This is a genomic window from Mesorhizobium sp. M0830, from assembly GCF_040319965.1.
In the GTDB taxonomy this organism is placed as follows: Bacteria; Pseudomonadota; Alphaproteobacteria; order Rhizobiales; family Rhizobiaceae; genus Mesorhizobium.
This window is the reverse complement of the sequence record NZ_JAMYOR010000056.1, coordinates 1-46,385: the sequence shown is the minus strand read 5'-3', so window position 1 is coordinate 46,385 and position 46,385 is coordinate 1. Positions and strand designations below refer to the sequence as shown.

Genomic DNA, 46,385 nt, shown 5'->3' with positions numbered 1-46,385 from the left:
TTCCACCCCCAAGTCGCCTGAACCACCACCACAGCGGTCCAGGCAGCGCCAGTCACGGCGCTACGCGCCATGCCTGGCGCACCAAACAAAGAAGCGGGGTCATGCCCCGCTTCTTTTATGACCGTCGCTTAATGCCTGGACTGCCGTTTCGGCTGGTAGCCCCCATCCGGCTTCTTGTCGAACATCTCCTTGATCTGTGGATGCCGGACGGGTTCCCCCGACTGATCCTCGAGCAGATTCTGCTCGGAGACATAGGCGACGTACTCGGTCTCCGAATTCTCGGCGAGCAGATGGTAGAAAGGCTGATCCTTGCGCGGCCGCACGTCGGCGGGGATGGCTTCGTACCATTCGTCGGTGTTGGCGAATTGCGGATCGACGTCGAAAATGATGCCTCTGAACGGAAACAGCCGGTGGCGAACCACCTGTCCGATTGCGAATTTGGCTGTTTTCATCGTACTCACCACTGAATTCCTTGGCTTTATTTGGCGCAGACTGGGCCTCAATTCAATCCCGAAGCGCTTCAGCGCGCTCCGAAGCTACGCAAGACGAGGCGCAAAGGTTTTACCGCATGCGGCCGATGTCGATGATCGTCGATGACGCAGCTTGTCGGAAACGGGAAGATCGCTGTCAGCGTGTCGGCCTTCGCCGACCGCCGGCCAGCGCCGCGAAGCCGCTGCCGGGACGAAGGCCCTCGCGCATGAAAAAAGCGCGGAGCGGCGCGAAGCCGCCAAGCGCGCCGAGCCCGGCAACGCGGGCCATCTGTGCCGGCAGCATGCCGGAAAGCAGCGACATGTTGAGCAGATTGACCGCGCTGCTGCGCGCCAGAATATCGGGCCGACGCTTGAAATCATATGCCGCCAGGGCCTTGGCAGCTCCCGGGTCACTACGATTTTCACACGCGATTCCAATTAGATCTTCGACATCCCTGATACCGAGATTGAGGCCCTGCGCGCCGATCGGGGGAAACACGTGGGCGGCTTCGCCGATCAACGCCATCCGGTTTCGCGCAAAACGCAGCGGCGTCACAGCCGAAAGCGGGTAGATCTGCCGGCCCGGCTCGACCGTCACCCGACCCAGCATCGACTGCATCTGCTGTTCGATCCGCATCGAAAGCGTTGCATCGTCCAACGCCGCGAGTTCGGCCGCGGTCTCGGGTTTCACCACCCAGACCAGACTCGAGCGATTGCCGGGCAGGGGGACCTGTGTGAACGGACCGGTCTCGGTGTGGAATTCCGTCGATGTGAAGGCATGGTCGCCACTGTGACCGAAATTGAGGACAAGGGCTGCCTGCGGATAGGAGCGAGCCGAGGTCGAGATGCCGGCAGCCTGGCGGGCCGGCGACAAGCGGCCGTCGGCTGCCACCCCCAGCGATGCGTCCACCGTGCTGCCATCGGCCAGGACGGCACGGGCGTGTGCGGCGTCGAGCTGCCAGTTCGCCACCATAACCCTGTGCCATTCGATGCCGGCATGCGTGGCGACGGCACTGGCGAGCGCCGGATTGAGGACGCTGTTGGGCAGGTTTAGCCCGAACTGGTCCTCGTCTACCTCGCTGGCGCGGAAGGTGACGACCGGACTGCGGATCAACCGACTGGTCGCGTCGACGATGCGCATCACCTTCAAGGGCGCCGCCTTGGACTTGATCCCTTCGAGCACGCCCAGCCGCTCAAGCATTTTCACGGCAGGGTTCATCAGCGCCGTCGTGCGACCATCGGGGGCAGAGGCCTCGGGGCCGACCAGCGTCACCGGGAAACCGGCAGCGGCAAAACCGAGCGCCGCGATCAGTCCGGCCGGCCCCGTGCCAGCAACCAGTATCCGCGCAGTTCGCTCATGCTCCAAGATCGGCTTCCGGCTTGCAATGCGAGGCGGCCACCCGGCCTGCCCGTCGATGAGCATATAGGGCAGATCATGCCGCTTGATCAACGCGGCGATTCGGCCCATTCGGATGACATGACCGGCCAGCAGGACGACTTCAGCCACCTCGATCGCGCCGGCCGCGCAATGGCCACCATTGCGCGCAATCCTCGCGTCACGGTAAACGTCACTGTCGGCGCTTGTATCCTGCTCGCCTGGCTATTGCTTGCCGCGATGGCAATCCGTGGGGCTGAAGGGCGGATTGCGGGCGTCAGTGCTCCCGGCGACACAATCCTGCGCAAGCTGCCGCAACCGCCGCTGCCCTATTTCCTTGAACGGTTCTTCGTGCTCTGCCTGTCGCCGGCGCCGCTGGATGCAAGCCTCGGCCTGCAGGCCGGTGGGCTCGTTTCGATGTGGTTCCTGATGGCGATCGCGACGATGCTGCCTTCAGCCGCGCCGATGATCCGCACTTACTGCGAAATCGCCGATACGGCACGCATCAAGGGCGAGCCGGCCGTCCATCCGCTGGTGCTGGTCGCCGGCTACCTCAGTGTCTGGCTCGGCGCCTCTGTGACGTTTGCCGCACTGACCTTGGCCGCCCACGCATTCGGCTCGCCAGACGGGATGCTCGACCCGGTCGTCGGCATTGCCGGTGCGTTGGCGCTTCTGACTGCCGGCCTCTATCAGTTCAGCGGCTTGAAAGAAGCCTGCCTGACAAAGTGCAAGAACGCGTTCTCGATCCTTTTCGCGAACTGGAGCGCAAGGCCGGTCGGCATCTTCCGGCTTGGGGTCAAGCAAGGCCTGTGGTGCCTCGGCTGCTGCTGGGCGCTGATGATGGTGATGTTCGCTGTCGGCGTCATGAACGTCTTCTGGATGGCCTTGATCGGGCTGTTCACCCTGATCGAAAAACAAACAGCGAGCAGGGTTCCAACCCGGCTGGCCGGTGCGATACTGCTTGTCTGGGCAGCCGCGCTGCTAGTAGTCTCACTCTGAGTGGGGGAAAATCAATGGCAGATCAGGACTGGGCGATGAAAGGAGAGCTAGTACTCTCCTGTAATTGCACGGTTTTTTGCCCTTGCGTGTTGTCGCTCGGCAATCATTCGCCGACCGAAGGCTATTGTCAGACCTGGGCGGGGTTTCGCATCGATGCCGGCCATTTCGGGGACGTCGACCTATCCGGCCTCAATCTTGGGCTGGTCATGGAAATCCCAGGTTACATGAGCCGCGGCAACTGGACCGCCGGCCTGTTCATCGACAAGCGTGCCTCAGTCTATGCGGTCAAGGCGCTGACGAAGATCTTCACCGGCAAGGCAGGCGGAACCACATCGCTGCTCTCCATCCTCGTCGGCAAATTCCTCGGCGTCGAGCAAGTGCCTATCACCTATGAGACGCGTGACAAGACGCGTATCTTCCAGATACCGAAGATCATCGACGGTTCGGTGACACCCGTCCCCGGCAAGAATCGTGACAAGGATACGGTGATCAGCAATTCGGAATACTGGATCGCGCCCGAGATCATCGTCGCCAGGTCAGACAAGAGCAAGATGCGGGCCTTCGGGCGCAACTGGAATTTTGCCGGCCGTTCGGCCGAAATCTGCAAGCTGGATTGGCGGGGCCCGTGAGCAAGAACACAACGGCCCGGAAAGCCGCCAAAAAGATCGCGGACCGGATTCCGCGGCCGAAGAAGAAGGTCACCTGGCCGCAGGCGAGGGCGTTCTCCGTCCATCTGCTGACCGCGTCGGGCTCGTTCCTGGCTTTCCTATCGCTGGTGGCGGCAAGCGAAGAGCGCTGGACCGCGATGTTCTGGTGGCTCGGGCTGGCGCTGTTCGTCGACGGCATCGATGGGCCGATCGCGCGCAAGCTCGAGGTCAAGGAAATCCTGCCGACATGGTCGGGCGAACTGCTCGACAACATCATCGACTACGTGACCTACGTCCTGATCCCGGCCTTCGCGCTATATCAGCGCGGCTTCATGGGCGAGGGCCTGTCGTTCCTGTCGGCGGCGATCATCGTCGTCTCCAGCGCCATCTATTATGCCGACACCGGCATGAAGACGAAGGAGAATTTCTTCAAGGGATTCCCCGTGGTCTGGAACATGGTGGTGTTCACGCTGTTCGTCATCGAGCCCGGACAATGGGTTTCGTTCGCGGTGGTGGTGGTGGCCGGCATTCTGACTTTCGTCCCGATCAACTTCATCCATCCGGTGCGGGTGGTGCGGCTGCGCCGTATCAACCTTGCGATGACCCTCTTATGGTGTGCTTTCGGCGCGCTTGCCCTTGCACAGGCGGCACTCGCCGCCTTCTACGATCAGATCGGCGTGCTGGGAGAACAAGTCGGCACCTTCACCAAGATCGGCATCACCATCACGGGGCTTTACCTCGCCAGCATTGGTGGCATCATGCAGTTCTTTCCCAATCTCGGTGCCAAGAAGGCCTGATCAGCCAGAGGAAGCCCAGCCTATGTCCAAAGCGATCCGCATTCACGCCCATGGTGGCCCGGAAGTCCTGACCTATGAGGACGCCGATCCAGGCCAGCCCGGAGCAGGGCAGATCCTGATCCGGCACACGGCGATCGGCCTCAATTTCATCGATGTCTATCATCGCTCCGGCCTTTACCCGCCGCCCGGCGGGTTCCCGCTTGTTCCCGGCGGCGAAGCTGCCGGCGTCGTGCTGGGGGTCGGCAAAGGCGTCGAGTGGCTGAAGCCCGGCGACCGGATCGCCTACGCCGTGACGACGGGAGCCTACACGCAAGAGCGCGTCATCGACGCCAGCCGCGTCGTCAAGGTGCCGGATGGCATCAGCGACGAACAGGCCGCCGCGATGATGCTGAAAGGCATGACCGCTGAGTATCTGCTGCGCCGGACGTTCAAGGTGAAGGCGGGCGACACGATCCTGTTCCATGCCGCTGCAGGCGGCGTCGGGCTGATCCTCGGCCAATGGGCAAGATATCTCGGCGCGACGGTCATCGGCACCGCCAGTTCGTCCGATAAGATCGAGCTCGCCAAGGAACACGGCTTCGACCATGTCATCAACTACAAGGAGCAGGATTTCGTCGCCGGGGTCGCCGCCATCACCGACGGCAGGAAGTGTGACGTCGTCTACGATTCGGTCGGCAACGATACGTTTCCGGCTTCGCTCGAGTGCCTGAGGCCGCTTGGCATGTTCGTCAGCTTCGGCCAGTCCTCGGGGCCGATCCCGCCATTCAGCATGTCGTTGCTGGCGCAGAAGGGCTCGTTGTTCGCAACCCGGCCGACGCTGTTCGTCTACAATGCAAAGCGCGAGGACCTCGAAGCCTCCGCCGCAGCCTTGTTCGAGGTCGTGCTCAGTGGCGCCGTCAAGATCAAGATCAACCAGCGCTACGCGCTCAAGGACGTGGGCAGGGCGCATTCCGACCTCGAGGGCCGCAGGACAACGGGAACGACCATTCTCATTCCCTAGAGACCGATTACAAACTCTACTCTGTCGGCCAAAACAGTCCCTTAGTCCGTTCTTCCTTGCTATTGCTTGAATTTCCGCTGAAATTCTTGAAGCTCTTTCAAGACGCGTGCCGCTTTCCGATGGGAGCCGGCCGCGCCTACCATGCTTTCGGGAACACAGAACATGTCTGGCTAACCAGATGGGAGGCACTGTGAGTGCAAATCAGGACGGCACAAACCTGCTCGAGGTCCGTGGCCTCACCAAGATATTCGGCACGCTGACGGCGTGCGATCATATCGATCTCGACATCGCCAGGGGTGAAATCCACGCTTTGCTCGGCGAAAACGGCGCCGGCAAATCGACGCTGGTCAAGATGCTGTTCGGTTCGCTGGAGCCCAATTCCGGCGAGGTCTTCTGGAACGGCCAGGCGGTCAGGATTTCCAGCCCCGGCGTGGCCAAAAAACTCGGCATCGGCATGGTGTTCCAGCATTTTTCGCTGTTCGAGGCGCTGACTGCGGCCGAGAACATTGCGCTATCGCTGGACGACGGTTCGCCGATCAGCAGCATTGCGGCGAAGGCGAGGGCGCTTTCCTTCAGCTATGGCCTGCCGCTCGATCCCGAATCGCTGGTCGGCGACCTGTCGGTGGGCGAGCGCCAGCGTATCGAGATCATCCGCTGTCTGCTGCAAACGCCGCAGCTCATCATCCTTGACGAGCCGACTTCGGTGCTGACGCCGCAGGAAGCCGACAAACTGTTCGAGACGCTGGATCGTCTGCGTTCGGAAGGCAAATCCATCCTCTACATTTCGCACCGGCTCGAAGAGGTCAAACGCATCTGCGACCGGGCCACCGTGCTGCGGCATGGCAAAGTCGTCGGCCACTGCAACCCACGTGCGGAAACCGCCTCGTCCCTGGCGCGCATGATGGTCGGCAACGAGGTACAGGCGGTGGTACGCGCACCCGTCGAGGGCATCGCCACGGCACAGCCACTTCTCGAAATCCGCAACCTCAGCCGCAAGCCGGCGACGCCGTTCTCGATCCCGCTCAAGAGCATCGACCTGAATGTCCGGGCCGGCGAGGTGATCGGCATCGCGGGCGTCGCCGGCAACGGCCAGGGCGAGTTCTTTGAATCCGTCTCCGGCGAGGTGTTGCAGCAGGATGCCGGCTCGGTGCGGATCCGCGGCAAGAATGCAGGCAATCTCTCCATCACCGGACGGCGCCTGCTGGGCGCCGCTTTCGTCCCGGAAGAACGACTCGGCCACGGCGCCGCGCCGCGCATGAAGCTTTCGGAAAATCTGCTGCTGTCGCGCCACGCCACCGACGGCAAGGCCTTCGTCGGCGGCGGCGGAATGGTCGACAGCGCGGCCATCTACGCCGCCGCTCAACGCATCATCGAGGCGATGGACGTGCGCAAGAGCGCGCCGGATCCGGAGGCGGCGGCACTTTCGGGCGGCAATCTGCAGAAGTTCATCGTCGGCCGCGAACTCGACCGCCGGCCAAGCGTCATGGTCGTGAATCAGCCGACCTGGGGCGTCGACGCAGGTGCCGCCGCCCACATCCGCCAAGCCTTGATCGAGTTGTCGCGCAGCGGATCGGCGGTGCTGGTGATCAGCCAGGATCTCGACGAGCTGTTCGAGATATCGGATGCGATCGCGGTCATGCACAATGGCGCGCTGTCCAAGCCGATGCCGATCGCCGAAGCGACCTTCGAAAAAGTCGGCTTGCTGATGGGCGGCGCCGAACCCGGTCACGCCGAACACACGATGGAGACGGCATGATGCGCCTCGAACTCGTCAAACGCCCGCAGCGCTCGGCGCTGTTTTCAGCCCTATCGCCGTTCATCGCCTTCGCGCTGACGATCATCGCCGGCGCCATCATGTTCGCACTGCTCGGCGTCAACCCGCTGACCGCGTTCAATATCTATTTCATCGAGCCGATCAGCCAGGTCTGGCAATTGCACGAGCTGGCGATCAAGGCAGCTCCGCTCATCCTGATCGCTGTCGGCCTGTCGGTCTGCTACAAGGCCAATGTCTGGAACATTGGTGCCGAAGGACAGTTCATCTTCGGCGCCATCTTCGGCTCAATCATTCCGGTGCTGTTTCCGCAATTCGAAGGGCCGCTGGTGCTGCCGTTGATGCTTTTGCTCGGCATGGTCGGCGGTGCGGTCTATGCGGCGATCCCCGCCTTCCTGAAGACCCGGTTCAATACCAACGAGATCCTGACCAGTCTGATGCTGGTCTATGTCGCCCAGCTTTTCCTTGACTGGCTGGTGCGCGGTCCTTGGCGCGATCCGCAAGGCCACGGTTTCCCGCAGACGATCCAGTTCGGCGACTCGGCCGTATTGCCGGAACTGCTGCCGGACGCCGGTCGGGCGAATTGGGGATTTGTCTTCGCGTTGGTCGCCGCGGTGCTGATCTGGATCCTGATGAGCCGCATGCTGAAGGGCTTCGAGGTGCGCGTGCTGGGCTCAAGCCCGCGGGCAGGGCGTTTCGCCGGCTTCGGCCTCAAACGCATGGTGTTCTTCGCCTTCCTGCTGTCGGGCGCGTTGGCAGGGCTTGCCGGCATCTCGGAAGTCTCGGGCGCTATCGGCCAGCTGCAGCCTGTCATTTCGCCCGGCTACGGCTTCACCGCCATCATCGTGGCGTTCCTCGGCCGCCTCAACCCGCTCGGCATCGTCGCCGCCGGCCTGGTGCTGGCGCTGACCTATCTCGGCGGTGAAGCGGTGCAGAGCGCACTCGGCATCTCCGACAAGGTGGCGCGGGTGTTCCAGGGCATGCTTTTGTTCTTCGTGCTCGGCTGCGACACGCTCATCCACTACCGCATCCGGCTGGTCGGCCTGGCGCTGACAAAACCGGAGGGTGCCGCGAAACTCGATCCGGAGCCCAAGCTGAAGGAAGCCCGTTGATGGACATCACCGTAAACATCCTTCTGACCATCGCCACGGCGGCAACGCCGCTGCTGATCGCAGCGATCGGTGAACTGGTGGTCGAGCGCTCCGGCGTGCTCAATCTGGGCGTCGAAGGCATGATGATCATGGGCGCCGTTGGCGGCTTTGGCGTCAGTTATCACACGGGATCACCCTGGATCGGGCTGCTGGCGGCAATCGCCATGGGCGCCGTGTTCTCGCTGCTGTTTGCCGTCATGACGCTGTCCCTGGCCACCAACCAGGTGGCGACCGGCCTGTCGCTGACGCTGCTCGGGCTCGGCCTCTCCGGCATGATGGGGACGAGCTTCGTCGGTCAGCCCGGTCAACGGCTGCCCAACCTCGACATTCCGGGCCTGACCTCGATCCCGGTGATCGGCCGATTGCTGTTTGGCCAGGACCCGATCTTTTACATCTCGATTGCGCTCACCGCCGCCGTCATGTGGTTCTTGTTCAAGACCCGGACCGGGCTGACACTGCGCTCCATTGGCGACAGCCATACGTCGGCGCATGCGCTTGGCATCAAGGTCATCCGCTACCGCTATCTCTCCGTCATCTTCGGTGGCGCCTGCGCCGGTCTCGCCGGCGGCCATCTGTCGCTGGTCTACACGCCGCAATGGGTTGAGAACATGACTGCCGGCCGCGGCTGGATCGCGCTGGCACTGGTCGTGTTTGCCTCGTGGCGGCCGTGGCGGGTGCTGGCTGGCGCCTACATCTTCGGCGCCATTTGGGTTGGCCAGCTTCACGTGCAGGCAATCAACCTCCAAGACTTCGTTGATGCTCCCTGGGTGATCTACAAGGTCATCGCTTTCCTAAAATCATTTCCGTCTCAACTGCTTTCTTCTCTGCCCTATCTGGCAACCGTCGTGGTTCTCGTTCTAATCTCGCGCAACAAGCGTCTGACGATGATGAACACGCCGGCTTCCTTGGGGCAGCCATTCGTTCCGGATCGTTGACAACAAAAACAAACGGGAAGCTCCAAGGCTTAACTCAGAGAGGTAACACAATGAAAAAACTGCTTATTGCCCTGATGACAACGACCGCCGCCCTATCGCTGGCGGCAACCGCCGAGGCTGCGGACAAGCTGAAGGCGTGCTGGGTCTATACCGGTCCTATCGGCGACTTCGGCTATTCCTACCAGCATGATCAGGGCCGTCTCGAGGTGGAGAAGGCGCTGGGCGACAAGGTCGAGACCGCTTACCTTGAAAACGTCTCCGAAGGCCCCGATGCCGACCGTGCTTTCGAGCGTCTGGCGCGCGAAGGCTGCAAGCTGATCTTCGGCACATCGTTCGGCTTCATGGACGCCGAAGTGAAGGTTGCCAAGAAATTCCCCAAGGTGATGTTCGAGCACGCAACCGGCTACAAGACCGGCGACAATCTCGGTATTTACAATGCGCGGTTCTACGAAGGCCGCTATGTGCTTGGCCAGATTGCCGCCAAGGAATCCAAGTCCGGCGTCGCCGGTTACATCGTTTCGTTCCCGATCCCCGAAGTGGTGATGGGCATCAACTCCTTCATGCTCGGCGCACAGTCGATCAACCCGAACTTCAAGGCCAAGATCGTCTGGGTGAACTCGTGGTTCGATCCGGGCAAGGAAGCCGATGCCGCCAAGGCGCTGTTCGACCAAGGCGCCGACATCATCGTCCAACACACCGATTCGACCGCTGCCCTGCAGGTGGCCGAGGAGCGCAAGCTGCACGGGTTCGGCCAATCCTCCGACATGATCAAGTTCGCGCCGAACGCGCAGCTGACCGCGCTGACCGACGAATGGGGTCCGTACTATATCAGCCGGGTCCAGGCAGCCCTCGACGGCACCTGGAAGCCGGACAATGTCTGGCTCGGCATCAAGGATGGCGCGGTCAAGCTCGCGCCTTTCACCAACATGCCCGACGACGTGAAGGCGATGGCGGAAGCCACCGAAAAGAAGATCGCCGGCGGCTGGAACCCCTTCACCGGACCGATCGCCAAGCAGGACGGCTCGCCGTGGCTGAAGGATGGCGAAGTCGCCGACGACGGCACGCTGCTCGGCATGAACTTCTACGTGAAGGGTGTCGACGACAAGCTGCCGCAGTAAGCAGCGCGCGATATCAAAGGAAAGGGCGCCGCGAGGCGCCCTTTTCCATTCGGCAGGCTGTGCCTCGGCTTGTGTGTGACGAAATCTCGCGAGACATAGAAGGGGTCGGTTCCGGTAGGGGGCGAAATGGGGTTCACTTCGACACGAGCGGTTTGCTCATGTTGATTCCGGTTACCCGAAAGCCCGTGGCTTCATAAACATGCCTGGCGCGTTTGTTATCATCAGCCACTCGGAGCTTTATTTGTTGAAAACCTTTGCGTTTTAGGTCGTTTTCAAGAACTTCTAAGGCCTGCTTACCGAGGCCTTGACCCTGATAGGCAGGAAAGATGTGAAAATCGCTGATGAATGCCGCGCGCATCGTCGGATCCTGTTTGTACCATAGGTACCCAATAACCTTTTCAGGGGTTCCGGTCGGATCGACCAGGCACAGCAAGACGTGGCCGATCGTATCGACGCCGTCAGGTAAGTCAGATGCGATTTCCTGTTTCGCTTGTGCAAGAGACTCATTATCGGAAAGCCGGTAGTTCGAGGCGATCTCGGATGCGTAGTCAGGAATAAAATAGTCGAGATAAGCTACAAACTCGCTGTCTCGCATTGGCCTTAACGAAATCATTGAGTAACTCCTTTATCGAATTTGCCGACTGTCTGGCTCGTGCAAGCGCCATGACTTTTTTGCGCTCAACACGATCTAGCTTCGTCCCGGAGCCCGTCTCTTTGAATATCGCGGCCACGTCGTAACCGATCGACCGCGAGGCCGAGCCAGATCCTGAGCAGCCGCTGAGCCGGTCGTTCGCACGTGCGCCAGATCAGCCAAGAAACAACCAGCATGAGCGCGATGCAGCCGAGGGCGGCAAACCATTTGCCGATCAGGGGTGCGGCGGCATTGATCGCGAGATAACCGATCTTCTGATGCAGCAGATAGAGTGGGTAGGTCAGGCCGCCCAGCGCCAGGGTGAGCGCCGACGGCCTGACACGGTTGCGCAACAGCACCGCGCCGATCAAGGCCGCGTGCATGACGACATTGGCGAGGACGAGATTGGCCGATGTAACTGCGATGCCGTAGTGGCCCTGCATCCAGCGCTGCGTCACCGACAGTGTGCCGCAGGACATCAGGAATGATGCGACAAGCAGCAGCAAAGCCGGTAGTGAACGGCCGTGTGCGTGGATGTGATGAAACACCACGCCAGCGGCGAAGAACGGTCCGAACTCGGTGATGAACAGCAGCCTTGCCGCGCCGCTGCCTACGAAAAACTCGTTCAACGCCGACACCGCCAGCCAGACGAAAATCAGCTCTAGCTTGCGTTTCTGGAAGAGCCCGGTGAAAAGCGCCAGCGTCACCCAGCCGTAGAAAACCAACTCTAGCACGATCGACCAATAGACGCCGTCCATGAAGGGTTGGCCGAAGGCCGGTGCGAACATCGACAGATTGGCGGCATACTGACTGAAAGAGGCTGGAATCAGTGGTGTGCCGGCAAGGATAACCATCGTGAAGGTGAGCGTCATGCAGAGCACGAAGCCAGGATAAAGGCGAACGAAACGTGCGACCGCAAACTCGCCCCATCTGCGGTTTTCCGCCGACCAGGCAATGACGAAACCGCTGATCAGAAAGAACAGATTGACGCCGAGATAGCCGTAGAGGGCGAACGGCGCTGCAAGCGGATAACTCTCGGCGAGAAAGCCTTCGGCGGCCGCGCCGCGAAAGAAATAGTGAAAGAGCACGACAGCAAGTGCTGCCGCCAGCCTGAGCAGGTCCAGCGTCGCGATATAATCTTGCCCCGCAGGTTTGGCGTCCATCCGAGTTTCCGTATTTATAGTACGGAAACTCTACTGCGGATCGCGGTTGAACGGGTTAAGGACCCTAACTATCGCCGGATGTAGTAAATAGCGCCCGTCAAACCGCCGAGCCATAGAGGTCATAAGCATCGGCGCGGTCGATCTTGACGGTGACGATGTCGCCTTGACGCAGTGGACGGCGCGACTGGATGTGCACGGAGCCGTCGATCTCGGGCGCGTCGTATTTGGTGCGGCCCTTTGCCGATGTGCCTTGCGCCTCGTCGATCAGCACCGGCAAGCGCTTGCCGATCTTTTTGGCAAGCTGCGTCGCTGAAATCTTCTGCTGGCGCTGCATGAAGCGGTGCCAGCGCGCCTCCTTGATTTCCTGCGGGACCTGTTCGAGGCCGAGCTCGTTGGAGCGGGCGCCCCGGACCGGCTCGTATTTGAAGCAGCCGGCGCGATCGATCTTGGCTTCGTCGAGCCAGTCGAGCAGCATCTCGAAATCGTCGTCCGTCTCGCCGGGGAAGCCGACGATGAAGGTCGAGCGGATGGCGAGATCCGGACAGACCTCGCGCCAGCCGCGAATGCGCTCGAGTGTCTTTTCGCCATGTGCTGGGCGGCGCATGTTCTTCAACACCTGCGGCGAGGCATGCTGGAAGGGAATGTCGAGATAGGGAAGGATCTTGCCTTCCGCCATCAGCGGGATGACGTCGGCGACATGCGGGTAGGGGTAGACATAGTGCATGCGCACCCAGATGCCGAGCTTGCCCAGTTCCTCGGACAGATCGAGGAATTTCGCGCGCACTTCGCGGTCGCCGAACATGCTGGTCTGATACTTGATGTCGATGCCGTAGGCGCTGGTGTCCTGCGAGATGACGAGGAGTTCCTTGACGCCTGCCTTGGCCAGTTTCTCGGCCTCGCGCAGCACATCGGCCGCCGGCCGCGAGACGAGGTCGCCACGCAGTGCGGGAATGATGCAGAAGGTGCAGCGGTTGTTGCAGCCTTCGGAAATCTTGAGATAGGCGTAGTGGCGCGGCGTCAGCTTGACGCCTTGCGGCGGCAGCAGGTCGATATAGGGATCGTGTGAAGGCGGTGCGGCCTCATGCACGGCCGCCATCACACTCTCATAGGCCTGCGGTCCGGTGATCGCCAGCACATTGGGATGTCTCTCGCGAATGACATCCGGCTCGGCGCCGAGGCAGCCGGTAACAATGACCCGGCCATTCTCCGAAAGCGCGGAGCCGATGGCATTGAGCGACTCGTCGCGGGCGGAATCGAGAAAGCCGCAAGTGTTGACGACGACAAGGTCGGCACCGTCATGCTTGCGTGCGATCTCGTAGCCTTCGGCGCGCAAGCGCGTGATGATACGCTCCGAATCCACCAGCGCCTTCGGGCATCCAAGACTGACAAAACTCACGCGGGGAGCGGACATATAGGTTTTCCGGGCTTTCAGGATTGCCGGCGCAGTACCACACTTATTACGGCAATGGTATGGGCACGCCTGCGATGCGGCAAAACGCACGGCGTTTGCACTGCGGAGCTTTCGGTCGAAGACGCGGCGGGCAGCCGCCTCAGCTGACCGCGCCGTTTATATGCGGCCAGACTTCCACCGCCCCGCGATAGACCATGTCCACCGCCACATAGAGGATGATCAACAGGCCGACATAGGCGATCCAGCGGTGGCGATGCAGCAGCTTGGCAATGAAAGTCGCGGCGAGGCCCATCAGCGCGATCGACAGCACGAGACCTATGACCAGCACAGGGAAATGGTCGCGCGCAGCACCCGCGACCGCCAGCACATTGTCGAGCGACATCGACACGTCGGCGACGACAATCTGCAAGGCTGCCTGGCCGAGCGTCTTGCGCTTCGCCTTTCCGGCCACCGCCTTGTCGCTGTTGAGATCGAGGTTCGACAGCGCCTCGGTCGCTTCCAGCTCATCGGCTTGGGATGTGCGCAGCTCGCGGTACATCTTCCAGCAGACCCACAGCAGCAGGATACCGCCGGCCAGCAGCAGGCCTACGATCGCCAGCAGTTTGACGGTAACCGCGGCAAAACCGATGCGCAGCACGGTTGCCGCCAGCACACCGATGAGGATCGCATTCTTGCGTTGTTCGGCCGGCAGGCCGGCTGCGGCGAGGCCGATGACGATCGCATTGTCGCCGGCAAGCACGAGGTCGATGGCTATGACCTGGAGCAGGGCCGTCAGGCTGGCAGCGCTGAAAATATCCATCGACCGGAAGCCCTTGCTGATTTGCCGAGTGGTCCTCGATTATCCAGAGGGCCTAACTTGGTGGTCCCTTGGCGTCAAGGGATCGCCCGTGGCGACATCACCGAAGCATCGTTACGTCAAATCTGATCAGAGGATCCGCGGCACTCGTCGATAGCTGGGCAAAACCATGGCCGATCACAGATCAATCGTAGAGATTATATTTGGCCCAATCGGCTTCCGGGATCTCGTCGCCGATCCGGTAGCGCAGCTGCAAAACTTCCATATGATCGGGCGCCGTCTCGCACTTGAATTTCAGCCGGTACCATTGCCCGTTGCTGCGAAACGCTGCGCCCGGGCTTTTGATGGCATCCACGTCCATCTCGGGCGTCGCGAAGGCGTAGGCGACGACGCGATCGGCTTTGAACTTGCGGTCATCGTGGGTGATCCGGTCGAGCACTTCGGCGTCACAACGCTGTTCAAGACGGGTTTGGGGATCGAGTTTCATCAGGCCTGCGCGCAATGCACTGTCCATTGCGCTGGCCGGAAAACTCAATGCCACAGACGCCAAGGCGGTCATGCAGAGCTTCTTCATGGGCGGGACAAGCACCACATTTTGTCGGAGGAATCAACCAAGGGGACCGCCTCGGACCCCGCAGGCATGATCAATCAAATGGTCGATGCGTTCAAAATTGCGTGTCGGGATTCATCGTGCGACGCCTGTGGCCAGCGGACCAGCGAAGCACGGCCGGCATCCGTGAGATCGTAGAGGCCGCGGTCGACGCGCGCGAACCAGCCGTAGACATTGTCCTGCAGGATTTTCGGCGCGATCGGCGTCAGCACCTTCAGTTCGCGCGGCCGCTTGGGTCCGTCCACCATCGCGGCAGCGCAGGCGAGGGCGCTTTGCCGGTAGGCCGTCATGATCGGATTGCGCGATCCCCCTCCCGCAACGGGATCGCCGCGACGGCGCTGGTGCTCGTCGACCAGGCGGGAGCGCCGGCGCGCATTCTTGCGCGGCGCCTGCGCGATCGGACTGAGAAGCACTTCAACGCGGTCGGTCGCGGTCACGCCAAGCAAACCGAAGCCAAGGCGGCGGCAGAGATTGCGAAACCGTGCATCGCTTTCGCGGCCCTTGCCCCGGGCCGACATGCGCGCGGCCAGCCAGACCTCGTCGCAGGCCGCAGCACGATCGACACCTTGCAGCACCAGCTCGAGATTGAACTGCAGTTTCAGTTCGCAGATGACGACGACGGGCGGCTCACCCTCGCGCAGTGCGACGATGTCGCAGCCGCCGATCTCGCCTTTGACGACAAAGTCGAGGCTTTCGAGGAACCGCTTCACCGGCGCATAGAGTGACATCTCGTCCATGCCGCGAAGGTTTAGCCGATTCGACGCGAAAAGCCTCCCGCGAGCGCGACCGTCGAACGCCACGTCGGCAGCGCCCGGGTTGGAAATGCAGCTTCCTGCGTCCTCAAGAATGAACTTTTTCGAGGAAAGCCAGCAGAACGCTGTTGAATTGCTCAGGCCGCTGCAACGGGGCAAAATGGCTTACGCCGGACAGAATGATCAGCTCGGACGCCGGGATGCACCGGGCGAGATAATCGGCGTGCTCGTGTTTGATGAACTCGTCATGCTCGCTTTGAACGATCGCCACAGGCACGCGTATTTGTGCCAGGTCGGCCGCGGAATAGTTGGGTTCGGTCTTCATCATCAGGCCAACGGCATCAACAAATGCAGCGAACCGGTCCGGCGTAGTCGACAATGCGGCATAGTCCTTGACGTGCCGGCCGAAACACCGGTCGAGAACCGGGCTTGGCTCGATTTCCTTCGTGCCGCTGGGATCCATGTTGCAGCCGAAGAAGAATACACTCGCGATGCGATCCGCGGCCGTCATGCCAAGGATCAAAGCGACGCATGCGCCGTCGCTCCAGCCCACCACAGCCGCCTTCTTCAGCTCCAGACGGTCCATCACGGCCAGAACGTCGGAGGCCATCAGTTCGTATTTGTACGGCCGCTCATCGCGCGTGCTGCGCCCGTGGCCCCGGCTGTCGATCACCACGACGCGGTGGCCAGCCCCGACCAATGCCGGAACCTGGAATCCCCAATTGCCGCTGTGGCCGAGGCCGCCATGCAACAAAATCACGGGAGAGCCAGTCCCATAAGTCGCGTACCAGATTTCCGCACCTTCGTGCTCCACCTGGCCTTCGTTACTTGCGGCCGGAAGAGGGGCAGCGCCACACGCTTCGAATTTCTGAAGGTCGCCGTCGTGGTATTCCATGCTGAAAGGTCTCAAGGCAAACGGGAAAAACCCGCAATAGCCGCTGGCGCGGCATTGCGCTCTCCCGAGTTTTACCTGTGCTTCCCGAGTTGACAAGCGCCCTGACGTGACAACCCGTCGATGTCAGGCCTCGGTGCGCGGCGCTGGTCGGTTCGACAGCTTCCTGCGGGGAAGGAATGGATAGCCGGTCTGACCGATATAGGTGGAGGGGATTGGATCATCGACGCCGTACTTCTCCGGCACCTTGTCTCCGGTGGCATTATAGGTGCCGAACATGACGTCGAGGAGAGGCAGCTGCCCGGCGAAGTTCTTATCATAGGCTTCGCGCTGGTTGGCATGGTGCCAGCGATGGAATTGCGGGCTGGCGATCAGCCACTTCAAGGGGCCGAAAGGAATCCGCACGTTTGAATGAACAAGCATTGTGTGGCCGAAGTAGATCATCGAAAAGACGGCGATCGAGGCATCGGAGAACCCAAGGAAATAGACCGGCGTCAGCGATATCGCCTTGGTGACAATGATGTCGACCGGGTGATTGTGGAAAGCCCCAAGCCAGTCCAGTTCCTCTATGCCGTGGTGAATTGCATGGAATTTCCAAAGCGCGGGGATTTTATGGAAAGCCCTATGTGCCCAATAGACGCCGATATCGGTGATCAGGATGATTTCCGCAACCTGCAGCCAGACGGGCTGGCCACTGACGGCCTGGGTTATCGATTGCGGGACAAGGATCGCAGCGAAGCCGAGGACACCGGCCGCCATCATGGCCATGGCCATCTTTATGAAGAAGCCGTTGAACAGCATGTAGATCAGATCGACGATCAGGCCCTTGCGGAAAACCTTCTGCGGCCGCTCGGCAAACAGATTCTCGAACGGAATGAAGATCAGCCCGCAGATCAACAGTGCCTTGATGCCAAAGATATCCATGCATTCGCCCCGGCGCGCCGCCTGCGCCTCTGACAAGAACCACATCTCCCCTTTCCAAAGGTTAAAGGTTCTGTGTTCGCGCAGAGGCGCCGCCAGCGCGAATCGTGAGCGAGGCGCTGAAGCAGGAATTATCAAACTATTGATGTTATTACGATTTCTTCGATTTGTGGCGGAGGAAGTGGGATTCGAACCCACGGTGAGCTTGCACCCACGCCGGTTTTCAAGACCGGTGCCTTAAACCGCTCGGCCATTCCTCCATCGTGACTTTTCATCACTTAGGCTTGCTCGTCCGGCCGGTTTTGACCTGTTTGGCACCGGATTGGCACCGAAGGCGTTTGCCGACTGGTTCGTACTTCATTCCTGTAGTGCGGCATTGAGGGCTGCGTCAACCACCGCTGCGGTGCCTTCCAACTGCCCGGGCATCATGGGCGCATAAATCATAAATATTGAGCGGGACCGACGGATTGCGTGACCGCCACGGGGACGTCCCGGCGCTGATCGATCGGCTTGGCCTGGATCACGGTTCCATGCATTGGGATCTGGTCGGGCTCTTCGGCTGCTCGGCGTGTAAGGCCGCGGGCCGGCCGGTGTTCTTCACATGCATTCCTGAAGGCCAACAGAGGGTGGGCAATCAGGACTGGAAGCCGACATTCGACCAACCAAAACGGCTTAACGGAACATTAGCGATCTCTAACGGTTGTGCTTGCGGCAGGCGATGCTCGGCCCATCACTGCTGAAGATCGGGATGCGCAACGTCCGATCGGCTCCCAAGTGGTGCGGGTTCCGGGGAGGGCATAAGATGAAAGACACGCCGGTAACAACCTACGTTGTCAGCGTGTTCGAGAAGCCGCATTGGCGGACCGTGCTGACCACCAAGGACAAGGCCAAAGCCCTGGCGATGGCCAAGGAGATCGGCGACAAGGTGCGAGTTCAAGAAATTACGCCAAAGCCGAAGAAGCGCTAAGGGGGGCCGCCCCAATAGGCGATCCAATGGGAAGCCCGCAATCCGGCCCGAAACCCTAATCGATGAAAAGCCCGCCACGGGAGCGACCTGCGGCGGGCTTTTGGAGTGGCTACATCCCTAAGGAATCGACCGCTTGTAGTCGTATTGTGAACTGCGAGATCACGTTAGCCTATGGTGTGATCGCGGAAGGGAGGCGAGCACAGGTGCGGTTAGTGACCCATAATGGGTCAATCAATTTGGCACCGCAATTGCGTGGAGGCGATTGTGGGTGGGGAAGGGCCCGTCGCTTCGCAAATGAGGCGGCGGGCCTTCGCTTAAGCGGTCTCGTCGATGCGGCCTGGACTTGTTACGGCCGCGAGGGTCGCGCGCCGCAGATAGCCACAAGCCACTTTCCGGAAAGCGAGCGGCTTGCAACTTCAGCAAGACGATAATGGCCGGCAACCTACTCAGGTTGGAGATAGCGCCGGCCAAACAAATCGAGCCGAGTCGTGGTCGCGGAAGGCTAGCGCGTCGATTGTTTCTTGGCTTGTGCGGCGACTGCACAGAGGAAAGCCAATGCTGCCGCATCGCAGGCCGTTCGTGATGGGCCCTTGGCGAAAAGAACGGCGTCCGCAGCGCGTAACGTCAAGCCATGTTTTTTGGCGAAAGAGGTAACTTCGTAAGGCTGATCCTCTTCAGATCGATGGATGCCGAAATCGTAATTCATGCGCTATATCCTCCCGGTTCGCTACCTTTCCCTCCTCGCCCTGAGGCTAAATTAACAGCCGGTGTGTCCCGCGAGCTAGCAATTAGGGGTTGTGTAAAACGATATAACTCCGCCCCGGCTACATCTTGTTGTTGTCGATGACGCCGGCCTCGCCGTCGAGCAAGGAGGTGGTCACTTTGAGCGACTTCCGAACCATGAGGCCGGCGCCTTCGCCATTCATTGCGTCGACAATGTGGGCTGCGTAGGCAGCGACGCAAAGCCGTTACTTTTCGGGGTGCTCGGCATGGCGGCGGCGCCACATTCTTGCCCGGTTCTGGCCACAATCGGTTAATATCGTGATAAACAATTCCTGCGCACAAGGGATCGGGGTTCAAGGCGTCTTTTATATTCGTCGAGTACGTGTTTTGGCATCCTCTGATGCTTGAACGCGGCGTCCTAGGTCGAGACTGAAGGGGACATCAGGAAATGCAGGCTGTGACGCACACGCGCCTTCGTCGCGCTGCCACAGTTGCGTTGTTTACCGTTTCGGCCGCCTTGCTGGCGGCGTGCGCGTCGCAGCCTGAGCCGAAAGCGATGGTCTACAAGAAGACCCGCTCCAAGGAATATTTTTCCGAATCCGAATATGGCGTGAAGGCAAGCCCGCGCGTGTTCTCCAAGAACGGTCGCATGCAACGCGGCGGCGGCCGTGACCAGCTTGGCAAACCCTATCAGGTTCGCGGCAAGTGGTATTATCCCCGGGAAGACAAGCGCTACGCCAAGGTCGGCCTGGCCTCCTGGTATGGCGACGCCTTCCACGGCCGGCTTACCGCCAACGGCGAAGTCTACGACATGACCCACCTGACGGCGGCGCATCCGACCATGCCGCTGCCAAGCTATGCGCGCGTCACCAATCTCGCGACCGGCAGTTCGGTCATCGTTCGCGTCAACGATCGCGGCCCGTATCACGAAGGCCGCATCATCGATGTGTCGGAGCGCGCAGCCCAGATGCTTGACTATGCCAACATCGGCACCGCTCAAGTGAAGGTCGAATATGTCGGCCGTGCACCGCTCGACGGCGATGACGACCAGTATCTGATGGCCTCCTACCACCCGGGCAACAGGGCGCCGGATCCGTCGGATGGATTGCCGGGCGGCGTCATGGTGGCCATGAACGGACCGTCGCCAAGTCTGCCTGCCGGCGCTGCTGCGGTGCCGTTTCCGGGTCAGTTGACCGATTCCGGTGTCGCCCAGCCGGACATGTCGGCGCAGGCGCCGGATTACGTCGATCTGACGCTGCCCGAATTCGGCCCGATCGTGCCGGAGCGCCCGGAAATCAATTTGCCGCGGCAATCTCCGTTTGCCGTGGCCTCGCTGTCCTATGCGGACGAGAGGGTCGAACGCGCCTCCAATGCGTTCGCCGCACTGGGTGGCGATGGTATGTCGCCGGCCGATGTCCTTCAGTCATGGAAGCGACAGCCGCAGGGTTCGGCTACCGACTACGTCGCTGCCGGTTCGTTCGAGGATGTAGCGGAGGCCAAGCGCATTGCCGCTCAGCTTGCCGCATTCGGCAAGATCGAGATCCAGCGCTCGGAACTCGATGGCGAGGATTGGTATTCGGTCAATCTCTATCCAGACGGCCACAGCAATCTGGATGATTTGTTGCAGGCAGCATGGTCGCATGGCGCGCCGGATGCGCTGGCTGTGCGCAACTGAGCTGAAGCCAGCCGGATTTCCGCTGTGCGGTTGATCCGCCCCGCAAAAAGCCTGATAGTTTTTGCGGGCTTGCCGGCCGGGCCGGCCAATGGGTCGAACATCATGCAATTGCGCTTGCTCCAGCCTCTCGCCGGGCTTCTGGTTTTTGGCCTGCTGCTGTTTTCGCAGGCTCCAGTGCGTGCGCAGCTGTTCGAGACCAAGGCCACGCAGGTCTTCATGATCGATGCCGAGACCGGGACGGTGCTGTTTTCGAAGGATGCCGACAAGCTGATACCACCGGCCTCGATGGCCAAGCTGATGACCATGGAAGTGGTGTTCAACGCCATCAAGTCGGGCCGCCTGAAGCTCGACGATACGTTCGTGGTCAGCGAGAACGCCTGGCGCAAGGGTGGCGCGCCTTCGGGAACATCGACGATGTTCGCCAAGCTCAAGTCGGCGGTCCGGCTCGAGGACCTGATTCAGGGCGTGGTCGTGCAGGCGGCTAATGATGGCTGCATCGTCATCGCCGAAGGCATGTCCGGGTCCGAGGACAGTTTTGCCGCGCAGATGACCGAGCGCGCCCGCCAGATCGGCCTCAAGACATCGACTTTCGTCAACTCGACCGGCCTGCCGGCGGATGGTCAGCAGACGACTGTGCGTGAACTGGCGCAGCTGGCCGTGCACCTGTGGCGCGATTATCCGAATTTCTATCGCTACTATGGCCAGAAGGATTTCACCTGGAACAAGATCTCACAGAGGAACCGCAATCCACTGCTGGCGATGGATATCGGCGCCGACGGCCTGGCGGTCGGCGCCAGCGAGACGTCAGGCTTCGGCATCGTCGGTTCAGTCAGCCATAACGGCACTCGGGTGTTCGCTGCTATGAGCGGGCTGGCCAGCGACAAGGAGCGGGCCGAGGAGGCGCGAAAGTTGCTCGACTGGGGCGTTCGCTCCTTCGAGAAGACCGAAATCTTCGCAAAGGATGAGATCGTTGGAGAAGCCCAGGTTTTCGGCGGCGCCAAATCGGGGGTGACGCTGAAGGCCAAGGGTCCGATCGACATCTTCCTGCCGATCACCAACCGCGACAAGCTGACGGCCAGGATCGTCTACAACGGCCCGGTCGCAGCACCCGTTGAAGAGGGGCAGCCGGTGGGCGCGTTGCGGGTCTGGATCGGCGATACGCTCAGTCAGGAGACACCGCTTTTCGCCGCCGAATCGATCGGCGTCGGTACGCTGCCGCAGCGCGCGCTCGATGCCGTCAAGGAGCTGGCGGTCGGCTGGCTGCGCTAAATGCATGTCGCTCAAAAGTGGCCCCGGTTTTGGGGGCAACGATATGCACAAAAGCAGAAAATCGACGGCATGGACGTTTCGCCGAACGCGGACTATCTAGAGCGCTACAAGCCCATTCAAGCATGGACAAGAAGGCCTCTCGGTTGGCACGCGGATTTTTCATCACCTTCGAAGGCGGCGAAGGGGCAGGCAAGTCGACGCAAATCGAGCGGCTGGCCAGGAAGATGCGCGCCAAGAAATACGATGTCCTCCTTACCCGTGAGCCGGGCGGCTCGCCGGGTGCCGAAGCGGTCAGGCACGTGCTGCTTTCGGGGGCCGCCGAACCGTTTGGGCCGAAGATGGAAGCGTTGCTTTTTGCGGCGGCGCGGTCCGACCATGTCGAACAGGTCATCCGACCGGCGGTCGAGCGTGGCTCCATCGTGCTTTGCGACCGCTTCCTGGATTCCTCCCGCGTCTACCAGGGCGTCACCGGTGGCATCGATCCAGCGTTCATGAATGCGCTGGAGCAGGTCGCCATCAATGGCATGATGCCCGACCTGACGCTGATCTTCGACATCGATCCGGCCGAGGGCCTGAGACGCGCAACACTGCGGCGCGGCGCCGACGCAGACGCCGACCGCTTCGAAAAAGAGACGCTGGCGATCCATCAGGCCCGCCGCGAAGCGTTCCTGGCGATCGCCGCGGCCGAGCCGGAGCGCTGTATCGTGATCGACGCGGCCGCCGAGCCGGATGCGGTTGAGAATGTCGTCACCGCTGCTGTGTTCGCGGCGCTGGCGTCAAGAACGCCGGCGCGCAACATGCGGGCGACGCCAGCATGATCTTCGAACGTATTGCGCCGGAGCAGCACGACACACTGGACGGCGTGCCCGAACCATCCGAAACGCCACGCCTGGTCGGACACCGGCAGGCCGCCGATATGCTCACCGCCGCCTATCGCGCGGGAAAGCTGCCGCATGCGCTGATCTTCTCCGGACCGATCGGCATCGGCAAGGCGACGCTTGCCTTCCATCTCGCACATCATCTCCTGAAGCACCCTGATTTCGCGCTGGCGCCGGAAAGCCTTGCCACGCCCGATCCGGCGTCGTCGCTGTTTCGCCAGATCGCCACCGGGGCGCATCCTTCCGTCCTGCATCTGACCCGGCCGCTTAACGACAAGACCAAGAGTTTCAAGACAGTCGTCACCGTCGATGAAATCCGCAAGGTCAGCCGCTTCCTGTCGCTGACCTCGCATGACGGCAGCTACAGGGTCGTCATCGTCGACCCGGCCGATGACATGAACACCAATGCCGCCAATGCCTTGCTGAAAAACCTTGAAGAGCCGCCGGCACGAACGCTGTTCATCCTGATCGTCCATGCTCCGGGCAGCCTGCTGCCGACGATCCGGTCGCGCTGTCAGGTGGTGCGATTGACGCCACTCGACGCCGACGACCTGATGGCGGTGCTGGAAACGACTGAGCCATTGCCGCCTGACGATCCGGCGGCGCGGGCGGCTTTGGTGGGCCGGGCAGGGGGTAGCGCGCGCAATGCCATCCTGTTGACGCAGTATGGCGGGCTGGAGATCGCTTCCACGCTCGACGCTCTGGTCACCGGAAGAAAGAGCGATGTCGGCGGCGCGTTCCGCCTTGCCGAAGCCGTCGCCGGCCGCGACCAGACGATCCAGTTCGATATCTTCAACCGCCGGGCGCTGGATCTGTTGTCGGACGCGGCAAGCCAGGCGGCGCTGGCGGGCGACCTGGCACGGGCCAAAACCCTGTCGGACACTTGGCATGAGGCGCTGGACGCTATATCTGAGACCGACACCTACAATCTCGACAAGAAGCAGCACGCCTTGACCATGATCGACCGCCTGAATTCTGCAATGCGAATGTGACGGCCTTTTGATGCATGCCGTTGCCCCTAGAACCGGGGCCACTTTTGGACGGCATGCGTTGGCAGCGGGATGGCAATCGCCCTCCCGATGCGATATCCACCGCCACGCCTTTCCTTTCAGACATTCATGACGGTTCATTCATGTCACGCGACAAATTCTATATCACAACCCCGATCTTTTACCCGAACGGCAAGCCTCATATCGGTCATGCCTATACGGTCATTGCAACCGACGCACTGGCTCGCTTCCAGCGCCTGGACGGCAAGGATGTCTTTTTCCTGACCGGCACAGACGAACATGGCCTCAAGATGCAGCAAACCGCCGAGAAGGAAGGCATCACCCCTCTGGCGCTTGCCGACCGCAATTCGGCTATTTTCCGCGAGATGACCGAGGCTATGGGCGGCTCGAATGACGAGTACATTCGCACGACAGAGCCGCGACACTATGAATCGTGCCAGGCAATCTGGAAAGCGATGGCCGCCAATGGCGACATCTATCTGGACCGCTATAGCGGCTGGTATTCGGTTCGCCAGGAAGCCTATTTCGACGAAGGTGAGACGACGCTCGGCGAGGATGGCGTGCGGCGCGAACCGCTTGGCTCGCCCGTCGAATGGAATGAAGAAGAGAGCTACTTCTTCCGGCTTTCTGCCTACCAGGACAGATTGCTGGCCCTTTTTGACAGCCAGCCTGATTTCGTCGGGCCGACCGAACGCCGCAATGAGGTGCTGAGCTTCGTCAAGTCCGGGCTGAAGGATCTGTCGATCTCCCGTACGACCTTCAAATGGGGCGTGCCAGTGCCAGGCGACGACAAGCATGTGATGTATGTCTGGGTGGACGCCTTGACCAATTACATCACCGCCGCCGGCTATCCCGACACAAAGGCCGGGAAATGGCAGTATTGGCCGGCCACGCATATCATCGGCAAGGACATTGTCCGCTTTCATGCGGTCTACTGGCCGGCGTTTCTGATGTCGGCCGGCATCGAGTTGCCAAGCCGCGTTTTCGCGCATGGCTTCCTGTTCAATCGCGGCGAGAAAATGTCGAAATCGGTTGGCAATGTCGTCGATCCATTCGCGATGGTCGAGCACTATGGTCTCGACCAGGTGCGCTACTTCTTCCTGCGCGAGGTGCCGTTCGGCCAGGATGGCAGCTACAGCCATGACGCGATCGTCAACCGCACGAACGCCGACCTAGCCAACGGACTCGGTAATCTGGCGCAGCGCTCGCTGTCGATGATCGCCAAGAACTGCGACGGCGTGGTGCCGCAGCGCGGCGACCTTACGGATGCCGATGGCGCGATGCTGGATCGGACCGTCGCCGCCCTGGATAGCGCGCGCAAGGCGATGGCCGAGCAGGCTATCCATCTGGCGCTGGCGTCAATCTTCGGGGTGGTGGCGGAGGCCGACCGATACTTCGCCGGCGAGGCACCGTGGGCGTTGAAGAAAACCAATCCGGCGCGCATGGAAACCGTGCTGTGGACGACCGCAGAGGTCGTGCGTCGCGTGGCGCTGCTGTGTCAGCCCTTCGTCCCGGGATCGGCCAACAAGCTGCTCGACCTGCTGGCGGTGCCGGCGCAGAGCCGCGATTTCGCACATGTCCACGCAGACTATGCGCTGGTGCCTGGCACCGCATTGCCACCGCCGGAAGGCGTGTTTCCGCGTTATGTCGAACAGCCGGACGCGAACATCTGATGCTCGTCGACAGCCATTGCCATCTGGATTTTCCGGATTTTGCCGAGGAGCGGGAGGCCATTGTCGCCCGCGCCAAGGCGGCCGGAATCGGCCGTATGGTGACGATCTCGACCCGTGTGAAGCGATTCCAGCAAATCATTGAAATCGCCGAAACTTTCGATGACGTCTACTGTTCGGTCGGCACTCATCCGCACAATGCCGCGGAAGAATTGGACGTGACGTCGGTCGAACTCGTACGGCTGGCCGCTCATCCAAAAGTGGTGGCGATCGGCGAGGCCGGGCTCGACTATTTCTACGACAAGGCGCCGCGCGATGTGCAGGCACGGGGCTTTCGCAATCACATCGCCGCGGCGCGTGAGACAGGATTGCCGCTGGTCATCCATTCGCGCGATGCCGATGAAGACATGGCAGCCATCCTCGAAGACGAAACAGGGAAGGGCGCCTTCCCGTTCATCCTGCATTGCTTTTCCTCAGGGCGCCGGCTTGCTGAAATCGGTGTTGCGCTCGGTGGTTACGTGTCGTTCTCAGGCATCCTGACCTTCAAGAATTCGGCTGAGTTGCGCGCCATTGCCGCCGATGTGCCGCATGACCGACTGCTGGTCGAAACCGACGCGCCCTATCTGGCGCCCGTGCCGTTTCGCGGCAAGCGCAACGAGCCGGCCTATGTCGCCCATACCGCCAAGGTGCTGGCCGAAACGATCGGCGTCAGCGAGGCTGAAATCGCCGCGCTGACAACGAACAATTTCTTCCGCCTGTTCGGCAAGATGCCGCGACCTCCCGCTTGGCCGAGCAAAGCACCTGAACGATGACCGACCGGCTGCGCCTCACCATTCTCGGCTGCGGCTCGTCGCCAGGCACGCCGCGCATCACCGGCGACTGGGGCAATTGCGATCCGGACAATCCGAAGAACCGCCGCATGCGCACCGCCGCACTGGTCGAGCGGATCGCGGCCAATGGCAGCCGCACAACCGTCGTTATCGACACCGGGCCGGATTTCCGCCAGCAGATGCTGCTGGCCGGCGTCAGGCGCATCGATGCGGTCGTCTATACGCACCCACATGCCGACCATATTCACGGTATCGACGACCTGCGTGGTTTCGTGCTCGATCAGCGCCAGTTGATCGATATCCACGCCGACAGCGCAACAATGCTTCGGCTGCGGGAGGCGTTTAGCTACTGTTTCGAGACGCCGCAGGGCAGTTCCTATCCGCCGATCGTCAAGCCGCATCTCATCGATCACGCCAGGGCATTGGTCATCGAAGGAGAGGGGGGTGCCCTCACCCTCGAGCCGTTGCCGCAGATCCATGGCGACATCATATCGCTCGGCTTTCGCGTCGGCGCGCTCGCTTATTGCCCTGATATCAGCGGCTTTCCGGAGGCCACAGCCGAACGGCTGCGCGACCTCGACGTGCTGATCATCGACGCGCTGCAGTACCGGACGCACCCAAGCCATTTCTCACTTGGCGAGGCGCTTGAATGGATCGAGCGGCTGGCACCAAGACACGCCGTGCTGACGCATATGCATGTGCCGCTCGACTACGCCGCGGTCATGGCTGAGACCCCAGCCAATGTCGAGCCGGCCTATGATGGAATGGTGATCGAAATCCCTTACGACTCAGCGCGATAGGAACAGCTCTTCACACCGATGCCGTGCAGACAGCAATGTATGCGGCGAAGGCTGCGGCGGTAGATCATCTTGTCGGCTTGGATCGGCTTCGACGGCGAAAAGCGGCTGTCCGTCAGCGTATGAAAAACATCGGGCTATTTCCAGCCTTACCTCAACGCGAAAGTTCCATAATCTATCTTATGCGACTTTCTGTTGTGGCTGGCGCCTTCGCAGCAAAGTGTGGCGTGACTGGGAGCATTGTGAATGCCGTCATGCCTCTCGTCACCTTGTCGCAAGTCACCTTTGTCGCAAGATGAGCCGCAGCGCGTCTGACGCAGTCCAGGAGATCGCTACTGCCGGCTGAGTGCCCGTTCTGGGGGCGAAGTCATCTCAGGTTCATCACCTGCGTCACACCCGCAGTTCAAAGGTGGGCGTTGAACGGGGCCAAATCAGACGGTGCAGGATCGGCTTGTGAAGGAGTTGCGCTTTGCGCCGAGTTCGTTGCGGATTTCATTCCTGTTCGGCAAAGGCGCCCCGCAATCCTAGAGACATGCCTTCGCCGATCGTGAGAATCTGAACGGCGCGATCTGCCGGAAGGAGTTCCGCGTCCGCGATGATCTGATGGCCCGCTTGAGTTCCATGCAGGGCAGCACGTCCCTGCCCTGTGGATCGTTTGACAAGCTGCGCTCGGTTCACGGATCGGAGATCGTCTATGGCAACCACACGCAAGGCTGTCGGCCCTTGATGCCGGCGATAGCTGGCATGTCGGCGGACATCATGAAACCTTTTAATTTTTGGCCCGTTATCGCGGTTATGTCCGGGGCCAAATTCAAGCGGAAATCGGTCGAGGGTGCCAAACCGCGCGGTGCTGAAAAGTCGCGCCCGGAAAGGGCCTCGGCGGTCGAAGCCGTGCCCGAGCCCGACGGCCAGGCCGCGCCCGAGGTCAACGGCCAGTCCGCACCGCCGCCAGAGGCTGTCGAACCCAGTCCAGAACTGACGCCCGAAGAGGCGGAGCAGGCGCGCAAGCGATATTTGCTGCGGCGCTTCTGGATCAGCGCGCGCGGCTACTGGGGCCGCAGCGGCGATCGGCTCGCCTTGCCGTTCACGATCGGACTGTTGATATTGATATGCGTCAACGTCGGCTTCCAGTATGGGATCAATCGCTGGAACCGCGCGATTTTCGACGCCCTCGAGCAGCGTGATGCCCACACCGTTTATGTTCTAAGCGCTGTTTTCGTGCCGCTCGTGCTCGGAAGCGGGAGCCTTGTCGTCGCGCAGGTCTACCTGCGCATGACGATCCAGCGCCGTTGGCGTTCCTGGCTAACCACCGCGGTCATCGCGCGCTGGCTGGCCAACGGCCGGTACTACCAGTTGAACCTCGTCAGCGGCGACCACCAGAACCCAGAGGCCCGCATGACCGAGGATCTGCGCATCGCCACCGAATCCCCGGTCGATTTCACCGCCGGCGTCCTCAACGCGTTCCTGTCGGCCTCGACCTTTATCGTCGTGCTGTGGACCATCGGCGGCGCGCTCACCCTGCCGATCGGCGGCGAGAGCATCACCATCCCCGGCTTCCTGGTGATCACCGCAATGATCTATGCCGCCATCACCTCCACCTCGATGGTGGTGATCGGCCGCAACTTCGTCCAGCTGTCCGAGCGGAAGAACCAGGCGGAGGCCGAACTGCGCTACACGCTGACTCGCGTGCGCGAAAACGGCGAGAGCATCGCCTTGCTCGGCGGCGAGGAGGAGGAGCGTAGCGGCATCGACAGGAATTTCGGCCATGTGCTGAGGCAATGGGCGCTGCTGACCGGCCAGCACATGCGCACGGCGGCGGTGTCGCAGGGATCGAGCCTGTTCGCGCCGGTCGTGCCGATTTTGCTTTGCGCACCGAAGTTTCTCGAAGGCTCGATGACACTTGGACAAGTCATGCAGGCTGCCTCTGCCTTTGCCATCGTGCAGGGCGCATTCGGGTGGCTGGTCGACAACTATCCCCGTCTCGCCGACTGGAACGCCTGTGCTCGGCGCATCGCCTCGCTGATGATGTCGCTCGACGGGCTCGAGCGCGCCGAGCAGAGCGACGCGCTCGGACGCATCAGCCGCGGTGAAACCGAAGGTGGTGCCATACTGAGCCTGGACGATCTCTCCGTGACGCTCGACGACGGCACCGCAGTGGTCAAGGAAACCGAGGTCGCGATCGAACCGGGCGAGCGGGTGCTGGTGGCCGGCGAATCCGGTTCGGGCAAGAGCACGCTGGTGCGGGCCGTGGCAGGCCTGTGGCCGTGGGGTGGCGGCGGCGTCAATTTCCGTGCCGGCAGGCGCCTGTTCATGTTGCCGCAACGCCCCTACATCCCCTCCGGGACGCTGCGCCGCGCGGTTGCCTATCCCGCTGCCGCAGACAATTGGACGCTGGATAAGATCAACGCTGCCCTCGACAAGGTGGGGCTAAACTATCTCGCCGACAGGATTGAGGAGGACGCGCCATGGGACCAGATCCTGTCGGGCGGCGAGAAGCAGCGGCTCGCCTTCGCGCGTCTACTGCTGCACACGCCCGATATCATCGTGCTCGATGAAGCAACGTCGGCACTCGATGAGAAGAGCCAGGACAAGATGATGGAGATGGTCATCCACGAATTGCCTGACGTCACCATCATCAGTGTGGCACATCGCGCCGAGTTGGAAGCCTTCCATAGCCGCAAGATCACATTGGAGCGGCGCGAGGGCGGCGCAAAGCTTGTCAGCGATATCGATCTTGTCCCGCGCAAGGGCAGACGGAACTTGCTCGGGCGCGCCTTGTGGGGCTCCGGCGCATCAAATCGAAAGGCGGCACGACCTTAGATAATACGGCCAGATAATACCGCGGGATAAGGTGGCGGTGAGCGCTGTGGCTTTTGCGCAAACCTTTTTGTCCGAAGCGCGTTGTTCCTTCTCGAAACCGAGGAGACAAACATGCAGATGAAGTCGCAGACATCAGGCGAAGCCGCCAAGCAACGGCATATCCAACGCGGCATTGATGCCAAGGACAAAGCCAAGGGCAACGGCAAGGCTCAACGTGCAATGCAAGCCGGCGCCCGCAAATATCCTGAGCCGCCCTTTCCCGAGCAGCATCAGCCCAAGCCGGGGCATGAATGGGCGATTGAGCCCCCTCCTCTCTACGATGCGCCCTATTACTTGGGGTCGAAAAAACTCGACGACAAGGTAGCGCTCATCACAGGTGGCGATTCCGGAATCGGCCGTTCGGTGGCCGTGCTGTTTGCCCGCGAGGGCGCGGACATTGCGATCGTCTATCTGGCCGAAGACAAGGACGCCGAAGAGACCAAGGCGGCCGTCGAAAAAGAGGGGCGGCGCTGTATTCTGATAAGGGCCGATGTCAGCGAACGCAAACACTGCCACAACGCGGTGGAGGTCACGGTGCAGAAATTCGGCCGGATCGATGTGCTGGTCAACAACGCTGCTTTCCAGATACATTCCAGCGATTTCAGCGACCTGACCGAGGCACATTTCGACACGACGCTGAAGACCAATCTCTATGGCTATTTTCATATGGCGCAGGAAGTGGTGCCGCATATGAAGCCAGGCTCGGCTATAATCAACACCGGCTCCGTGACCGGCATTGAAGGTTCAAGGCAGCTCGTCGACTATTCGATGACCAAGGGCGGCATTCACGCATTTACGCGCGCGCTTTCGGGCAACCTTATCGGCAAGGGAATTCGGGTGAACGCCGTTGCGCCAGGCCCGGTGTGGACACCGCTCAATCCATCGGACAAGGAAGCAGACGACGTCTCGAAATTCGGTGCGGACACGCCGATGAAACGGCCTGCACAGCCGGAAGAGCTCGCACCCGCGTATGTGTTCCTCGCCTCGCCACATTGCTCGAGCTACATTACCGGCGAAATCTTGCCGGTGGTCGGCGGTTACTGACATGAGGACAAAAGACACTGACGTGTGATGACCACAGAGTGAGACGGATAGTCCGGGAAATAGCGAAATCTACACGTCACGCGCCGCACGATAGCGAGACGCTAAGGCAGCAAATCGATGGTGCCGGGAGTCGACCCGGCGCGCTGACGATTGCTTCAATTTTTCGGGGAACAATCGCGGAGCCGGATGAAGATCCGCTTATTCCCCTGCGTTGCCGAGGCGGTGTCCTCCGCAGGATTGGATCATGTTGGATCGGCCGGCCAGCCGTCGCGACGACTGGCCGAACCGAGTAGCCTCACTCGGCTGCCTGCAGGTTTACCTTGCTTTCCGCGATTTCGGTGAGCTTGCGATCGGTCGCCTGTTCTTCCTTCAGGTTCTTGGCCAGCACGTTGGCGCAGTCGCTGCGACCAAGCTGCTTGGCCCAGGCGATGAGCGTGCCATAGCGGGTCATTTCATAGTGCTCGACGGCCTGCGCCGAGGCTATCAGCGCCGCATCGAGAACCTCCCTGTCGTCGACGTCGCCGCTGACGTCGTCGGCTTCCTCGAGAATGCCGTCGATTGCTGGGCAGTTGACCTCCTTGGCCTTAACGCCATGCAACTCGAACACCTGCTCGACGCGCTCGATATGGCCCCTGGTCTGGTCGAGATGTTTTTCGAATCCGGCTTTCAATTGCAGGTCGGTTGCCTTGTCGATCATCTTCGGCAGCGCTTTCTCGATCTGCCTTTCGGCGTAGTAGATGTCGCGCAGCGTGTGTACGAAGAGATCGTCGAGTGTCTTGATGTCCTTCGAAAAGAAGCCCATGGCCTCGCCTTTCATTGTTATCAAGGTTGATTTCGGCTGCGGTTTTTGCCCGCCGCCTGCGAAAGCCGGGACTCGTCCCGGCTTGCTGGTCAACGTGCCGGTACCGGAGGAGTTCCTGGTCTCCGGGGCGAAACCGTTACTCCTTTTTCGAAACGCCGCGATCCGCGTCCGATGGGAGCCTTTGTGTCGATCACACGTTCTAACCGGAATGCAAACCGGAACGGTGAAAGGTCGGCAGAATGTATTTCATTGCGTTGGCGACGGACTACGATGGCACGCTGGCTCATGACGGGACAGTCTCCAGGAAGACCCTCGCTGCCCTTGAACGGTTCAAGAAAAGCGGCCGCAAGCTGCTTCTTGTGACCGGGCGCGAACTGCCCGATTTGAAGCATGTTTTTTCCGAAATCGGCCTTTTCGACAAGGTCGTCGCTGAGAATGGAGCGCTGATCTACACGCCCGCCAGTGAGGAAGAACGGGTGATTTCGCCGCCGCCGGAACCCAAATTCGTTGCCAGGTTGAAGAAGCAGGGCGTCAAGCCGCTTTCGGTCGGGCGGTCGATCGTCGCAACCTGGGAACCACATCACGCCACCGTGCTCGAGGTCATCAAGGAGCTGGGGCTGGAGCTGGAAATCATCTTCAACAAGGGCGCGGTGATGATCCTGCCGAGCGGCATCAACAAAGCCACCGGACTGGCTGCGGCACTACGGGATCTTCGGCTTTCGCCACACAATGTGGTGGGCGTCGGCGACGCCGAGAATGACCATGCCTTCCTGCAGGCGTGCGGCTGCAGCGTCGCCGTCGATAACGCAATTCCCGCTGTCAAGGCCACAGCCGATCTGGTCATGCGTGGCGCACGTGGGAAGGGCGTGGAGGAACTGACCGACAGACTGATCAAGCGTGATCATGAGATCGTGCCGAGGCGCCATGACGGCATCGTTCTCGGATCGGCCGGCGGCAACGAGATTTATTTGTCGCCGACCGATACTGTCCTCATTGCCGGCAGTTCGGGCATCGGCAAATCCACTTTGGCCACCGCGCTGACTGAACGCTTCATCGAGACCCGGTTTCAGTTCTGCGTCTTCGATCCCGAGGGCGACTATGACGGTCTCGAAGGCGCTGTTCGGCTGGGAGACGGCTCCAGCGCGCCGACAAAGGCGCAAGTGCTGGATCTTATCGCCAAGGCCGAAAGCAATATCGTCGTCAATGGGCTGTCCCTGCGCGTCAATGAGCGACCGGATTTCTTTGCCGACCTGCTGCCTGGCCTCGGCAGTTTCCGCCGTCGCACAGCGAGACCGCATTGGCTCCTGATCGACGAAGCACACCATCTCCTGCCCAAGCGGCGCGACGATACGCGGGCAGTCCTGTCATTGGAATTGCCTGGCACGATCTTGATCACCGTTCACCCGGAAGCGATCTCGACCGACGCCTTGCGCCTGGTGACAGCCATCATTGCGCTTGGCCCCAAGGCGAAGGACGTCGTGAAGGTCTTCTGCAAAGTGACCGGCATCGAGCCGCCTAAGGAGATCTCCTCGCCCAAGGGCGAGCGCGTGTTGTTTTGGCGGCCGCAGAAACGCAAGAAGTTCGCCATGGTCAAGGTGATCGAGCCACGCCAATCGCTCAAGCGGCACAGCCGCAAATACGCCGAGGGGCAACTCGATGAGGCGGGCAGTTTCTATTTCCACGGCCCCGACGATGCGATGAATCTCAGGGCCCACAATCTGATGATTTTCGCCCAGATGGCCGAGGGCATAGACGACAAGACCTGGGAGTTTCACCTGCGCGGCGGCGACTATTCCAAATGGTTCCGCCAACAGATCAGAGACAAGGATCTGGCACGCGAAACAGCCGAGGCGGAAAAGGACGAAACGCTTTCAGCCGAGGAAAGCCGCAAGCGCGTACTCGACGCGGTTCGGCGGCGATATACGGCGCCCGCCACGGCGCCGGAATGAGGCGGAACGACCGGGCTTGCGCAAGCGCAGCGACAGTTACGAGTTCCATGTTCCCGTTCGGCGCCGTCGCGCCCTGATCCTCAGGCGATCAAATCATCTATCCGGATCGGCAGATCTCGAATGCGCTTGCCCGTAGCATGATATACGGCGCTGGCCACGGCCGCCGCCGTCCCGACATTGCCAAGTTCGCCCAATCCTTTGACGCCGGCTGGATTGACGTCCAGATCTACCTCCGGAACAAGGATGACGTCGACCTGTTTGATGTCCGCGTTGACCGGCACCAGATAATCTTGCAGGTCACGATTGACATAGCGGGCGTTGCGCCGGTCGATTTCCGTCGCCTCGTGAAGGGCCTGGCCAATACCCCAGATCATGCCGCCCATCAGTTGGCTGCGCGCGGTGCGCGTGTTCATGATGCGCCCCGCGGCAAAGGCACCGACGATGCGCGGCACGCGGATTTCGCGTGTGTAACTGTTGATGCGGACTTCGACGAACTCGGCGCCAAAGGCATATTTCACCGAGTCCTCGTCCTGATCGCCACCGTGGAATTCCGCCTGCCCGGCATAGAGTTTCTTCAGCGCCTCCGGCGTCGAACCCCTTGGTGCAAATTCGGCATATTCCTCTATGGCACCGACCTGCATCGCCTTGAAGACATCCGACAGCTTGGCGGATTTGCCGCCGCTTGCCACGATCTTCTCTTGCTCCATTTCCAGCTTGGCATTGCCGGAACCGGCCAATGGCCCGTCTCCAGCAACGGCTGCCGCGAAAAGTTTTCCGCGCACGGCGTCACAGGCCTTCAGAACCGCAGAGCAAACGCTCGCAGTCGAAATCGAGCCGCCCGAGACCGGCGCCGGCGGCAGTGCACTGTCGCCCATTTCGACGCTGACCTTGTCCATCCCTATCCCCAGACGTTCGGCCGCCGCCTGCCCTGCCACGGTACGCACACCGGTGCCTATCTCATGCGAGCCGCACTGAACGCGAACCTGGCCATCGGCGGTCAGGCGGACACGGGCGGCGCACGGCGCGCTGGCCGTTGGATAGATGGCGGTTGCGCAACCCATGCCGATCAGCCAGTCGCCATTGCGCATCGACCCGACCGTGGCATCGCGCTTCGACCAGCCGAAGGCTTCCGCCGCCTGTTCGTAGCATTTGACCAGCGACCGGCTGGAGAACGGCTTGCCGCCGATAGGCTCTTTCCCCGGCTCGTTGACACGCCGAAACTCGACGGGATCCATACCAAGCGCGACGGCCATTTCATCCATGGCGTTTTCGAGCGCGTAGACATAGGGCGTCTCGGGCGGCGAGCGCATGTAGCCCGGTGTGTTGCGATCGGCATGGACGAGCGAGACGTTGGTGAGCACCGAACCATAATTGTACATGCGGCCGGTGGCTGACGTGCCGCCGACGACATAGGAGTCAGGGCGTGATGTCACCTCCCAGCCCTCATGTCCGAACGCCATTATGCGGCCGTCCTTGTCGGCGCCTATGCGGATTCGGTGCCGCGTTTCGGCGCGATAGGTCTGGGTGTTGAATGCCTGCATGCGGCTGACGACGCAGCGCACCGGGCGTCCGACGCGACGCGCGGCAATCGCGACAATTGCCGTGCGAGCGGTCATAGGTCCCTTGGAGCCGAAGGCGCCGCCGACATAAGGGCTGACAATCCGCACATTGGCGGGATCGATCTTCAACTGCCGGGCGAGTTCGATTTTCCAGCCGGTGACATTCTGGCTTGGCTCATGGACAGTGAGTTGATCGCCTTGCCACATCGCCGTGGTCGAAAACAGTTCGATCGGATTGTGATGCTGGGTCGGCGTCGAGTATTTCTGGTCGATCTTGACAGCAGCGGATGCATAGGCGGCGTCGAAGTCGCCAGCTTTGACATCCTCCTTGAATATCGGGCTCTTCCCCGCTGCGGCCTCTGTCTCCACCCCTTTGGAATCGAAGCCGGCGCTGGAAGGTTGGTCTTCATAGTCGGCGCGGATCAACATTGCCGCTTCCTCCGCCGCCTCGAATGTCTCGGCAACAACCAGCGCGATGATCTGGCCGTCGTGGAAAATTGTCCTGTCATGCAAGGGTGCTATGGAGCTTGCACCGGTGTTGCCAAATTTCGGCCTATCGGTCTTGTCCATGTCGCCATAGGTTATGATATCCAGCACTCCGGGGACCGCCCTGGCGTCATCCGTGTGGAGTTTGGAAACCTTGCCTCGAGCGATGCTGCTGGTTGCAAGGGCACCATATGCAACGTTGGCTGTGGCGATGTCGGCCGGATAGTTGGCCTGTCCGGTAACTTTCAATCTGCCGTCTATGCGGACAACCGGTTCGCCTTGGTTTTCTTTTGGAACTGGCGCGGCTTGGTTCATGGTTCAGACCTTCATGTCGCGTGTTTCGAATATCGCTCGCACCAGGGCGCGCTTTCCGAGCGGCACCTTGAACGCGTTGTGTTCGCGCGGTTTGGCATCGGCAAAAGCGGCATCGGCAGCCTTTTCGGCCACGTCTTCCTCCATCACCTTGCCTTGAAGCGCGGCCTCCGCCGCCCTCGCCCGCCATGGCACGGTCGCGACCCCGCCTAGCGCTATGCGCGCTTGTCTGACGGTGTCTCCGTCCATGTCCAACGCAACGGCCGCGGAGGCGAGCGCGAATGCATATGATTCGCGATCGCGTATCTTCAGGTAGCGCGAGCGACGGCTCCATGCTTCGAGCGGAACATCGATGGCGACGATGACTTCATCGGCGGCCAGATCCGTCTCGATGTCGGGCGTGTCGCCGGGAAGCCGATGCAGTCTGGCGAAAGGGATCTTGCGCGGACCATGCCGTCCCTCCACTTCTACGACCGCATCGAGCGCAATCAGGGCCTGTGCGAAATCGCCATGATATGTAGCGATGCAGGCATCGCTGGTGCCGAGCACGGCATGCTGGCGGTTGAACCCTTCCATCGCGGCACAGCCGGAACCGGGCTCACGCTTGTTGCAAGCCCAGGAGGTTTCACGAAAATACTCGCATCGAGTGCGCTGCAGCACATTGCCGGCAAGGCTCGCCATATTGCGAAGCTGGCCGCTGGCGGCAAATTTCAGGCTATCGGCAAGGAGCGGACACCTATGCTTGACGTCATTGTTGTCAGCTGCTTCTCCCATCCGGACCAGCGCACCGAACCGGATGGTGTCATCGGTTACCCTGATCTGCCGCAGGGCAGGCTCGGCAAGAGTGTTGAGGTCGAGCAGTCGCACAGGCTGCGCGACGCCAAGCTTCATATGGTCGGCCAGATTGGTGCCGCCAGCGATGAATTGGGTGTTGGCCCGTGTTGGCGCAACATGCCTGGCGTCGACGTGGGAAGCCATGGCGATCGCCACCGAAACGCTCGTTGGTCTTTCATAGACGAAAGGACGCATTTCTAGGCCCTCCTGATCTCGTCACGCGCCTGGATGATTGCCGCAACGATGTTGGGATAGGCCGCGCACCGGCAGAGATTTCCGCTCATATACTCGCGGATGTCATTGTCCGACCCGGCATGGCCCTCGTCGATACAGCCGATGGCGGACATGATCTGGCCCGGCGTGCAGTAGCCGCATTGAAAGGCATCATGGTCGACAAAGGCCTGCTGCATCGGATGCAGTTCTCCGTTAGCTGAAGCCAGGCCTTCCACCGTCGTCACCTCCCGGCCTTCGTTCATGACAGCGAAGCTCAGGCACGAGAGCACCCGCTTCCCATCGACAAGAACGGTGCAGGCACCGCATTGGCCGTGGTCGCAACCTTTCTTTGTTCCGGTCAGGCCAACATGATCACGCAGTGCGTCGAGTAGGCTCGTGCGATTGTCGAGTGCGAGGGTGTAGGCCTGCTTGTTGATCCGCATCGAAATCGTCGACAGATCGCGCGGCTCGGCCGCTTTGGCGGTCGGTGACTCGGCGGCTTTCGTCGACGTGGCTACAAGGGGCATTGCCGCTGCTGCCGAAACAGAGCCCGTCATGAAGGTGCGTCTGCTCAGGCCGCCGGGACTTGTGGAATTAGACATGGCTGGTTTCCAACTGGCTGAGGTCTCAAGCGGACCAAACTGCTCGCGGGAAACAAAGTTCCGTCCTCACATCGCTGTGATCGCTTCTTTTGCGGGGCGGTCACGTGGAACTTCACCAGCAACGCGGTGGTTGTCTTCGTCAGGCTCCAACGAAGGAGACGAGCATGAGCAGTGACCAGAGCGATCGACGCAGCGATCAGAAAGAAGGCCCTGTCTTTTCGGCTGAACAGGCGCGGCAAGGCGAGATCATCTTGCGGACCCGCACACGCCGTATCATCTTCGTCGCAGGCCTCGTCGGTATTGTGATCCTCATAGCGGTGGTGAGATTCGCTGTCGGCTGAATGGCTTCGGCTGCAATCCCCGAAAAATGCCAACTGTCACGCTGGCCTGTTCGTCAGGAACTTTTGTGAACAGCTGCCGTTGACCCGAAAAAAGCGGTCGGCGCCTTTGCTTGAGAGTTCTCCCGTGGACGCGAAAACCGAAACCAAAGAACCAGACAAAACCAGAGATCCGCGCGGGGCTTCGAGCAGGGCCAGATCGGATGCGTCGGCAAAACGCAAGGGCGATGCGGCGCAGCCCGGCACTCCGGAGCGCGAAGCGCGGGACAAGGGGGCGGATAATCAAAAGCCCAGCCTCCAAAGCTTCCCCCGGCGGCACCCTTACATATCCATTACAATCCTGATCGTGCTGTCGCTGGCCGCCGGGGGAATGACCATGTGGTGGCTGAACGCACGCCAATATGAATGGACGGACGATGCCTTCATCGACGCCCGCACGATAACCATCGGCGCCGAAATATCGGGACGTATCACCGACCTGGCGGTGACCGACAACCAACCGGTCAAGGCGGGCGACGTCCTGTTGCGCATCGATGACAGCGACTATCAGGCCGGCCTCAAGCAAGCCGATGCCGGCGTAACCTCGGCGCAAGCCGACATTGTCGAGATGAGGGCTCAGATTGAAGCCCAAAACGCAAAGGTCGATGCAGCGCAGAAGCAGATGGCGCAGGCCCAGGCGGCACTCGATTTCGCCAAGGCCGAGGACCAGCGCAACCGTGACCTTCTGGCCAAGGGCACAGCGACCCAACAGCAGGCACAGCAGGCAGCGTCGACGCTGCGCCAGGATCAGGCTGCTCTCGATAGTGCTGTGGCCAATGTGGCTGCCGCGAAGAGCCAGGTCGTTGTCTTGCAGGCACAGGTCAAGAGCGCCGAAGCCAAACTCGATCAGGCCAAGGCGAGCCAGGACCAGGCGCGCACAACACTGTCCCGCACCACCATCACGGCACCGGTTTCCGGACGAGCAACCAGCATCTCGGTTGCCAACGGTTCCTATGCCCAACCCGGCCAGGTGCTGATGATGTTTGTTCCCGACGAGGTTTGGGTGAAGGCCAACTTCAAGGAAACTCAGCTCGATCTGATGCGGCCGGGGCAGCCGGTCGACATCGACATCGACGCCTATCCGGAAAGATCCTTCCATGGCCGCGTCGACAGCATCCAGGCGGGCAGCGGCACCGCCTTCAGCCTGCTGCCGGCAGAAAACGCCACCGGCAATTTCGTCAAGGTGGTGCAACGCGTGCCGGTGAAGATCGTCTTCGACAAACCACCTGGCGTGCTGCTGGGCCCGGGCCTGTCGGTGGTGCCGGCGGTCAAGGTGCGATGAGCGACGAAATGGTCAGCGACCATAGCGAAAGCCGGTCCGCCGCCGGTGGGCGCAATCCATGGCTGATCGCTATCGTCGTCTCCATCGCGACCTTCATGCTGGTGCTCGATACCTCGATCGCCAACGTAGCGCTACGAAACATCGCCGGCAGCCTGGCGGCCGGGATGGACGAAAGCACGTGGGTGATCACCACCTATCTGGTCGCGAATTCTGTGATCATACCGATCAGCGGCTGGCTGGCCAGCGTGATCGGACGGAAGCGCTACTACATGCTTTGCGTCGCGACCTTCACCATCGCATCGCTGCTTTGCGGCCTCGCGCCCAATCTGCAAATGCTCATCCTGTTCAGGATCTTGCAGGGCCTCGGCGGCGGCGGCATGGCGCCGAGTGAACAGTCCATCCTTGCCGACACGTTTCCGCCCGAAAAACGTTCCCAGGCTTTTGCCCTTTATGGGATAGCCGTCATCGTCGCACCGACCGTCGGCCCGACCATTGGCGGCTGGCTGACCGACCATTTCTCCTGGCACTGGATTTTCTTCATTAACGTGCCGTTCGGCATCATGTCGCTGGCTTTGGTGCAGTGGCTGCTCGTCGAGCCGGACGTGATCGAGCGCGAACGCCAGGAACGGCTGAAGGGCGGCCTCAGAATAGATTGGGTTGGGTTCTTCCTGGTCGCCACCGCACTTGGCTCCCTGGAGATCTTCCTCGACGAAGGTCAGCGCAACGATTGGTTCGCATCGGGTTTCATCACGACTTTTGCAGTGATTTCAGCGATCTCGTTCCTGCTGCTCATCCCTTGGGAATTCCGCCACGGCGATCCAATCGTCGACATCCGTCTGCTGTTCAGCCGCCAGTTCGGTATGTCATTCCTGGTGATGATGGCAGTCGGCGCTGTGCTGTTCAGCACGACGCAGTTGATGCCACAGCTGCAACAGACCGCCTTCGACTACACGGCGACCCTGTCAGGCCTCTCGATGATGCCCGGCGGCATTGCCATGCTGATGCTGATGCCGATTTCCGGATTTGCCGCAGGCATCGTTCAGCCCAAATATTTGATCATGATGGGCATGTCCGTTGTGGTGCTCGCCCTGTGGCACATGACGTCGCTCACTCCGGATGCCAGCTTCCGCTTCTTTGCCTTTGCGCGCATCTTCCTGATGATCGGCCTGCCGTTCCTGTTCATCCCGATTTCGACGGCGGCTTACGTCGGTCTCGCTCCGCAGCAAACGAACCAAGCGTCGGCGCTGATCAACGTTGCCCGCAACATCGGCGGCAGCATCGGCGTGTCGCTGTCCAACACGGTGATCGCCCAGAACGCGCAACTGCATCAGGCAAATCTTGTCGGCCACACCGTGCAGTCCTCACCAACCTATCAACAGATGCTGCGTCAGGTAACCGAGCACTTCGTGGCTCAGGGCTCACCGATGGTCGAAGCGAAGCAGCAGGCGATCGGTTGGCTCGGGCAATTGATCGCGCGCCAGGCTTCATTGCTCGCCTATATCGACGCGTTTCGGTACTGCGCATTCGTGACGGCACTGTTTGTTCCCCTCGCCTTGCTGTTGCGGTCTTCAAACCCGAAGCCCGACAGGCGATAGCTATGTCTTGCCGCCATGTTGCGATTTTTCGATTGGAACTCTCTCGCTGGCTCTCCGTTCAGACTTTACAGAACAGGGAGAACAGTCATGCCACGAGGCGACAAATCGAAATACACCGACAAGCAGGAACGCAAAGCCGATCATATTGCGGAAGGCTATGAGAAGCGCGGGGTCTCCGACCAGGAAGCCGAAAGGCGGGCATGGGCGACCGTCAACAAGGACGATGCCGGCGGCAAGAAGGAAGGCGGCTCCGGGCGCGGCAAACATACCGGCAATCCCGCGGCGCATAAGGGCGGCAAAAGCGGGGGCAAGGCATCCGCATCACGATCGGCCGCAAGCCGATCGGAATCGGCCAAGAAAGCTGGAGCAACACGTAAGCGGAATGCCGAACACCACGTTCATTGACCTGGACGAAGCCCATTCAGGCTGACAAGGCCCAAGGCGATGGGAGTACGTGCATGAAATCGCAGCGCGTCAACGAGATCAGCGGACAAAGGACATTCGTCGTGGTGCTCGACCCCGGCGAAGAAGCGTTCGCCGCGCTGACCGCCTTTGCGGTTGACCAGAAAGTCGGCAGTGCGTCCTTGACCGCCATCGGGGCTTTCGAAAGCGCGACCGTGGGCTGGTTTGATCCGAATGCGAGGACCTATCGCAGAATCCCGATCGACGAGCAATGCGAGGTCCTGAGCGCGATCGGCGACGTAGCGCTCGGCGACGATGGCAAGCCCAGCCTTCACGTCCACGCGGTGCTCGGATTGAGCGACGGCACCACCCGGGGTGGACATCTGCTTGACGGCATCGTTCGGCCAACGCTTGAAATCACCCTGGTGGAAGCGCCTGGTCACCTGCGCCGCCGCAAACGTCCCGAGCTCGGCGTCGCTTTGATCGATCTGGACGCGTGAAGGCCAAACCGGCCTAGCTCGCTCAAGGGCAATCTTGTCACGCCTTCCTGTTCTTCTCCGCCGGCACCTCCCAACCAAAAACACTGCGACCGCCAATCAGATGCGACTGGTCGAATTCTCCGGCGACAATTTCCTTCAGGCTGGGGCCGGTGACGTATCGCTCGACCTGCCGCGACTGATCGTCCAACCGCTTCAAGGCGCCGATTTCTTCGTCATGACCAAGTTTCGCCTTTTGCACGGCGGACTTCAGCACACCGATGGTCTCGTCATAGACTTTCAGAGGTACCGGGAATGGGTGCCTGTCCTTGCCGCCATGCGCCAGAGAGAACCGGCCAGGATCGGAAAAACGGCACGGCGCGCCATGCACCACTTCGGCGACAAGGGCCAGCGCGCGCACCGTGCGCGCACCAACACCTGGTACCAGAAGGAGCTCGGAAAAATCCTCAGGGCCACGTTCGGCGGCGGCCGCCATGTTTCCATGCAGCCGACGCATGATGACATCGCTTTCGCGCACATCGTGATGAGCTGGCATGATCAGATGCGGCAGCAACAGCTGTTGCGGTGCCGGTGCCGTGCCGCGCTCCAATGCCGCGAACTCCTTGAGGATGCGATCCGGCCCAAGGTCCTGCAACAGATCCAACTGTCCCTGGCGCGAAGCTTCGGCGCGCCGGTCGGTCAGATTGACGATCTCGCCTTGGTTGGTGCCTTCGATGGCGGTGTGTGGCTGATCGACGAAACTCTTCAAACCTTCGGACAGCCAATGATAGCGGCGCGCCACCTTGCTGTCGCCGTTCATGCCTTGCTGGACCACGACCCAATCGCCGTCGTCTGTGACGATGAATCCGTGCAGATAAAGATCGAAACCGTCCTGAACGGCGGCGCTGTCCACTTTCGCAACAAGCCGACTTACGGTTGCCAAACCTGCTCCGTCGAAGCCGACGCGCTCGCCGATGATCGCGAGTTCATGCGGAGTTTTGCGCGAATGCGTGCCGCGGCCGCCGCAGACATGAATGCCAAGTTCGCCGGAGAGCGGCGTCAGACCACGTTTCAAGGCGCCGACGACGCTGGTCGTGATGCCGGACGAGTGCCAGTCCATGCCCATGACGGCGCCAAACGATTGAAACCAGAACGGATGCGCCAACCGGCGCAGCAACTCGTTGCGGCCGTAATGATGGATGATGGCCTCGCACATCACGGCGCCCAGGCGCGTCATGCGATCGCCAAGCCATTTCGGCACGCGTCCACCATGAAGTGGAAGATCAGCACTTCCCGATCGTTGCGCCACGTCCGCTCCTATGCCTGCCGTTCGCTCGACAGATAGGTATTCCAGATCGCACGAGGAAGCACTCAGTGCTTTTGCCCGGCTGAACGCCGGCGACATCAACTCCAGTGCGAGAGAACCACCTCCATCTCCACCGTCTCGACCTGCTGCGCAAATCGCTGGTGATAAACGGTCAGGAGCGCGTCATGCGTCGCGTCGGAAGAGCTGCAAAGCGCGTCCGTGACGAGAACCACGCGATAGCCATAATCGATTGCTCCGAGCACCGTGGCGAGGACGCATACATCGGTTTCGCCGCCAGTGACGACCAGCGTATCGATATCGCGCTCCGTCAGAAAACGCCTGAGCCGACCTTCGAACCAGGGCGAGTAAATGTGCTTGTCGATGACGGCCGCCGGCGGACAGTGAGCGGCCAACACCGGCAACAATTCGATCATTTCGTCGCCGATGCTTTCGATCGTCATCGAGGCCCAGCGCTCGTAGTAGCGCTTCCATGTGCCGACCCCCTGCCCCCGCTTTTGGGCAGGCAGGAAGCGCGTAAAGACCGTCTGCTGCGCCTTCTTGTCGACCAGGCTCTCAATACGAGGGAGGACGCGAGTGATCCATGGGGTTGCCCACTGGGACGGCTCGGCAAACAGCCGCTGCATGTCGACGCAGACATGCATGCAGCGGTCGCCCAGAGGCCCATAGGTCAAACCCGGCATCGACATCAGGCGATCCGTACCCGGTCGGATTCTTTCATGAGGCTTCCCTTGCCGTCGGAGGCATGGATCAGAACGTCCCGTGCCGGCACTCGTTCCCAATCGCTACAGGAACCGACATCAGCCATCGGCGTTTTCGCCTCATGGATCCGACTTGGAGATGAACTCACAAGAAATTCCGATGGCTGCCATTTATCAGCATTTCGACAAGCGGCCGGGACAGCGACGATGAGCATTTTCTATCGAGCGGCCAAGATTGCGGAAGAGGTTCACGCCGCGCAGCGCGACAAGACCGGTCGGCCTTATATCGAGCATTGCCGACGTGTCGTCGACGCTGTCGAGACGATGGATCAGAAGGTCGTCGCCTATCTGCATGATGTCCTGGAAAAAGGCCAAGGCTGGTCACGAGCCAAGCTTGAAGCGACTGGCTTTGGACCCTCGATTGCTTCTGCGGTCGATGCCATCTCGCGCAGGGACGGCGAGGACTATTTCACGTTCGTGAGGCGGGCTGCATCGAATCCGCTGGCGCTGCCGGTAAAACGCGCTGACCTCAAAGACAACATTTGGCAGTCACGGCAAATAGGGGCTTCGGCAGCCAAATACGAAGAAGCCTTGCGCATTCTCGACGAGGAATTCTCCGAGCGCTAGCAACGGGCTGACAGAGGTCCAACGAAACTATTCCTTGATATGTGGCGTGTGCCGTTCGTCCTCCACCGGGTCGATATCGATGCGCGCCTTTTTCGGATCGAATGCGCCGTGACGTGCAATGGCCCGCGCTGCCGGATCCGGCGTCTCGTATGCCCACATGAAGTCATCGGCCGCGCCACCAACTGCATGGACACGCCAATAACTAGCGGTTCCCTTCGAAGGTGAGCTGCTTGTCGTGTTTGTCTTTTCGAAAAGGTCGAAATAGATGTCCTCGAAAGGGATATAGAACACCGGTTCATGTCCCTCTTCCCTGAGTACCTTCGCGCGCTCCGTGGCTGCGACTATCGCGTCGGAGAATCGCACCGTTACCGTGCCGGCAAACGGTTCTATGGTTAGTGGGCGATGATGGTGCTCTGAAGTTGCGCCTGAGGTTTGCATCCGAATTCTCCGTGGCTGCCATTGACCGCGACGGCGTTCCGGTCCGCCATCCATGGAGACGAAATGCGCGGCGATGCATCAGGTTCCAGCCTGTCCGAGGAAGCCGAATGGCTGCCGAGCAAACGCTTATCGCCTGCCGTAACTGTCGAGAAAGCTCGTCAACAGTCGCGAAACCTCTTGTGGGGCCTCACGTGTCGGAAAATGCCCGACTGCATCCAGGACCACTCGTTTGTAGGGCGCGGTGAAGTGCTCCTCCAGGCCTTCCGATGATGCCGTCAGCACAACACGGTCGTCGCCACCATGAAGTGTCAAGGTCGGCACAGTGATGATCTTGACCGATGTTTGCCGGCGGGCCAACTCCTCGTAGCGGGGATCGGGCTCCGCCTCACCCCAGCGAACCCGATAGGAATGCAACGTCACATCGGGCCAATCCGGATTTTCGAAGGATACAGCCACTTCATCGAAAATGGCATCGTCGAACCAGCCCAATGGGCTCCAGCTGTCCCATAGGAATCTGGCGAATTCCTTGCGGTTCTTTCTCACGAACTCGGCGCCCCGCCCTGTTGCCATGAACCATTGATACCAAAATGCTTTCGCCTGTTCGGGCGCTGGCGTTGCGGGCTTGCCGGGTTGCCAGCCAAGCGACAGCGCAGCACAGCACCTGATGCGATCGGGAAAAATCGAGGCCAAGAGGTAAGAGATCCGAGCTCCCCAGTCGTGCCCTACGACCGCAAAACGGCTGAGGCCAAGCGCGTCGGCAAAGTCGAGTACATCCCGCGCCATTGCGGCAATTTCGCCGGATCGCATGGTTTCATTCGACAGGAACGATGTCCGTCCAAAGCCTCGCAGCCAAGGCGAAAACGTCCGAAAGCCAGCCTCATGAAGGACCGGCGAAATGCGCGCGTAAGTGGTCGCGTCGTCCGGCCAACCGTGCAACAGGATAACGGGCGCACCATTTCCTGGCCCGCCACCGAGATAGGCGATGCGCAGCAGTGGCGTATCGCAAGATAAGACGGGGTTCATTTACTCTCCGGCGCTTTAACCGGCTGGTCGCCGCCAGTCGTCGACTTCGACCTGGCATCCTGGTCAACCTGCGGGTTCTTGTCGATAGTGTCGGTGTTGGCTTTCGTCGGTTCGGTGCTGTTATCACAGGCGCCAAGCGCTAGAGCGGGATGAATTTAGGTTGGGCATAGCCAGCCTCGGTGAAGTAATTTCGGCATTCGGTTGACGTGACCTCGCCGAGGA

Annotated in this window: 44 protein-coding genes and 1 tRNA gene; 25 read left to right on the top strand and 20 right to left on the bottom strand. The window is 60.9% G+C overall.

The features are described from left to right. Positions 1-128: 128 nt before the first annotated feature. Positions 129-452 carry a heat shock protein HspQ gene (hspQ, locus tag NKI20_RS26275; protein WP_023757801.1) on the bottom strand — a complete coding sequence of 108 codons (324 nt, stop codon included), beginning with the start codon at positions 450-452 and terminating at the stop codon, positions 129-131. A gap of 175 nt (positions 453-627) precedes the next feature. Beyond that, entirely contained in the window at positions 628-1,836 is a 1,209-nt protein-coding gene (locus NKI20_RS26270) for a UbiH/UbiF family hydroxylase (RefSeq protein ID WP_352835826.1), read from the bottom strand. A 111-nt stretch (positions 1,837-1,947) separates the two neighbouring features. On the opposite strand from NKI20_RS26270, the gene NKI20_RS26265 reads away from it, so the two are divergent. The 8 genes from NKI20_RS26265 to NKI20_RS26230 all read left to right on the top strand — a co-directional run bounded on the left by NKI20_RS26265 (position 1,948) and on the right by NKI20_RS26230 (position 10,263). Continuing rightward, entirely contained in the window at positions 1,948-2,844 is an 897-nt protein-coding gene (locus NKI20_RS26265) for a DUF2182 domain-containing protein (RefSeq protein WP_352835820.1), read from the top strand. A gap of 14 nt (positions 2,845-2,858) precedes the next feature. Next, a complete protein-coding gene (locus NKI20_RS26260) occupies positions 2,859-3,473 on the top strand; it encodes a DUF1326 domain-containing protein (protein ID WP_352835816.1) in 615 nt (204 codons plus the stop codon). Then, positions 3,470-4,288 carry a phosphatidylcholine synthase gene (gene pcsA / locus NKI20_RS26255; RefSeq protein WP_352729653.1) on the top strand — a complete coding sequence of 273 codons (819 nt, stop codon included), beginning with the start codon at positions 3,470-3,472 and terminating at the stop codon, positions 4,286-4,288. The genes NKI20_RS26260 and pcsA overlap by 4 nt, the downstream gene beginning before the upstream one ends. 22 nt (positions 4,289-4,310) lie before the next feature. After that, positions 4,311-5,288: a quinone oxidoreductase family protein gene (locus NKI20_RS26250; protein ID WP_352608696.1), complete on the top strand. Its 978-nt coding sequence runs from the start codon at positions 4,311-4,313 to the stop codon at positions 5,286-5,288. A gap of 178 nt (positions 5,289-5,466) precedes the next feature. Beyond that, positions 5,467-7,044, top strand: a complete 1,578-nt coding sequence (locus tag NKI20_RS26245; protein WP_352835812.1) for an ABC transporter ATP-binding protein — start codon at positions 5,467-5,469, stop codon at positions 7,042-7,044. Further along, positions 7,041-8,171: an ABC transporter permease gene (locus NKI20_RS26240; RefSeq protein ID WP_031259677.1), complete on the top strand. Its 1,131-nt coding sequence runs from the start codon at positions 7,041-7,043 to the stop codon at positions 8,169-8,171. Before NKI20_RS26245 ends, NKI20_RS26240 begins: the two co-directional genes overlap by 4 nt. Continuing rightward, positions 8,171-9,145, top strand: coding sequence for an ABC transporter permease (locus tag NKI20_RS26235; RefSeq protein WP_352835808.1), 975 nt, complete (start codon positions 8,171-8,173; stop codon positions 9,143-9,145). Before NKI20_RS26240 ends, NKI20_RS26235 begins: the two co-directional genes overlap by 1 nt. 50 nt (positions 9,146-9,195) lie before the next feature. Beyond that, positions 9,196-10,263, top strand: a complete 1,068-nt coding sequence (locus tag NKI20_RS26230) for a BMP family ABC transporter substrate-binding protein (RefSeq protein WP_352835805.1) — start codon at positions 9,196-9,198, stop codon at positions 10,261-10,263. Between the two features lie 133 nt (positions 10,264-10,396). Here NKI20_RS26230 and NKI20_RS26225 read toward each other — a convergent pair whose 3' ends face one another. The 9 genes from NKI20_RS26225 to NKI20_RS26185 form a co-directional block, all read right to left on the bottom strand. Further along, positions 10,397-10,876 carry a GNAT family N-acetyltransferase gene (locus tag NKI20_RS26225; protein ID WP_352608699.1) on the bottom strand — a complete coding sequence of 160 codons (480 nt, stop codon included), beginning with the start codon at positions 10,874-10,876 and terminating at the stop codon, positions 10,397-10,399. Positions 10,877-10,941: 65 nt separating this feature from the next. Next, positions 10,942-12,057 (bottom strand): acyltransferase family protein, encoded by a 1,116-nt coding sequence (locus NKI20_RS26220; protein ID WP_352835800.1) that lies wholly within the window; start codon positions 12,055-12,057, stop codon positions 10,942-10,944. A 97-nt stretch (positions 12,058-12,154) separates the two neighbouring features. Beyond that, entirely contained in the window at positions 12,155-13,468 is a 1,314-nt protein-coding gene (gene rimO / locus NKI20_RS26215) for a 30S ribosomal protein S12 methylthiotransferase RimO (RefSeq protein WP_352835797.1), read from the bottom strand. Positions 13,469-13,607: 139 nt separating this feature from the next. Further along, complete coding sequence (locus tag NKI20_RS26210; protein ID WP_023757814.1) at positions 13,608-14,267, bottom strand: TerC family protein; 660 nt, start codon at positions 14,265-14,267, stop codon at positions 13,608-13,610. Between the two features lie 181 nt (positions 14,268-14,448). Continuing rightward, complete coding sequence (locus tag NKI20_RS26205; protein ID WP_352729641.1) at positions 14,449-14,856, bottom strand: DUF930 domain-containing protein; 408 nt, start codon at positions 14,854-14,856, stop codon at positions 14,449-14,451. Positions 14,857-14,912: 56 nt separating this feature from the next. Further along, positions 14,913-15,611 carry a DUF2161 domain-containing phosphodiesterase gene (locus NKI20_RS26200; protein WP_352608703.1) on the bottom strand — a complete coding sequence of 233 codons (699 nt, stop codon included), beginning with the start codon at positions 15,609-15,611 and terminating at the stop codon, positions 14,913-14,915. 103 nt (positions 15,612-15,714) lie between these two features. After that, complete coding sequence (locus tag NKI20_RS26195) at positions 15,715-16,521, bottom strand: alpha/beta fold hydrolase (RefSeq protein WP_352608704.1); 807 nt, start codon at positions 16,519-16,521, stop codon at positions 15,715-15,717. 123 nt (positions 16,522-16,644) lie between these two features. Continuing rightward, a complete protein-coding gene (locus NKI20_RS26190; RefSeq protein WP_352608706.1) occupies positions 16,645-17,487 on the bottom strand; it encodes a sterol desaturase family protein in 843 nt (280 codons plus the stop codon). A 122-nt stretch (positions 17,488-17,609) separates the two neighbouring features. Continuing rightward, a tRNA-Ser gene (locus NKI20_RS26185) sits at positions 17,610-17,699 on the bottom strand. Between the two features lie 542 nt (positions 17,700-18,241). Between NKI20_RS26185 and NKI20_RS26180 the strand changes: the two genes are divergently transcribed. Further along, a complete protein-coding gene (locus tag NKI20_RS26180; protein WP_023757824.1) occupies positions 18,242-18,406 on the top strand; it encodes a hypothetical protein in 165 nt (54 codons plus the stop codon). A 502-nt stretch (positions 18,407-18,908) separates the two neighbouring features. On the opposite strand, the gene NKI20_RS26175 is transcribed toward NKI20_RS26180, so the two are convergent. After that, positions 18,909-19,112, bottom strand: a complete 204-nt coding sequence (locus NKI20_RS26175; protein WP_032907011.1) for a hypothetical protein — start codon at positions 19,110-19,112, stop codon at positions 18,909-18,911. Between the two features lie 465 nt (positions 19,113-19,577). On the opposite strand from NKI20_RS26175, the gene NKI20_RS26170 reads away from it, so the two are divergent. From NKI20_RS26170 to NKI20_RS26130, 9 genes are all read left to right on the top strand, one after another. Further along, positions 19,578-20,804 carry a septal ring lytic transglycosylase RlpA family protein gene (locus NKI20_RS26170; protein WP_352608707.1) on the top strand — a complete coding sequence of 409 codons (1,227 nt, stop codon included), beginning with the start codon at positions 19,578-19,580 and terminating at the stop codon, positions 20,802-20,804. Positions 20,805-20,906: 102 nt separating this feature from the next. Then, positions 20,907-22,073, top strand: a complete 1,167-nt coding sequence (locus tag NKI20_RS26165) for a D-alanyl-D-alanine carboxypeptidase family protein (protein ID WP_352608708.1) — start codon at positions 20,907-20,909, stop codon at positions 22,071-22,073. Between the two features lie 143 nt (positions 22,074-22,216). Then, complete coding sequence (gene tmk / locus NKI20_RS26160; protein WP_023757828.1) at positions 22,217-22,891, top strand: dTMP kinase; 675 nt, start codon at positions 22,217-22,219, stop codon at positions 22,889-22,891. Continuing rightward, the gene (locus tag NKI20_RS26155) at positions 22,888-23,943 is read left to right on the top strand and encodes a DNA polymerase III subunit delta' (protein WP_352608709.1); all 1,056 of its coding nucleotides are present in this window, start codon (positions 22,888-22,890) and stop codon (positions 23,941-23,943) included. Before tmk ends, NKI20_RS26155 begins: the two co-directional genes overlap by 4 nt. Positions 23,944-24,083: 140 nt before the next feature. Continuing rightward, positions 24,084-25,634, top strand: coding sequence for a methionine--tRNA ligase (gene metG, locus NKI20_RS26150; RefSeq protein WP_352608710.1), 1,551 nt, complete (start codon positions 24,084-24,086; stop codon positions 25,632-25,634). Beyond that, positions 25,634-26,443: a TatD family hydrolase gene (locus NKI20_RS26145; protein WP_352835787.1), complete on the top strand. Its 810-nt coding sequence runs from the start codon at positions 25,634-25,636 to the stop codon at positions 26,441-26,443. The genes metG and NKI20_RS26145 overlap by 1 nt, the downstream gene beginning before the upstream one ends. Further along, positions 26,440-27,261 carry an MBL fold metallo-hydrolase gene (locus NKI20_RS26140; RefSeq protein ID WP_352608712.1) on the top strand — a complete coding sequence of 274 codons (822 nt, stop codon included), beginning with the start codon at positions 26,440-26,442 and terminating at the stop codon, positions 27,259-27,261. The genes NKI20_RS26145 and NKI20_RS26140 overlap by 4 nt, the downstream gene beginning before the upstream one ends. A 792-nt stretch (positions 27,262-28,053) precedes the next feature. Next, the gene (locus NKI20_RS26135; protein ID WP_352608864.1) at positions 28,054-30,078 is read left to right on the top strand and encodes an ABC transporter ATP-binding protein/permease; all 2,025 of its coding nucleotides are present in this window, start codon (positions 28,054-28,056) and stop codon (positions 30,076-30,078) included. 111 nt (positions 30,079-30,189) lie between these two features. Beyond that, positions 30,190-31,161, top strand: a complete 972-nt coding sequence (locus tag NKI20_RS26130; RefSeq protein ID WP_023757837.1) for an SDR family oxidoreductase — start codon at positions 30,190-30,192, stop codon at positions 31,159-31,161. 295 nt (positions 31,162-31,456) lie between these two features. Here NKI20_RS26130 and NKI20_RS26125 read toward each other — a convergent pair whose 3' ends face one another. Further along, entirely contained in the window at positions 31,457-31,963 is a 507-nt protein-coding gene (locus NKI20_RS26125) for a YciE/YciF ferroxidase family protein (protein ID WP_352835784.1), read from the bottom strand. Positions 31,964-32,202: 239 nt separating this feature from the next. Between NKI20_RS26125 and NKI20_RS26120 the strand changes: the two genes are divergently transcribed. After that, on the top strand, positions 32,203-33,912 hold the full coding sequence (locus NKI20_RS26120) for an HAD family hydrolase (protein WP_352835781.1): 1,710 nt from the start codon (positions 32,203-32,205) through the stop codon (positions 33,910-33,912). An 80-nt stretch (positions 33,913-33,992) separates the two neighbouring features. Here NKI20_RS26120 and NKI20_RS26115 read toward each other — a convergent pair whose 3' ends face one another. The 3 genes from NKI20_RS26115 to NKI20_RS26105 are packed head-to-tail and all read right to left on the bottom strand — an operon-like array spanning position 33,993 to position 37,918. Next, positions 33,993-36,272, bottom strand: a complete 2,280-nt coding sequence (locus tag NKI20_RS26115; protein WP_352835779.1) for a xanthine dehydrogenase family protein molybdopterin-binding subunit — start codon at positions 36,270-36,272, stop codon at positions 33,993-33,995. A 3-nt stretch (positions 36,273-36,275) separates the two neighbouring features. Beyond that, positions 36,276-37,298, bottom strand: a complete 1,023-nt coding sequence (locus tag NKI20_RS26110; RefSeq protein WP_352835776.1) for an FAD binding domain-containing protein — start codon at positions 37,296-37,298, stop codon at positions 36,276-36,278. A gap of 2 nt (positions 37,299-37,300) precedes the next feature. Then, a complete protein-coding gene (locus NKI20_RS26105) occupies positions 37,301-37,918 on the bottom strand; it encodes a (2Fe-2S)-binding protein (RefSeq protein WP_352608857.1) in 618 nt (205 codons plus the stop codon). Between the two features lie 164 nt (positions 37,919-38,082). Between NKI20_RS26105 and NKI20_RS26100 the strand changes: the two genes are divergently transcribed. From NKI20_RS26100 to NKI20_RS26080, 5 genes are all read left to right on the top strand, one after another. Beyond that, positions 38,083-38,259, top strand: coding sequence for a hypothetical protein (locus tag NKI20_RS26100; RefSeq protein ID WP_023757844.1), 177 nt, complete (start codon positions 38,083-38,085; stop codon positions 38,257-38,259). A 373-nt stretch (positions 38,260-38,632) separates the two neighbouring features. Then, positions 38,633-39,577 carry an HlyD family secretion protein gene (locus NKI20_RS26095; protein WP_352835772.1) on the top strand — a complete coding sequence of 315 codons (945 nt, stop codon included), beginning with the start codon at positions 38,633-38,635 and terminating at the stop codon, positions 39,575-39,577. Beyond that, positions 39,574-41,172 carry a DHA2 family efflux MFS transporter permease subunit gene (locus tag NKI20_RS26090; RefSeq protein WP_352835769.1) on the top strand — a complete coding sequence of 533 codons (1,599 nt, stop codon included), beginning with the start codon at positions 39,574-39,576 and terminating at the stop codon, positions 41,170-41,172. Before NKI20_RS26095 ends, NKI20_RS26090 begins: the two co-directional genes overlap by 4 nt. Before the next feature lie 87 nt (positions 41,173-41,259). Then, the gene (locus NKI20_RS26085; protein ID WP_352835766.1) at positions 41,260-41,577 is read left to right on the top strand and encodes a plasmid stabilization protein; all 318 of its coding nucleotides are present in this window, start codon (positions 41,260-41,262) and stop codon (positions 41,575-41,577) included. A 53-nt stretch (positions 41,578-41,630) separates the two neighbouring features. Continuing rightward, on the top strand, positions 41,631-42,074 hold the full coding sequence (locus NKI20_RS26080; RefSeq protein ID WP_352608862.1) for a PPC domain-containing DNA-binding protein: 444 nt from the start codon (positions 41,631-41,633) through the stop codon (positions 42,072-42,074). A 37-nt stretch (positions 42,075-42,111) separates the two neighbouring features. Here NKI20_RS26080 and NKI20_RS26075 read toward each other — a convergent pair whose 3' ends face one another. Beyond that, positions 42,112-43,359, bottom strand: a complete 1,248-nt coding sequence (locus NKI20_RS26075) for a DUF763 domain-containing protein (protein WP_352835763.1) — start codon at positions 43,357-43,359, stop codon at positions 42,112-42,114. A gap of 95 nt (positions 43,360-43,454) precedes the next feature. Then, positions 43,455-44,063, bottom strand: coding sequence for a cysteine hydrolase family protein (locus tag NKI20_RS26070; RefSeq protein ID WP_352835759.1), 609 nt, complete (start codon positions 44,061-44,063; stop codon positions 43,455-43,457). A gap of 219 nt (positions 44,064-44,282) precedes the next feature. On the opposite strand from NKI20_RS26070, the gene NKI20_RS26065 reads away from it, so the two are divergent. Further along, the gene (locus tag NKI20_RS26065) at positions 44,283-44,702 is read left to right on the top strand and encodes an HD domain-containing protein (RefSeq protein ID WP_352835756.1); all 420 of its coding nucleotides are present in this window, start codon (positions 44,283-44,285) and stop codon (positions 44,700-44,702) included. Positions 44,703-44,729: 27 nt separating this feature from the next. Here the strand turns inward: NKI20_RS26065 and NKI20_RS26060 are convergent, their stop codons facing one another. Together NKI20_RS26060 and NKI20_RS26055 are read right to left on the bottom strand one after the other, a co-directional pair. Beyond that, positions 44,730-45,140, bottom strand: coding sequence for a DUF427 domain-containing protein (locus tag NKI20_RS26060; protein ID WP_352835753.1), 411 nt, complete (start codon positions 45,138-45,140; stop codon positions 44,730-44,732). 126 nt (positions 45,141-45,266) lie between these two features. Continuing rightward, positions 45,267-46,163 (bottom strand): alpha/beta fold hydrolase, encoded by an 897-nt coding sequence (locus tag NKI20_RS26055; protein WP_352835750.1) that lies wholly within the window; start codon positions 46,161-46,163, stop codon positions 45,267-45,269. Positions 46,164-46,385 lie beyond the last annotated feature (222 nt).

What these genes read in the sequence shown, in the direction of transcription:
- NKI20_RS26155 (WP_352608709.1), top strand. Translation starts at nt 22,888, where the DNA reads ATGATCTTCGAACGTATTGCGCCGGAGCAGCACGACACACTGGACGGC.
- NKI20_RS26145 (WP_352835787.1), top strand. Translation starts at nt 25,634, where the DNA reads ATGCTCGTCGACAGCCATTGCCATCTGGATTTTCCGGATTTTGCCGAG.
- NKI20_RS26250 (WP_352608696.1), top strand. Translation starts at nt 4,311, where the DNA reads ATGTCCAAAGCGATCCGCATTCACGCCCATGGTGGCCCGGAAGTCCTG.
- NKI20_RS26210 (WP_023757814.1), bottom strand. Translation starts at nt 14,267, where the DNA reads ATGGATATTTTCAGCGCTGCCAGCCTGACGGCCCTGCTCCAGGTCATA.
- NKI20_RS26065 (WP_352835756.1), top strand. Translation starts at nt 44,283, where the DNA reads ATGAGCATTTTCTATCGAGCGGCCAAGATTGCGGAAGAGGTTCACGCC.
- hspQ (WP_023757801.1), bottom strand. Translation starts at nt 452, where the DNA reads ATGAAAACAGCCAAATTCGCAATCGGACAGGTGGTTCGCCACCGGCTG.
- NKI20_RS26175 (WP_032907011.1), bottom strand. Translation starts at nt 19,112, where the DNA reads ATGAATTACGATTTCGGCATCCATCGATCTGAAGAGGATCAGCCTTAC.
- NKI20_RS26230 (WP_352835805.1), top strand. Translation starts at nt 9,196, where the DNA reads ATGAAAAAACTGCTTATTGCCCTGATGACAACGACCGCCGCCCTATCG.
- NKI20_RS26195 (WP_352608704.1), bottom strand. Translation starts at nt 16,521, where the DNA reads ATGGAATACCACGACGGCGACCTTCAGAAATTCGAAGCGTGTGGCGCT.
- NKI20_RS26105 (WP_352608857.1), bottom strand. Translation starts at nt 37,918, where the DNA reads ATGTCTAATTCCACAAGTCCCGGCGGCCTGAGCAGACGCACCTTCATG.
- NKI20_RS26055 (WP_352835750.1), bottom strand. Translation starts at nt 46,163, where the DNA reads ATGAACCCCGTCTTATCTTGCGATACGCCACTGCTGCGCATCGCCTAT.
- NKI20_RS26140 (WP_352608712.1), top strand. Translation starts at nt 26,440, where the DNA reads ATGACCGACCGGCTGCGCCTCACCATTCTCGGCTGCGGCTCGTCGCCA.
- NKI20_RS26135 (WP_352608864.1), top strand. Translation starts at nt 28,054, where the DNA reads ATGTCCGGGGCCAAATTCAAGCGGAAATCGGTCGAGGGTGCCAAACCG.
- NKI20_RS26170 (WP_352608707.1), top strand. Translation starts at nt 19,578, where the DNA reads ATGCAGGCTGTGACGCACACGCGCCTTCGTCGCGCTGCCACAGTTGCG.
- NKI20_RS26190 (WP_352608706.1), bottom strand. Translation starts at nt 17,487, where the DNA reads ATGTGGTTCTTGTCAGAGGCGCAGGCGGCGCGCCGGGGCGAATGCATG.
- NKI20_RS26200 (WP_352608703.1), bottom strand. Translation starts at nt 15,611, where the DNA reads ATGGACGAGATGTCACTCTATGCGCCGGTGAAGCGGTTCCTCGAAAGC.
- NKI20_RS26115 (WP_352835779.1), bottom strand. Translation starts at nt 36,272, where the DNA reads ATGAACCAAGCCGCGCCAGTTCCAAAAGAAAACCAAGGCGAACCGGTT.
- rimO (WP_352835797.1), bottom strand. Translation starts at nt 13,468, where the DNA reads ATGTCCGCTCCCCGCGTGAGTTTTGTCAGTCTTGGATGCCCGAAGGCG.
- NKI20_RS26265 (WP_352835820.1), top strand. Translation starts at nt 1,948, where the DNA reads ATGACCGGCCAGCAGGACGACTTCAGCCACCTCGATCGCGCCGGCCGC.
- NKI20_RS26220 (WP_352835800.1), bottom strand. Translation starts at nt 12,057, where the DNA reads ATGGACGCCAAACCTGCGGGGCAAGATTATATCGCGACGCTGGACCTG.
- NKI20_RS26120 (WP_352835781.1), top strand. Translation starts at nt 32,203, where the DNA reads ATGTATTTCATTGCGTTGGCGACGGACTACGATGGCACGCTGGCTCAT.
- NKI20_RS26060 (WP_352835753.1), bottom strand. Translation starts at nt 45,140, where the DNA reads ATGCAAACCTCAGGCGCAACTTCAGAGCACCATCATCGCCCACTAACC.
- NKI20_RS26165 (WP_352608708.1), top strand. Translation starts at nt 20,907, where the DNA reads ATGCAATTGCGCTTGCTCCAGCCTCTCGCCGGGCTTCTGGTTTTTGGC.
- NKI20_RS26095 (WP_352835772.1), top strand. Translation starts at nt 38,633, where the DNA reads ATGTGGTGGCTGAACGCACGCCAATATGAATGGACGGACGATGCCTTC.
- NKI20_RS26180 (WP_023757824.1), top strand. Translation starts at nt 18,242, where the DNA reads ATGAAAGACACGCCGGTAACAACCTACGTTGTCAGCGTGTTCGAGAAG.
- NKI20_RS26235 (WP_352835808.1), top strand. Translation starts at nt 8,171, where the DNA reads ATGGACATCACCGTAAACATCCTTCTGACCATCGCCACGGCGGCAACG.
- NKI20_RS26130 (WP_023757837.1), top strand. Translation starts at nt 30,190, where the DNA reads ATGCAGATGAAGTCGCAGACATCAGGCGAAGCCGCCAAGCAACGGCAT.
- NKI20_RS26100 (WP_023757844.1), top strand. Translation starts at nt 38,083, where the DNA reads ATGAGCAGTGACCAGAGCGATCGACGCAGCGATCAGAAAGAAGGCCCT.
- NKI20_RS26085 (WP_352835766.1), top strand. Translation starts at nt 41,260, where the DNA reads ATGCCACGAGGCGACAAATCGAAATACACCGACAAGCAGGAACGCAAA.
- NKI20_RS26110 (WP_352835776.1), bottom strand. Translation starts at nt 37,298, where the DNA reads ATGCGTCCTTTCGTCTATGAAAGACCAACGAGCGTTTCGGTGGCGATC.
- NKI20_RS26225 (WP_352608699.1), bottom strand. Translation starts at nt 10,876, where the DNA reads ATGATTTCGTTAAGGCCAATGCGAGACAGCGAGTTTGTAGCTTATCTC.
- NKI20_RS26245 (WP_352835812.1), top strand. Translation starts at nt 5,467, where the DNA reads ATGGGAGGCACTGTGAGTGCAAATCAGGACGGCACAAACCTGCTCGAG.
- NKI20_RS26080 (WP_352608862.1), top strand. Translation starts at nt 41,631, where the DNA reads ATGAAATCGCAGCGCGTCAACGAGATCAGCGGACAAAGGACATTCGTC.
- metG (WP_352608710.1), top strand. Translation starts at nt 24,084, where the DNA reads ATGTCACGCGACAAATTCTATATCACAACCCCGATCTTTTACCCGAAC.
- NKI20_RS26240 (WP_031259677.1), top strand. Translation starts at nt 7,041, where the DNA reads ATGATGCGCCTCGAACTCGTCAAACGCCCGCAGCGCTCGGCGCTGTTT.
- NKI20_RS26125 (WP_352835784.1), bottom strand. Translation starts at nt 31,963, where the DNA reads ATGGGCTTCTTTTCGAAGGACATCAAGACACTCGACGATCTCTTCGTA.
- NKI20_RS26260 (WP_352835816.1), top strand. Translation starts at nt 2,859, where the DNA reads ATGGCAGATCAGGACTGGGCGATGAAAGGAGAGCTAGTACTCTCCTGT.
- NKI20_RS26090 (WP_352835769.1), top strand. Translation starts at nt 39,574, where the DNA reads ATGAGCGACGAAATGGTCAGCGACCATAGCGAAAGCCGGTCCGCCGCC.
- NKI20_RS26070 (WP_352835759.1), bottom strand. Translation starts at nt 44,063, where the DNA reads ATGTCGATGCCGGGTTTGACCTATGGGCCTCTGGGCGACCGCTGCATG.